Here is a 46,616-nt window from a genome sequence, read left to right as displayed (position 1 = left end):
CCTGGGGTACTGCTGCCGGGGCCTGTGCAGGCTGCTGTGCCATGGCGAAGATGGAACAGGTCGCGAGAGTAGAAAGGAATAATCTATGCGGAAGCTTCATTAGTGGGCCTCGCTAGTTGAAACGTTGTAATGGTATGTAGCGCTGTTTTCAAGAATTCTTCCGTTGTACAGCTTGACCTTTATTTTGAAAGTCGTTCTCTTGCCGTATTCCACGTCGACGGGGATGCTATAGTCGAGGGCATCGATGTCGCCGTTCGCATTGGACAGGAAGAATACGTTCCCGAGCTTGCCTTCTTGCGTTACCGTGATGCTTTCGATTTGCGTGTAGTCCCTGTGTTCCATGTTGTTGATCTTGATTTTCAGGGTCTTGTGCAACACGTTGTCGATCTGGGGAGGCGCCTTGGGTACTCTCTTGGACTCATCGAAAGCCTTCCTGCTGCCGTTGACACTTACGTAGGCGGAAGCGTTCTTGTCGTAGCAGGTCAGCGTCTTGGTCGCGGAGCCTTCGTTTCTCGCCTGGTCGGTGACGACAACCTTGTAGGGACGGGTGCCGCTAGAAAGGTTGAATATTCCTTCGTCGTTTCCGCTGGCTGTCATTTCCCTGACAAGGTCTCCGTCGCGGAAGATAGAAACGAGCGCTTCATCGTCTTCGTTGTTGATGACCTTGAACTTGGCCTGGCATTGCATGTTCGAGTTGAACGTCTGGATAGAAACGCTCGGCTTGATCGTGTTGACGGCCTTGCAGGACTTGTTCGCCGGAAGGGCTATTGATGCGACCTTCTTCGAGTCGTCAGGGAACAGGACCGAGACTTCCAGCTTGGTCGCTTCCCAGTTTTTCTCGGAGTCCTTGATGGGGAAGATGTAGGTGAAATTGTTCTCGGATGCCGGAATGCTCATCTGCCTGGACTTGTTCCCGGTGTTGAACACGATCTTGATGTTCTGGGAAGCGTCGAATTTGGCCCCTATGATGGCTCCGTTCAGGGTAATGAAACCATTGTTGCAGATTTCGTCCGTGTTGGCGACGATATTGAACTCGATTCCATCCGTGACGGCAGAATCCTGCTTTTCCAGGTTAGCCTTGTTGGCGGAATCGATGGCGGCATTGTAGTAGTAGGTCTGGATTGTCCCGCAAGAGAGGTTGACGGGGACGAATTTCTGGTTTTCGGGGATGATGTTTTCCGGGATGTTTAGCTTCTTGGCTTCGCTGACGACGTCAATGGTGTCGACGCAGGTGAAGTCGAACTTCTTTTCGCCGAGGATGTTCGGATCCCAGTCCGAGCTGATGTCGATGGCCGCCTGGTTCTGGGCGACCGTTGTCCCGTTGACCAGGAAGGCCTTCGGGGCTTTGTCGCAGGTGACCTTGACCGAAATGCTGTTGGTCGAGATGGTGTCGGCCAGTTCGGGGAGCTTGCAGTTCAATGCCTTGGCACCCTGTGCCTTGACGGACTCGATGACCTTGTCGAGCGATTCCAGGAGCTTCTTTGTATTTTCGTCGATTTCGCCGTTGCCGTTGTCGATGGCGTTCATGACCTGCTCGATCACGTTTTCACTGCCGGCGTTCTGGTTAGCCAGCTTGAAGATCTGGCAGGCGGTGGCGTGGACAACCATCATTTCGCCCGATTGGATAGAACCGGTAGCTCCGCACTGTGCCTCGATGTCCATGCTTCCGGAATTGAGGCCGAAAACGGAGAATCCTTTCTTGGAAACGCCCACGGCACCGTCCGTACCGCGGATGGCGGCTGTGGCAGTCCCTGTCTTGAACTGGAACTTGCTGTTGCCTTTCTGTTTTTGTGCATCAAAGCGGACCTTGCCCTGCTTGATGTCGGTCATGGCCGTCTGCACGCCGTTTGCGGAGTTGAGGTTCGTGAATTCGACGAGGGAGTTTTCTTCGACGGAAACGATACTGCCGTCGGGGAGGGCGACGATGACCTGGGCTTCTATCCCGGTACGTATCTTGTCCTTCTCTCGGACCTTTCCGCCGGTCTTGGCCTCGGATTCTTTTCCTTTTGCGTCAATAATCTTACGTTCGTCGCCTATGGCGAAACGGATTTTTCCGGCGGCGGCCATGGGATAGGACGCCAAAACGGCCAAAAGGATGGTTAAAACCTTAAATTTTCGCGAAAATGACATGTTGCCCCTCGTTCAAGATGTAAACCAACTTAAATATATCTTTTATTTGTTGTGCTCGAAAGAAAAATGTATCTTTTACCCATTAAATACGCAAAAAGGGGCCATACTATGAGCATGGAAATAGAAGAACCCACCGTTGCAATGAACGATGTGGAAACGGGTGAAGAAATTATCAAGGAACTGGACAAGGCGGTCCTTACCAAGGGTGCCTGGCAGACCATGATGTTCCTTTGCCAGGAAAAAAACGCCAAAACGGGAGAATTTGGCGAACCCAAGGTGTATTTGCGCCGTTACCAGAAGGCTGGGGGTGCTTTCAAGGCCCGCAGCAAGTTCAACATCAGTGGCAAGGCCCAGGCCGAAGCCATCATAGAAAACCTGAAGAAGTGGTATAACATTTAATGCCTGACCCTGCTAGTAGTAAGAGAAAGAAGTACAGCATAGACTTCCTTTGCGAAGGGAGCATCAAGTCCTTCCCGTGGAAGGATAAATTTGAATCCATGGCCCGCAGACTCCTGAAGGAGGAAGGGACCGAAAAAAGCGTGAACATCGTTCTCTGCAGCGACGAGTTCGTCCGCGAGATGAACAAGAACTACCGCAAGCTCGACAAGGTGACCGACGTGCTTTCGTTCGAATGGCACGACGAAATACCCGGTGCCGAGGAAATGCTCGGGGAAATCTACATTGCCCGTGACCAGGTCAAGCGCCAGGCTCCCGAATACGGCAATACGTTTTTCGCCGAACTCAAGCGCGTGATTGTGCACGGACTCCTGCATCTTTCCGGTTACGACCATATCAAGGCGGCGGACCGCAAGGTGATGCGGGCCCGTGAATGCGAGTTCCTGGGACTTGACCCGTACAAGGAGAAGACGTAATGGAAGATTCCGAAATACTGGCGGTAGTTTTCCTTTGCGTGTTCCTGCTGACATCCGCCCTGTTCTCTGCGACCAAGTGCGCCTTTAGCCTGATTTACGCCAAGCGCGACCCGAAGGACCGCGACGACCGCGAAGAAAAGATTGCTGCCATCGTCAAGTGGCGCGGATTCAACGAATGCGTCTCCATCGGACGTATTTTCGGCAATGTCGGTGCGGCCGTCCTCGGATTTTTCTTGCTGGAAAATTCGTCGTGCCCGTTCGTGCATACGTATCCGTATATCGCGGTGGTGGTGTACCTGATTGTGGCCTGCGCGCTGATATATGTGGTAAGCGTGTTCATCCCGTACCTGGTCGCGAATCTCAAGCCGGATACTTTGTCTGTAATCCTGGTGCCGCTGTTCCGCGTGGCCCGCTTGCCCTTTATCCCGGCGGCCAAGATTTGCCATGTCGTGTTTGTCAAGTTGCTTGTCCTTTTCGGTTACGATTCCAAGCTGAGCTTCCTTTCCGAAGAAATGCGCGACGCCGTGCAGGCCGACCTTTCCGATACGAAGAACGGGGAAGAAGACGGCCTCGAAAAAGAAGAACAGCAGATGATATTGAACATCTTCGAGTTCGTGGAAACTCCCGTACGCGAAATCATGACGCCCCGCGTGGACATGTGCGCTATCGATGTAGATACCCCGCTCGAAGACCTGGTGAAGGTCTTGAACAGCGAACGCCATTCGCGCCTGCCCGTTTACAAGGAGACGATGGACAATATCGTGGGCATCCTTTCGAACAGGGACTTCTTGGAATGGTATACCGAACATGGCGACGAACCGTTCGACATTATGAAAATCGTGATGCCGCCGGTGTTCGTGCCGTACCACAAGAAGATTGACGCCCTCCTCACGGAACTCCGCAAGACGGGCAACCAGCTCGCGATCGTGGTGGACGAATACGGCGGAACGGCGGGCCTTGTCACGCTGGAAGACATTCTGGAAGAAATCGTCGGCGAGATCAAGGATGAAGACGATACGGACGAGGAAGACGACGTCCAGAAGCTGAAGGACGGACGCTACATTCTCGACCCGCTCATGACGCTTTCCGACCTGGAAGACGAACTGGAAGTGGAGCTGAATCCGCCGGAAGGTTCGCATGTGGAAACGCTTTCTGGTCTTATCCAGGCGACGCTCGGCGTGATTCCGTCTCCGGGCGCCGAAGTCAAGATCCAGGGGTACACCTTCCGCGTGCTCAAGATGGACGGTACCCGCATGGAGAAGGTCATGATGATCCTCCCGCCGGGCAAGGAAACGACCAAGACCGGCGTTTTCCAGAAGGTGTAATCATTTTTGAATTTCAAAGGAGAAGGCCTCTGCTCATCGCAGAGGCCTTCATTTTAGGGTAGTTATAAGCCGGGTTCTGTACCCCTTGCGGGGCGATGACCATCTCTCTGGACGAATCGTTACCGACCGCCTCAAGCGACCTACCCGGATATCCAACAGCTGCGGGCCGCAGCCGGTCCTTGCGGACGGATTCCTGCTTGGTCTTGCACCGGATGAGGTTTACCGTGCCATCCCTGTCACCAGGAACGCGGTGAGCTCTTACCTCGCCATTTCACCCTTACCTCGACGGGCCGAAACCCGTGCGGGGCGGTTTGCTTTCTGTTGCACTGTCTGTCGCGTTTCCGCGCCTGGACGTTATCCAGCATCCTGCCCTGCGGTGCCCGGACTTTCCTCCAGCATCGCTGCCGGCGGTCATCCGCTACCCGGTACAAAATTAGAAAACGTGGACGCCTTGTGCAAGGAGTGGACGGTGGGCTTTTTTGTATATTTACTTTGTTTTTTTAGGGTTCAAGAGTGAATAGGTTTGTTCTTTTTTTGTCATTATTTGCGTCTGTAACGTGGGCGGCGGCCGAAACGGCTACCGAAACCCCGACTCAGTCAGCCGTGGATTCTTCCGCCGTGTTCCGTGTAGATGAAATCCGCTACGACATCGGGGATGTGTTCGACGACTCCCGTGTGCATACCCGCTACGACAAGCTGGCCTACGATTTTTTGAACTGGGTGCATATCGAGACCCGCGAGCATACCGTCCGCAAGCTGCTCCTGTTCAACGAGGGCGACTACGTGAACCTCGACCTGATGCTCGAATCGGAACGCTTTTTGCGCGACCAGCGCTTTTTGAGCGACGCGAGCATTACCGTGGTGCAGGATAGCGGCAAGAACATCGCGAACGTGCACACGAGCGACAACTGGACCTTGACGGTCCCGGTCAGCTTCGGCTTTTCGGGAAGCGAGTGGACGTACGACAACCTGAACTGGGGAATCGGCGTACAGGAAAGCAACTTCCTCGGGCTGGGGCAACTGCTGGGCTTCTACTTCGGCCACGACGAGTTCCGCGACATGTGGCAGGTGGAATACGGCGCCCCGCACTTCTTGCTGCGCTACAACCACTTGGACTTTCTGTACAGCTACAACACCGACGGCTACCTCGCGAGCTGGAAGATGTACCGCCCGTTCTTGAGCCGTAGCGTGAACCAGTGGGCGTATACGATTGCCGGCCTCAAGAACCAGCGCTTCGCCTACTTTTACGGGAGCGGCGACATGCCTCCGGGAGCGGTCTCCTATTCTACCGACAAGCCGCTCGATTCCCTGAACCTGCAGGAATATAACGGCGACAAGACTGTCGAACTCATGAAGGTCGAGGACTTTATCGACGACTCGCTCTCCTTCCACCTCGGGCGTTCTTTTGGCGGGACGCAGCGCAAGTTCTATGTGGCAGGAACGTATGACTACCGGAGGACCACGGCGCGCGAAGGCAAGCTTTTCCGCTACCTGTTTACCGACGGCGAAGGCGCGTATGCCATCGATTCCGCCAGTGCCTGGAACGAATGGCTCCCGGAACGCAAGGATTCCCGCGTGGGCGCCTATATCGAATATTCGAACCTCCGTTACGAGAAAATCAGGAATTACCACAACGCGAAGTGGACCGAAGACGTGGACAAGGGCTGGAAGCTCAAGGCACAGGTTTCCAAGAACTACGAACAGCTCGGTGCCGCCGATAACGACTTCCGACTCGACTTCTGGACGAACCTTTACCTGGGGCGTCGCCACCACCACCTGAACCTTTCTACGCAGACGTACTTCTACCTGGATCACGGCGAACGCAGGGATTTCTACGGGAAAGTCCTCGGAGAATACATTTTCCACCCGAGCAACAAGCTTTCTACGGCGGTCAAGGGCCTTGTCGATGTCTATGACGACGCCCGGTACGGCAATCAGCTTTCGTTGGGAGGTTCGGAAGGCTTTGCCGGATTCCCGACCGGATTCTATACGGGCCAGGCGCGCGTGTACGGCAATATCGAACAGCGCTGGTTCCCGGATTTCGAGATACTCACGCTCGTGCCCGTGTTTGTCGGCTTCGCGAGCGTGGGTGAGACCGCGTGGGACCTGATGGACATCAACCGCGAAGACTTGATTTACGTGCTTGGCCTGGGCGCCCGCTTTGTGCAGACCAAGTCCATCAGCCGCCTGGTGAACAAGGTGGACGTGAGCTTCCCGATGAACGGGGCGCGCAAGCACGAACCGCATTTCTCCATCACGACGACGTATTCACTGTAGCAGGAGCTGAGCATGAAGGAAACGGACGAAGAACGCCAGAAGTTGAAGCAGAAGAAGTTCCGCCGTTTCAAGAACGCTGTCTTGCGGATGGAAATTATCATCGGCTTCATGGCGATTATCGCGGGCATTGTCGTGACCGCGATGGTGTGGGGTGAAGGCTTTTTCCCGGGCGCCTTGATGATGGTCCTTACCGGATGCATCAACATCTTTTTGGCGTTCAAGGAACTGGTGGACCCGACGGACCACGTATTGCATTGGCAGTCCGTGTTCTTCCTGATTGTACGCCGCGCGATGTTCTTCTTGAACGTGGTGCTGCTCGCGCTCGTTGTCGGGACGTTCACGAACCTGCTGTAGCGATTGTACGCGCCGGAGATTGCCTAGTGCACTCCGTCTTCGTTCACGAAATCCTTTTCGCCGTACCAGGCCTGTATTTTTTCGCGGGCACTTTCGTCGAATGCCGATGAATCTTTCAAGATGTGCTCTGCGGTTTCTAGCGTCTGGCTTATAAGTTCCTGGTCGGCAATCCAGTCGAACCAGCGGAACACCCAGGAGCCGCTCTGTTCGTTGCCTTCGAGGTTCCCGGCGCCGCGGTTCATGAGGTCGAGTTCCGCAATTTCGAATCCGTCTTCGGTCTGCGAGAACTGCGAGAGGCGTTCCATGCTGCTTTCGGCGGCGTCGCCTTCGGGTATCATCAAGAAACACCATGCCTGGGCATTGCCGCGGCCTACGCGGCCGCGCAGCTGGTGCAGCTGCGCGAGGCCGAAGCGGTCTGGCTGGTCGATGACCATCAGGTTCGCGGCGGGCACGTTCACGCCCACCTCGATGACGGTCGTCGCCACGAGAATCTGGATTTTGCCCGCCGCGAACTGCGCGATGATTCCATCGCGCTCCGCTTCGTCCATCTGCCCGTGGACTCCCGCGACCTTGAGTGTTGCGACTCCCGGGACGGCGCGTCCCGGCCCTGCGATATACGCCCGCAGTTCATCGACGATATCGTCGACGCTCCGGGCACCGCCTTCGTCGTCCGTACCGACGCGGCTTGCAATCCAGTAGCATAGATTGCCGCCGGCGGCCTCGTTGCAGATAAACTTTTTCATGTCGTCGCGCTTTGCTGCGTTCACGAGCCTCGTTTTGATGGGCTTTCGTCCGGCGGGCTTGTCCTTGATGCTGATGACCTTCAGGTCGCCGTAGAGAGTCATGGCGAGACTGCGGGGAATGGGCGTGGCGCTCATCACGAGCATGTCCGGGTAGTTTCCCTTGGCCAGTAGCGCTTCACGCTGCCCGACACCGAAGCGGTGCTGTTCGTCAATGATGACGAATCCCAGGTTCGCGAATGTCACGTCGTTGCTGAACAGCGCATGCGTGCCGATGACCACGTTTACAAGCCCCATCTGGAGCTCGCCGAGGATGACGCGCCTTTCGGCGGCCGGTGTGGCGCCCACGAGCATCTGTACGTGCAACCCTGCCGCTTCCAGGAAAGGCTTGAGTGTCTTGTAGTGCTGCCTTGCGAGAATGTCCGTGGGAACCATCATGGCGCACTGCTCGCGCAGAGCGCTCCCCTCCGCAGGTTTCGTCCCGCATACCGCCATCATGGCCAGCATCGCGACGACGGTCTTTCCGCAACCGACGTCGCCCTGCAAGAGCGCGTGGAACTGCTTTTTGCCGTTGAGCCCGGCGACAATCGTGTCGAGCGCTCTTTCTTGCCCGCCGGTCAGTTCGAAAGGCAACCGCGCCCTTGCCGCCATGACGCAGCCAAGGTCAATCTGCCGTTCGTGCCCGCGCAACTTCTGGTTTTCGCGCCTCTTTACCATGCGCAGACAGAACGGCAACAGCTCGAGTACTTTCATCTCGCGCTTCGCCTTGTATATTGCCGGGAACTCTTGCGGCTGGTGGAGTGTGCGCAGGTTCTCGATGGCCGGGCTAAAATGCAGGTAGTCCGTCAGCTCGCGCGGGCATAGTCCCGGCAGAGATAGGTTCGGGAACTTGAAAATCGTCTTGTAGAGGTTGCGGAAGAACTTCTGTTCCATGCGGGACTCGCGGCACGCCTCGCTGATGGAATAGATGGGCTGGATGCAGCCGCTGAATTCCTCGTCTTCGTCGAAACTCTGCATGTCGGGATGCGTTATCTGCAACCCGCGGTATTCACCGACCTGGCCCGAGACGAGCCAGCGGGAGTCGTTTTTGATCTTTCGCGACCAGAAACTTGCCGCGTTGAAGAACAGCAGCTGGATTTCGCCGGTGCCGTCGGCAAGCGTGGCCACGAAGCGCGATTTCCTGCCGCGTACGATTCCCGAGCGGATGATTTTTCCGATGAGTACCACCTTTTCTCCGGCCTTGCAGTCTGCAATCCGGGTGACCTTCGTCTGGTCGAGGTAGCTGCGCGGGATATTGTACAGCAGTTCGGCGATGGAAGTCAGCCCTGCCTTGCGCAGGGCTTCAATTCTCTTGGGGCCGAGTCCGGGAAGCTGAGAGATGTCCATGTCGGCGTTTCTTTATTGTTCGGCTTTCTCGGGTGCCTTGGATTCGGGCAGGCTTTCACCCTTCTCGGCGCGTTCCTTCGCCTTGTCGCGAGCCTTGTCGCCAATCAGGTTCATGTTTTTCCAGGTGACGAGCTTGACGGGGTTGCCGTTGTCGTCATAGATCTTGATGCCCTTCGTGTCGATGGCGGCGATGAGCTTGTTCAGCTTGGTGACGATTTCGTTGAGCTTTTCGACGGGCTCCTTGGAATTCAGGAGCTTGTCGATGGCGGGAGAGTTCTCTATGGCGGTAACGGTCTCGTTGATCTTCGTCGTTCCGTCGGCGAGGGTCTTGATGATGTCCTGCGCCTGCGTAATCTTCTCGCTAATGCTCTGGGTGGCGTTCTCGATGGCCGTGTCCGCCTGGTTTGTCGTCTCGATAAGGGTATTGCTGGCGTCCTGGATCTGGTTGAAGAACGTCCTTACCTTGGGCTGCAGGGAATTGACCGTCTTGTCGATATTGTTGAGCAGGCCTTCTACGGTACCGATGATTTCTTCGTATTTCTGCTGTGCGGAGGCGTGAGTGGAATCGCCGTTGGCGATAAGGAGGACGGCGTCGCGCACATAGGAAATCTGCTGGCCGACGTCTTCCATTAGGCGGAGCGCTTCGGCGATGCCCGGTTCGAAATGCCCCGTATGGATGAAATCTTCGGGCAACACCTTGCCTGTCTTCGAGGGGATGATTTCCAGGCGGCGTTGCCCCATAAGGGCGTAGTTGACGTTGTTGAACTGCGTCCCTTCGCGGATTATGAGGGGCTCGTCGAACTTGATCTGCACGCGGGACCGGTCTCCAAGCCAGGTGACCGTGCCGATGGTGCCCACGCGGTAACCGCGGACGACGACGTCGTCTTCGGGCTGGAGTGTCCCGAGTTCGTCAAAATCGACAGTGGCCGTGTGGGGGACGTCCTGGTGGGCGCTGTACATGCCGTAGGCGACACCCGCAAAGGTGCAGAAGAGTGCAATCAGCGAAATGTAGCCAATGGCCCGGTCAGAAAGCTTCATATGGGGAAAATTAGTAAAAAGGTTCGACCTCGGGGGGTGGTCCGCGTTGACAAAAAGGTGGTGATTTCTATATTTGGCTCACCGATTTTAATCGGAACCCTCCCGGGACCAATGTCGGTTTCCGGGCGATAGACCAAAGGGACTCATTATGAGACAATACGAAACGATGGTTATCATCGACGCTATGATCTCTGACGACGCCATCAACGCTGAAGTCGAGAACATCGGTGCCATGATCACCAACGGCGGCGGTGAAATTCTCCGTCGCGACGACTGGGGCAAGCGCAAGCTCGCCTATACCATCAACAAGCGCCAGCACGGCTACTATGTGATTTTCTACTACAAGGCCGAAGCCTCTGTCGTGGCAAACATGGAAGCCGCCCTCAAGCTGAACGAAAACGCACTCCGTTGGATGACCCTCGCTGATTATCCGATGAGCGAAATTGTTTACAACCAGGATATGGCTCAGTCCACCGAGGAAATCATCCCGGTCGACGCAGAAGAAGGGGAGGCTGAATAATGGCTTTTGAAGACAAGAAGCAGGCAACCCGTATTCGCCGCAAGAAAACTTGCTGGTTCACGGAAAACAATGTCAAGTTCATTGACTACAAGGACGAGAAGACTCTCCGTCGCTTCATCTCTGAACGTGGCAAGATTATCCCGCGTCGCATCTCCGGCACGTCCGCCAAGTATCAGCGTATGCTGAACGAAGCTATCAAGCGCGCCCGCCAGATGGCCATTCTCCCGTTCGTTTCGGACAGCATGCGCTAAGGAGGAACTAGACTATGGAAATTATTCTTAAAGCCAATGTTCCCCACTTGGGCAAGATGCTCGACGTCGTGAAGGTTAAGGACGGCTATGCCCGTAACTACCTCTTCCCGCGTAAGCTCGCTGTTCGTGCTACCAAGGAAGCCAAGGCCCAGATCGAAAGCAACCGCGCCGCTCTCGAAGCCCAGTTCCAGAAGGAACTCGCTGCAGCCGGCGATGTCGCTGCCAAGCTTTCCCAGGTTTCTGTCAACCTCGAACGCCGCGTTGTGGAAGGCGAACGTCTCTACGGTTCTGTGACCGCTGGTGACATTGCCGAAGCCATTACCAAGGCTGGCGTCAAGGTTAGCCGTGCCCAGATCGATCTTGCCGAACCCATCAAGCAGCTCGGTGTCTACACCGTCACTGTCAAGGTGTTCAGCGATGTCGAAGCACAGGTCAAGGTTTGGGTGGTTGCAGAGAAGGCTTAAGCCGGCTCCGTTAACACCGAAAGCTTTGGAACCGCTCCCTTTGGGGGCGGTTTTTTGCGTTTTACCGGTCGACGATGTAGTGGAATCCGTAAAGGGCCTTGCTCGTGGAATCGGCGTGCCCCCTGAAAAATACGAGCGTCCGTTTTTTGTCGATGGGCTTGCAGTTCAGCGGTCGTAGCGGGAATGTCTCGTTCAGGGAATCGGCGTATTCACCCGTGAAACGGTAGATGGCGGCCTCGTCGCTGTCCAGGTCCTTTACGCAGACGCCCGGATGCTCCCGGAGTACCCTTTCTGACTTTGCCCTGACGACGTTGTAGGCGAAGAACGTGTCGTTGGACTTGCGGTAGGTAATGAAGGCGCTGTTCGCGGAACTGTACAGGTTCATGACGAGCGTCATGAATATCCCGGCAACGGCCATGGTCACGACGAGCTCGATGAGCGTGAATCCTCTTTTTCTCTGCGGGGAAACTTTAGTCATGGAAGTCTCCGTAGATGCAGTAGTGCAGCGCCCTGGTGGAATCTTTCTTGTTGTGTACCGAAACCGCCTTGTAGCACAGCTCGTCTTCGTCTTTCGTCACGGTTATGGCCGTTTCCCAGTGGCCGCCGTTGGCATCGGTATGCAGCAATGTCGTGTCGGCCTCGAACTTGTCCAGTATGGCGACCGTCGAAAGCTCGTGGCCGTAGCAGTCTGTCCATGCCTTCTGCGTGGTCGGGCTCTTGTAGAGGAAACCGCAAAGGAACACCCCGGTCGTCGAGAGGATGCCCAGGCTGACGAGGATCTCCATGAGGGTGCTGCCTTTCTTGGCGAGGCTAGATCTTTTCATAGCTGGCCTCCCCGCCCAAATAGATGATATGCGGCACGAAGGTGTGGATTGCCGTGTCGCCGATAATTTGCCCGCCCCTGAGGAATCCGCGCCAGAGTGTTTCGCCCTCGTAGAACCCGAAATGCATGGCGATGGCGCGCCCGGTCAGCTTGCCGCGGAAATCCGTAATGCCGAAACTGATCAGCGCCCCGCGGAGTTCCACGTCTTCGGCGATGTTTACGGGGATGCCGCGGAATGTCTCGCTCCAGTTGTGCCCGATAAAGAGAACCGCGACGTCGGAAGCCTTCAGCTTGTTGATGTTCAGCGCCCCGGCGTAGTCGACTTCGCCGGTCTTGCGGCCCTGCACGATCAGGCGCAGGTTCTTTTCTTGTTTGCGTTCGAGCGATACCTGGAGTGTTTCCTGCGCAAAGAAAGTCCCCGATACCATTACGGTATCTTTCATCAGGATGTTCCTGCTGCGGATGTCGGCGTTCTCCAAGGTGGCCCGTCCGCGGAGCGTTACCTTGTCTGCGTCAATCCGGCAAGATAAGCAGCGGCTGTCGCCCTGCATGACAACTGTCTTGCAACGCACGGGCGTGCCGTTGCCGACCATGTCGGTGCCGTCGAAAATGCACAGGTCGTTCGTGAATTCGGTCGTGAACTGGTCCATGCCTAGTTCGGGATACACGGACAGCGTATCGAAATAGGGAAGGTTCTCTCCGACATAGACGGTATCGAAAAAGGCGTCTCTTTCTGCGTGCATCTTGTAGTGCGTGCTGTAGCTGATGCTGCCGGTTCTTACGGCCGTGCCGCCTTCGATCCTGGCGTTGCCTGCCAGGCTTATGTTGGCCTGCGGCGTAAGCATCACGAGTGCCGGGGAAGACGGAATGTTGAATCCGGTACGTGCAGAGAATGTTCGTGAAGAATCGTGGTTGTATACCGTGAGTTTGGCGAACGCCCCGTCCTGCTCTTGCGTAAGCGAGAAACGGATTTTGCCGTTTGCGGAGGCGTGTGCGAGGCTGTCGGTAAGCCAGGGCCTCCCGTTGTGCTGCATACGGTGGAAGGCGTAATTTACGCCGCTTTCAAGCTCGAGCGAAGCCTGGATGGATCCGTACCTGCGGGCCGCCTCGATGCGCTCGTTCCTGACCATGCCGTACAGCGAAAAGGACAGTAGGCCGATGACGACGAGCATCACGACGGTGAAGGGTAAAGTGTATCCGGATTTTGCCTGATTGCGCATTGCCCTATATCGTTGCTTCTGCGGCGATCTCGGATTCGCTGGTAAGCCCGGCAGCAACCTTTTCTGCACCGTCCATGGCCAGGGTCTTCATGCCCTCGCTTATGGCGCACGATTTCAGTTCGGCGATGGAGGCTCTCTTGTGGACCAGCTCGCGGATGTTTTCCGTCACGGTCATCATTTCGAAAATGCCGACACGTCCCTTGTAGCCGCTCCCGCCGCAGGTCAGGCAGTTCGGGTCCTTGCCGTGGCACTTGGAACAAATCTTGCGGACGAGCCGCTGGGCCATGATGAAGTTTACCGCCGATGCGACGAGGAACGGCTCGATGCCCATGTCGACAAGGCGTACGATGGCGGAGGGGGCGTCGTTCGTGTGGAGCGTGCTGAAAACCAGGTGACCCGTGAGGGCCGCTCGTATGGCCAGTTCCGCGGTTTCGCTGTCGCGGATTTCGCCAACCATGATCACGTCGGGATCCTGTCGGAGCAGGGTGCGCAGGGCTGCGGCGAAGGTGAGGTCTATCTTCGGATTGACCGCCGTTTGCGTAATGCCGTCCAGCTTGTATTCGATAGGTTCTTCGATTGTGGAAATGTTGAGCTCGGTGCTGCGGATCATCTGCAGCAGGGTGTAGAGCGTTGTCGTCTTGCCGCTGCCCGTGGGGCCGGTAATCAGGAACATCCCGTAGGGCTTGTGGATTTCTTTTTCGCACAGGCCGATCTGCGTGGGGGTCATGCCCAGGGAATCGAGGCGGTGGATGATCTGGCCCTTGTCGAGAAGGCGCAATACGAATTTTTGTCCGTAGTCGGTCGGGAGGGCCGATACGCGGATGTCCACGTTCTTGCTGCCGTCGTCGAAATGGATGCGGCCGTCTTGCGGGCGCCTCTTTTCGGCGATATCCATGCTCGCCATGATCTTGAGGCGCGAAAGCACCTCCGAGATGGAACGCAACGGCAGCTTGCGCGCGATTTTCAGCACGCCGTCCTTGCGGAAACGCACCAGGAAGGTCTTTTCGCCCGGCTCGAAATGGATGTCGGAAACTCCGGTGTGCATCGCCTCGGAAATGATGTCGTTCACGAGCCTGATGGTGGGGGAGCTGGTCTTTTTGTCTGCGGAGTTCGTCCCGTAGGCGGGCATCGCCCTTTCGGCAAAGGTCCCGATCCATTGGATAATCTTGTCTTCGTCGGCCTGTATGGGCTTGATGTAGGTCCCTGCGGCAACCTGCAGGTCGCTGATCAGGTCAAAGTCGTTGATATCGGCCAGTGCGACCGTAAGCGTCTTGGTCTCTTCGTTGTAGTCGACGGGCATCGCCGAAAAACGCTGCATGAGTTCTTGTGGCAAGAACCGCAGGGCGGTTTGCGGGGGAGGTGCTTTGAGCTCGAAGGGCATGGCGGAGGGCTACTTTGTGGAATCGGCCTTGGCCGTGTCGACCGGGACAAGGCGGATGGCGATGGACCGCAGGATGACCTTCAGCGAGGTGTCCGAGTTTGCGATGACGTCGACGGTGTCCTTGGGAAAATAGCCGCTCTTGGTGACGACAATCTGGTTCACGTAGCTTTCTTCGCTCGGAAATATGACCGTACCGCTGGAGTTGGTCTTGAGCGACTGGGAGGCCTGGACCTCGTTTGTGAGTTCCACTTTTGCACTTTCGACGGACTTTCCGGAAGTGGAGTCGGTAACAATGACCGTATAGCGTACAGGAATACGGGAATCGGCATCGTCGTCTTGGAGACAGGCGGTAAAGAGGAGCGCCAAGGCAGAAAGGATAAGAATAAGGCGAATGCTGTTCATCTGTTTATAATGATAACGTTGTTAGACTTGGGTGCAAATATACACTTTTGCGGGGTGGGGCGTCAAGTAGAATATAATAGAAAAGGGAAACTCTTGCCATAAGGCTTGAGTTTCCCTTTTTAATCAAAATATTTTTTTCTTACGGCTTCAGCAAAAGCAATGGAATATATGGCTGGTAGGTATTCCTGTATCTTCCGCTAAAAGCAGAACCATCCATTCTATAAGCCGTGTATGCAGTTAGGCTTGTTGTACCACCGATAATTGCAATTAGGGCTCCTTCATTGTCCTTGTCATACGTTTTTCCGTTTAGGAGTTGATATTCCCACTTTCCATTAAGATGGATTGCGATGAGAATAGCATCTGTTTCATACGGAAGTGCGCAATCGTTGTGCAAAGCATCGCACATGTCATACTTGACATTCTTGGCAGGAACGACAACTTTGCGAGTGACGTTTCCGTCCGTCGACATAAAGCACTGCGTTTCTGTAGGGCAGTCGGAAGTGTACTTGCTAAATGCCGAACCCATCACGTTATATTGCATAACATAAGTGGTTGCCAACGGGTCGTGCAAGCCATATTCATAATTGGTGAGATTATTGAGTTCGGCTTTAGGATCACAAACGCCCGGCGCAACGGAGCCGTTCTGATGTATGCAAGATCCATTCATGACAACAAGATTTTCTTCATGAATTTTCGATGGAGAAGAAGCAAACAGTTCTACACCGTAGGTATCGGCAATCGAATTCCAGCCTGCTATCGGGGAATTCGCCAACCAAACCATTCCAGTCTTATTCGGCTGGTCGATAACCCAGAGGCTGCCGCCAAAGTAGAGGATAGTTCTGTCGTCTTCAATACTGCCCTTGCTATACGGAAGGGTTGCCGTGTAGGCAATGGCACCATATCCATTTTTAGTAGAATTGCTGATGGTCGGATCGTAAGTAGGAATATCTACAAGTTTGTCAACTTTTTTTACGGCCTTTCCGCCTTCTAGTCTGAAATTGTAGATGTTGCCTCCGGACATGGCGTCGATTGTTGAACCGTCGATAAACGAGAAGATTGCTTTATAAACATATCCAGCATCTTCTTTCATAAAGGCGTTGTAACGGCTTTTTATGTCACTGTATTCCATCGATCTATTGTCGCTCTGCGCATCAATGTCTACAATATTTTCGACGATGGCTTTCTGAGCGGCGTCTGTCAAATCGACCCCATCCTTAAGCGGGGCTAACACATTGTGATAAATAAACCTATGGAAATTAACTGTTGGACGTTGTCCAAAGCCGGCATAGCCCCTGTCTTGGATAATCGGACCATCTTTTGAACTCGTGAGTGTGATAGAAAGATTATCTTGCTGATCATGAGCTTGCCCCAACGTAAACTGGTTACCGGATTCACCGATTAAGGACAAGGATGTGATTTCACCTGTAGAGGGATTCTTGACGGAGATGACTCCAACGCCATCTTCAAAATATGTCCACAGATAAGGATCTCTTCCCATCCTGTCTTGCAAATTCGCCAAAGAGCATTCATTGGTATTGCAAGTGAAATTCGGAACACCGAACGGAACAAGAGTGGTAATCTTATTGTTGTCCATTCCGTAATTCTGGTGCATTGCTAAATACTTTGTGTCGTTTTTCAGCTTAGCCCAAGGCCGGTAATCAGGTTTATATGTAACTCCATCATCAATTTCAACAGGAATATTTCCCAATGCGCCAACAGGGCGAGACGTATTGAACATGTGGTCTGCGCTTTGCATGAAATTATGGGAAAGATTCAGTGTCCAGGATTTTGATGCGTACGCATCCTTCATTGCTGCAAAGATGTATGTCGCTTCATCCCAAATGTATTGAGAATACCCGGCACCTTCGGAATATCCACCATTGAATCCATAATTTATGTCAAAGGCATGATTCAACTTAGCCAACATTTCTTGGGTCCCATAGTGGACGAATTCGTACAGGGCCAAACTGACATAAGCCTTGGTAGAAATGTTGTTGTTCATCATCAAGGGTGCAATCAACGAAAGCCATTCTCTCGAACCATCGTAGACATTTTTAAGCATCAATGCAGAGTATGGACGGAAGTTGTTCTTGTCAACCCATGCCAAGAGAGAAGCTCGGGTCATGGCTTCACTAACAGCAATGAGTTTTTTCTCATGGGAGGTGAGCATGGCTTTTGCTTTGAGAGCCGCTGTTCCACAATCGTAAGTATTGCCGATAACATCTATGTTTTCCAGGGAGAACATATTGAATAAATCTTTGCAAGCCCCTCGGAAGTTTAAATCCCTAATCTTATCGGCCATTTGGCTTCTTGTCGTTAGGAAGGGGAATAAACCTTTTTCAAGATGTCCGCATGCTTGGAGTCCGTCAACAAACGAAGAAGCATCGTTCAAAAAACCCGGATCGGTGTTGAACAGTAGAGATAGAGGATATTTTACATCGTTGTTAGAAGCGTCCTTACGGTAATGGTCGGTGACGGTTCCGGAAAGAGTCTTGCTATCATATTCAAACTTGAAACGTGTAGTACCTATGTTGGCTTGAGTTAAAAGGATGTCTGCTAGGTAAATATCGTAGTTGTACTTAGTTATTCTCCATTTTAAGCATGAAATCCTGTCATCCGCATCTGCAATATCTTTGCAAGTTTGATCATCGTCAATAACTTTCTCTATATTTTCGTTACTTAAAATGATGTTAATGCTATTTTCATCTGTTCCTACAAAGTCTAGGTTGCGGTAAGCTTCCAATTTGTTTTGAAGTCCTGCATCCCAATTCTGGAAGTTGACAAAACCATCAGGAAGGTCCCAACCGCTATTAGTCTTTATAAATGTTTCTACAAGATAAGTTGCTGCGTCGGTGAATTTTTCTGCTATTTTTTCTGATGCGCTTTCCCAATCAAAGCATATAATGTCGGTAAGAACTTCGCGTATCCATTCATAGGTGTTGATAATTCCGTCAATTGCGGAACCAACTGCATCAGCCAAGTAATTTGCAAGTTTGTCGACATACTTGCGGACACCAGGAATAACATTCAGTACGCCGGCGCCAATTTTTACCGTGTACTTCACGATTGTCTTGCATGCTTTTTTTAGCCAACCGAAGCAGAAATGGTCAACGGTAAAATAGGCATAACCGTCAACAATGCTGTCAACAGGAACTTTTACCCAGGTGTTTTCTTCTTCAATGAAATGTTCAAACCAAAGAGTATCTTCTTCGGAATCGTAATCCATGTCCAAGGGAAGCGCCATAGTGACTCGCTTGCCCGGTTTTAGGTTCGCGGAGATGTCATATAACGTGCCCGAGAAAGACATACCGATTTCGTCAGCGGGACCATTGGGGTTAAATGCGTATTTCTTGACGGTAGGTGCTTTACCGTCGGTAAATGCATTTTTGTCAAAATTAATTTTTAAAGATTTGTGTGTGTAAGGTGTTTTTTCGAAGCTGTATTCGACAGAGACGGAATCTCCATTGTTTTTTATTTGGTCTGCAATGTCGGTCACTTCGGGAACGTCTACGATGGCTTGCCATTTAATCTTTACCTTACGATAGGTGTCGAAAGATAATTCGAATGGAAGAATTTCCTTGTATCTTGGAGCCAAAGAAATGATGGTTGTATCACCATTGACCTTGTATTTTTTATCGCCAAAATACATGTAGCCATCCAAAGATTTCTTGTCCAAAGGCACAATGGTGAACTTGATGACATTGAAGTCTCCAGAAGGCATATTTGTTATTTTCAATGGCTTGGATACACCTTCAAATACATAGCTTGCATTCTGGTTGCCAATGTCATTGTAGTTCTTAAATTTTTCACTAACAAGTATTTTTATAAGATTTTTGACTTCTTCAGCTTCAGGAGTGTCCTCGCTCTTTACGCACGTAGCCTCGGGAGCTCCTGTTCCCAGCCACCACTGAATCGGCAAATCGGCGCTAGGACCAAAATACGTCATCCGGATTGAACTGGAGTAGCGGAAATCAAATTGTGTATAGAAACCGCTGAGGTCATAACCGCAGTCATTAACGAAGAAACCTCCGGTTAATTCGGCGAAAGGACCGGCGTTAACGCCCATAAAAACACGAGTATATCCCCAGTTGTAGTCGGGGAAGCCGACCAATTCAACGTCGTCACCGTCGTTCAAAGACAGAACGGTCCGTACGTTCATAGCGATTTGATGTGTCGCTGCCATCAGTAACTGCGGCACGAGCATCGCTATTGCTAAGTATTTTGATAAATATCGTACCATTTTTTACCAACTTTTTTGAAGTAAATAGCCTTATCTTTAATTAGTTCTGGCTGAAAATGGTGAACGACTGGATGGGGCAGTGCATGTAGGCGGGGGTGCCGTCATTGTTGCGGTTGATGCCGCAATTCTTGTTGTTAAGGTAGTCGGCGTTGATAATGTTCGTTACGGCCGGGTTTACATAAATGATGTGCAGGGGGGCGCGAGTTGCGAAAGCGTTCTGTGCCAATGCCATGATGGGGTTATATTCAGGAACGGTGTTTGTTACATAGAGGCGGAGGCCGAAAGATTCGCCATTGTATGTTACAGTTTGGTAAGTGTCGATCATGAAGCGAGAGCCGTTGACGATAAGAGTGTAGTTCGTCAGGTTGTCGATGGTGCAAGATTTCATAGGCATGCCGACACTTCCGTCGCTGTTATTTTCATTGCAGACGTTGGAAAAGGGTTCCGCAAAGGAAGCGATAGAGGCTACCATGAGAATTGCAAGCGTTTTAAAGAAAGTTTTCATTTTTTTATCCTTTTTTTTGGTGTTTTTGCTCGGGGTGAGGTTGAGAATGTGCTGAAATGCTGTTTTAGCGATCTTTTCAATTAGATTCCTAAGCCCCGATAAACTTGTCTCTAATTGAAAAATTTCAATACAATTGGCGGTAAATTTAAGAAAACCTTGTTAGAAATTATCTAAATGCACTTGTTATTTTTTACTTATTTTGTACTAAGTAAATTTGTGTGTGAAATGAATAACAAATAAATGAATTTGTCTATTGTGGATAAGTGTTTGAAACAAATTTGTTAGTTTGTTGTGTGACAATGAAATACGGTTTTTGTTTTCTTACTTTGTAAAGAAAAAGTAAGAACAAGTGATTTTGTATTGGAGTGGAACTGAATCTTACAAAATGATTATTTGTTGAGGATTTATTGTAAAAATATGTCAACATGGGAGTTTGCATATGATTCCAACGGAGTTTTAGTAGTGGACTGGTACGATTTTACATAAGTGGGGAAAAGTATTATCATATTCATTGCGTAGCCCTAGAAAGGGGAACACAATGGCAAGTGGAATACTGGACTATGCAGGAGTTTAATAAGAGGGGCGCCCCGGCGGCCTTTTTCTGTGCGATTTCGGGGGGGGGGGCTGGTCGAGGACAAATATTTGCAAGATGACAGCTACGGAAATTTTTGAATATGAATATGCGTTTTTAGCGGAAATTTGACAAATTTTGATAAAGGACATACAAAGTACGGACTTGATGCCGATGCCAACCTGATTTCTGCTATATTGGGTAGTATGCAGAACATCCGCGAGAAAGATATTGAGGCCGCATATGTCCTTATCGACAATGCGACCGAGCCGACACTTGACCAGGTGAATAAGGGTAGCGTCGCCGATGTGAAGCATACCATGTACTTCGCCTACGACGACCAGGGCCGCATTGTCGCCCAGCGCCGTGCCGGGAATGTCGGCAAATCTGCCGGCGGCGAATATACCTACGAAGCCGGATCGAATAAGCTCAAGTCTGTTACAAATGGTATGGGCGGCACTGCTGACTCTCGTAATATGACTGATGCAAATAATTTTGACTACGATGCGGACGGCAACCTGATTGAGGACAAGTCCAAGAACCTTACAATTTCCTATGATTGGAGAGGTATGCCCGTTGAATTTGTCCGTGAAACTTGCACTGCGTATGGTCACTACACCGTATGCGACTCCACGAAGCTTGTCATGGCCTACGACGGCTCTGGCCGCCGTATCTCGAAGACGCGCATGAAGAAGACAGCGTTTGACGGTCCTTGGTATGCCACACTTGTGACGCACTACACGGGCATCGGTACCGAGGTTCGTGAGAATATGCCTGGCGGAACGCTGAAGGACGTGAGGGTCGTCGTGAACATGCCGCAGGGCCTTGGACGCTACATGCCGGAGGACGCTTCCGCTGTCGACATCGGGTTCGGTGCGGGCTACATCCCCTCTGAAAAGTTCGAATGGTACCTGAAGAACCACCTGGGCTCCACGATGCTCGTCTATGGCACGCAGGGCTACTCCTGGACGGATGTCGCCGATGTGGGTGTGCCGGTTGCCGCTTATGACTACCGTGCCTTTGGTGAACAGGTCAGCCTCGCAGAACCCGCCGAGAAGGTGACGGAGAATTTCACCGGGAAGGAACTGGATGATGAAATCGAATTGGATTATTTCGGTGCCCGTTATCTCGATCCAATGCTCGGATTGTGGATAAGCGTTGACCCAGCAAGGTTTTTCTCCAGTTCGTATGTATATATGGGGAATTATTACAATCCAATAAAATCTATTGATGAAGATGGTTTGGATCCAGAGGATGGATTCAATAATATGGACGCAGCTGTTTTAGATGCTGGATATTTTTATCAAGATCAAGCAAGCTCAGATAATGCTGAATATGCAGGCCTAATATACGAATTGGACGGCTTGTTTTACTCGACATATGGAATGAAAGGGACTGAAAATACATCGTATCCATATGACGCGGAAAGTCAGGTTCCTGAGGGAGCGACAGTTGTTGCTAATTGGCATAATCATGGTCGACATTTGGAAAGCTATGGTTCCGGGAATTATGAAATGTCTGATGATGATTATCAAAACTACAAAGATCATATGATTTATATGATTCCTGCAAAAAAGGCTGAATCAAGTGGACTTGGACGTCCTGTAAAAAAATACGATCCGGTATCGGGCACTGAGAGCTCTATTGGATATGTAGATAAATTTAGTGTGAGAAATTATGTAAATTCATCTAGAAAAGTTGATAATCACAATAGAGCCGAACGTTAAATGATAATGCAAAAAAAAATATTTTTCTTTTTACCATTATTTTTCATGCTGCTCGCATGTGAAAACGAAAGTGATTGTAATTATGAAAAAATCGCAATCGAATATTTAAAAAAAAGAGGCTATTCTGATTTTATTCGATTGAATGATATGATTCCGGAAATTCAATTTGTAGCACAAAGGCGAATAAATGATATTGATAATTCTGACATTGTAAATTCATTTGATCGTTCTGAGTTTTATGAATGCTCGCAAAATCAGTTGTGTTACAATACGTTTATAGATGGAAATCGTGTGAAAAGCCTTTATTTTTCAGCAACATTAAAAAAGAGTGGCAAAGGAAAAAGATTTTCAGTGGGTGTTTTTATTGATACGGTTTATTTAAATCCTATTGGTATTATTAATGGCGCGCCACGTCAAGCTTTATCTATATCAAAATATGACAATAGCGAGTATTCAACAAAAAAGGAAATTAGCGACAGCAACCGGTTGGCTTTTAACGATTCCTTACGTAAGGTGGATGATTTAAAAATAAATGAAATAAAGAAAGACCTGAAGAAAGCAACAACCATATGTGAGAGAGGTTTGTGCTCACACACAAACTTGGACGATGTTTTTTATAAAGATTACATCCATCATATTGCACTATTGTCTCTTATTCAGGATTATTTCATTTCTGAAATAAAACATCAAAAAGATTTTGTTAACTTTGAAAGAAAAGATAATGTAATATATATGTATTTTGATAATAAAAAGATTTGCATGACTCCTTTTCAAATAAAGGAATGTGATTGATTTGAATTACGAAAAAAAGTGAAAAGGCTCTGGTGTGATTTCATTAACAAGTTGATGGATACACATTCCTTTTTTGCCACTGCAAAGGCCGCTTCAGCGGCCTTTTTCATGTGATTCCAACTGATTCTTCGTATCACTTGACAAGTAAAAAAGCATATATTTTAACCAAATACGGGCTTAATGCCGATGCTTCCTTGATTTCTGCTATATTAAATAGCATGCAGAATATCCGCGAGAAAGATGTCGGTGCGACATTCGCTTACGATGCCGACGGCAAACTTGCCGTTGCCAAGATGGCGAGCTACGACCGCATTGGCCGCAAGACCCGCCAGTGGGTAATCTACACGATGCCCGGCATGCCTGCAGTGGAACTGTCCTATGAGTATAATCAGTCAGATGAACTCATTCATTCTACCTTCGGTGAATGGGATGCGAGTGCATCTGCTTTCGTACCTCGCGCTGGGCGCTATCGTAACTACGACGCCGCCGGCCGTCTACTGAAAATCGAGGATGAAAACCACAAGAATATCGCGACCTACGTGTACACGAAAAATGGCAATGTAAAGAGTAAGAGCTACTATGACAAGGGCGTGCTTGTTTACAAGAAGACTATAATCCGTGATGTACACGATCGTCCGAAGAAAATTGTCTATGAAGACGACAGCAAGTTGCTTTTCCAGGATACAATAGATTACGTAACACCGCTTGCTGGTCGCATTTTCAAGGTTGAACATACTTGGAAAGGATTGCCTGGACGTGGTGACGTAGTTCGCTCCGTAAACTACAAGTACGATGCCGATGGTCGCTTGATAAAGGCGAATGGTGCGCTTTCGGGTGAATATGCTTATGAAGGTCCCTATGGTCAGATGACTCGCAAGAAAGAAGGCGATACAACGGTCAACTATACCTATTCCAATCGTGACAAGTATCGTCCCTCGGGTTTCAATGTAAATGGGTCTTCGCCATCCGGTACTGAAGAATACTTCCTTTATGATGCGGCTGGCAATGCTTGGCTTGATCGCCATGTGAACGTCGCCTACCGCCTGAACTCTGCAGGGCTTCCGGAGGCTGCATATGCCCTTTCTGCTACGGCGGCCGAGCCGACGCTTGACCAGGTGAATTCGGGCAATGTTGCTGATGTGAGTCAGACCATGTACATGGCGTACGACGAGGGCGGTCAACGCATATGGACGGCTTTCCGTGGTGCCGGCGTTGATGAAGAGTTCGCGACGATGCCCGGTGTAGGCAAGTACTATGCGCAGCACGTGAGCAACGATGTAGGCTTTACATTGACCCAGATGGATCTTGTTGCGGGCGGGTTCCGTGATATGAACAGTGGTATTGCTTACTATCCGGTGACGGACATGCAGGGTAACGTGCGCGCCTACGCGAGCACAGGTGGGCTCAATGGCGCAATCGACTACTATGCTTATGGAACTTCTAGCGAAATTGTGCACGGCAATGTCGAGGACAACAAACGCTGGCAGGGCAAGGAAGAAGACGGGTCCATCCGCAAACTGTATTTCGGGAGCCGCTACTTCGACCCGTTCTTCGGCATGTGGTTGACTCCGGACCCCGCCGGGGACAATTTGCCAACCCGTACACGTACGGCGGCGATCCGGTAAACTATGTCGATCCGAACGGGGAATTTGTGCATGTCCTTGTTGGTGCTGTAGTTGGCGCTGTGGTGGGGACTGTTAATGGAGCCATTCAATGTACTGCACCGGGTTCAAACTCTCGTTGTGGCGCTTCGGTAAGCATAGGCTTTTTCGGTGGTGCAGCCGTGGGTGCGGCTGCCGCTGCGACCGGTGGAGCAGCAACAGGGCTTGCGGGCCTCGGTTTGCAATCTGCAGCAGCAGGAGCGGTTGTTGGCGGAGCCGTTGGTGGGGCTGTTGGTTCGGCAGGACAATACGCCACTAATTACGCTCAACAAAAAGTATCGGGACTTGATCCTAAGTGGGATAGCAGTGAATTTTGGACGGGTGTAGGTATAGGGGCAGGATTGGGGGCTCTTACCGCTGGTTTACAATATGGTTTAGTTGATCGATATGCTTTAGAGGTTGATAGAACTGTTGCTGAATGGGGTAATCGTCTAGATATGCTTGATCGAGCAGCAAAAGCTGTTGGGTCTTCTGGAAATTATGATGTTGCAATGGGCGGATGGTTTGCTAATACTCAGTCGGGAACAACAGACTACAATCCGGTGACAGATGGAACTACTTTAGGACAGTCTAATTATGATCCCACATTGAATAAGGTGACCCTTTATAATGACGACTTTATGGTAAAAGTTGGGAATGAAATGAAATTTGACCCTGATAGGTTCTTGTATGCTGCCAAACACGAAACCATGCATTATGAACTCACAGAAAAGGCTATAGCAATGTCGACTACGCCAGATTTGGAGAGAAATCTTGATAAAGGTGCTTTTATGAATAAATATGGCATGCCTCAAGAAACTATCACAAAGGATATTTCTAATTATAGATATGGTAGATATTGGAGCCCTGAATTGAAAAATACTATTAATAATAGCCTTGATGAACAGTGGCAGTATATTAGACAAAATAGCCTTCAAAAGAATACAGATCAGTTTAGGGCCTTACTTGGTTATGAGGTTGTTAACGAATATTGATTTGGGGTTCAGGTTGCTTATAAAAAAGTTGGTGATTATTGCTGCTTGTCTAGTTCTGTGTGCCTGTTTTATGGCTACACAGAGAGCTCCATCGGAGGAAGTCTGTTGGGGCGAGTCTCGTATTGGATTCCCCTGTCGGTTAGATACAAGTGTTGTTCGCAGAATAATAGGAACCTCCGGGCGCAAGAACATCTGCGATGATCCGTCTTTTTGTGATACGAGTAACGATTCTTCATTTTATTTTGTTTCTAGAATAAATGACGATCAAAGATCTAGAGATTACTGTATCAACAAATGGAACCAGAAAAAAGAAAAGCAAGAAACAGATGCCTTGAACTTCGTTTATGTTTGGTATGACTATGTAGATTATGCGGTCTTGGATAGTTTTACCATTTGGGAAAAGCCTCAGACGGATATTGTCGTGACTAACCGCTGTTACAACATAAAAGAAGGGGTGCTCTTTAGATGAGATGTATACTGCTTTGCTCTGCAATCCTTCTGTGTTGTTGCCATAATGCGCACCATCAAAACCTGTCGTCACAGCCTCGCTTTGACCCTCCGCCGGGAACCATTGAGCTCAAAATGAAAAAAGTCAATGGCATTTACTATCCGGACTATATGAGTGAAGATGATGTTCTCAAGTACGCGGAAAAATTCAAAAAAGACGAAGGTGATTCTGCCCATTATCGCCTTGGGGCCATAGGTAATTGGAACTGCGTTTCTGCCAACGGCGTAACGTGCGATACCTTGCGGCTATATGTTGTGAAACTGGTTCCGTTTAAAGATGTGAACAAGATTATGACGGATTTGGGCGCAGATGCGTGGCGCATTGAACAACAAGCAGAATATTGCAAAATAGAAGGTGGTAAAATATTTTTCAATGGTGCTACAGAACGTGCTACGGCGTATTTTGGCCGTGTAAACGTTGAGCGCTCTTTGTCGGGTAAACGCTAGCCTTTTTGAAATAACGCAATTTATAATTGGGGAAAATGTGATAATACGCGTTTTTCTCCCCTTTTTTGTCTAAATTAGGTATATTTCTCTAAGCCCTTTTAGGAGAACAAAATGAAAATAAAATCCCTAATTTGTTGTCTGTCAATGATGTTTGCGCTGGTTGCCTGCGGAGAAGATTCTTCTTCCAGTCCCGATCAGGAGCAAACCGGCGAAACAACAGTTTCGAGTTCTTCGGAAAAGGGCGATGTTTCGTCGTCTGGAGCGGAATCGCCGGAAGTTTCTTCCAGCAGCTCGGCCGAAAATATCGTTTCCAGCGAATCGAAGGTGCTGCCTGCAAACTACGACCCCGAAACTGGCCTCTTGACTGACGAACGCGACGGCGACGTGTACAAAACGGCAAAAATCGGCGACCAGATCTGGATGGCCGAAAACATGAGAATTGTCGATTCTACGTATCTAGTGGGATGCGAAAGCAACTTTTCTGAAAACTGGAGCTATCCGCCAGATTCCACGTTGAAAAAATATGGGCGTTACTACTCGTGGATGACCGTCATGCAGCTTCCGTGCAAATTCAGGGATTCCCTGGCGTTTGCCGGTGTGCAGGATTCTGCATTCCACACGCAGGGGCTTTGCCCCAAGGGATGGCACGTGCCCACTATGGATGAGTGGCAGGTTCTTGTCCATCAGGGGCCCGTTTCCAAGCTGCTTTCTACGGAATGGGATTACAAGAGTCCCGATTACAAGGGAACCGACGAATACGGGTTCTCGATCCCCGTTCCAAACGAAAGAAACGAATCCATGTCGTGCTATTATACGGCAACCGAAAGGACATATAACAAGGCATATGCCATTTGTTTCGATACCATGCCCCAGAAGCCTGTCGTAAAAACGTATACGAACAAATCGGACTACGCTTCGCATTACCTGCGTTGCCTGATGGACTAGCCTCCGACCAAAGTAAGCAGTTTGTAAGTTTTTGTATAAACTTAAAAAATAAAGTTGTTTGTGAAGGTGGACTGGTACGATTTTACATAAGTGGGGAAAAGTATTATCATATTCATTGCGTAGTCCAAGAAAGGGGAACACAATGGCAAGTGGGATACTGGACTATGCAGGATTTTAATAAGAGGGTCGCCCCGGCAGCCTTTTTCTGTATATTCAGTATGCAAGGCGATTGACAAGGGTTTCCTTATGGAATCGTGCACTTGCGCCTGTAAGGGAATAAATGTATATTAGCGGTATGGTCAATTCAAAGGCGCTCCTGTCGAATGACGGGGGGTACATATCTTTCTCGTTTAACGGACGGACAATCCGGTTCAAGGGACCGTATAGTCTTGTTCGGATAGCGAGGGTCAAAGAATGGGACAACGGCTACCTTGTGGTCGATGCCGTCTATAGCCATAGCCAGGATAAGCTTGTCGAAGATTATATTGACTTGGTTCCGATACTGGAAAACCTTTATATTGACCCGAAAATTTTCTTGCAACCGATAAAGCCCGTCGAGGTGGAAAATGTCCGAGCTACAGCTTAAAGAGATTGCCGACAACGCCGACATGATTATCGCAAACTATTCGTTTACCGTTATGGAAAACGGCGACATCAAGATACTTTATCTAAGCAATCCTGACCAAGCCTGTGTGCTCAACAAAGATGGCGACATGATAATGTCTTCGATGGATGATGGCCGCCTCGCTCTTGTACAAGCCTATTACTTGAAAAACAAGGACTTGATTGGTAACGACTGATGCCGAAGTATTTCCCTTTCAAAATCGCGGGCTACTATCTCTATTTCACGATGGCGTGCATCGTCGAATGTATCTGGGGAAGCTTACAGAGATGCTTTTAAACAAGCTGCAAAATTTCTAACTGATGGATTTAATTGGACCATGCAGGAGTTTAATAAGAGGGCTGCATAACCCTTTATATACATGGTTCGATTTTCCCAAAGGTCGCTCTGGCGGCCTTTTCCGTACGATTCCTAGGGAAAATTGATTGTAGATAAGTTTAAGTCGCTGAAAATTTCCTATGAGAGCAACTCTTTTTCTAAATACCACTCAATCAGATATAGGGGAATGTTTTTCATCCTCGTCTCTTCACGATAATCCGCCATGGAAAAACGAAGTCCGTTCAGCTGGTTGTTTGCTTTAAGTACATAGGCAAGGGATTTCGCCTTCTGGTTCTCCTCCGCCTTAACCTCTACAGGATACACCCTTTCTGCCTGCAAGACAAGATCTATTTCGGAAGTCGAATTCTCGTTGGTGTAGTAATAGAGCGGCATGTCGGTGGAACATCGAATTTGCTGTTCAACGTACTGTTCCGTAAATGACCCCTTGTATTCTGTCAACAGTCGGGACTCGGCCAGGATTTCCTTGGCTGGAACGTTCGCGAGTGCGCCCAACAAGCCAAGGTCATTCAGGAATACCTTAAACGTATTTGAATCTTCATAAAACTTGAGAGGAATATCGAATTTTTTCACCCGGTGAACCTTATGAATGAGGCCTGCATCCATGAGCCACTGTATGGCATTTTCGTAGTCCTTGGCACGGGCCCCTTTCCGGAGGTATCCCCAAATGAACTTCTTGTTTTCTTTTGCAAGCTGACCGGGGACAGAATTCCATATCGCCCGAACCTTGGGCAGATCGTTTGACGGGATATGCTTTGAAAAGTCGTCATTATAGTCCATCAGTATTTTATTCTGGATTTCTCGGACTTCAAAAATGTCGCGACGCTTGGAATAGGCGTCCACGGCTAAGGGCATGCCGCCAACAAAGTAATACTCGCGTAGCAGATTAATCAATTTGTCCTTAATGACGAAATATTCGTTCCACTTGCCTTCTTCAAGGTAATCCGCCAGTGGCGATTCTCCCATCGCCAGCAAGAATTCCTTGAAGGACATCGGATAAAGACGAAGGCGGTCAACTTTTCCAACCGGGAAGCCTGTGCCGACGTGATTCTGCAATCCCAACAGAGAGCCCGCCACCGCAACATGAATATCCGGCCTATTTTCGCAAAAATATTTGAGTGCCGTCAAACCAGCGGGAACTTCCTGGATTTCGTCAAAAATTACGAGTGTCTCGTTCGGTAGAATTTTTTTTCCCGAATATGCAGAAAGGGCTGTCAGGATACGGTTCATGTCGTAGTCTACGAAAAGCGACTGGGCAAAGGCGTTCCGGTCACAGTTCACGTAGACCATGTCTTTATAGGATTTTTCGCCAAATTGACGCAAAATCCAGGTTTTCCCGACTTGCCGGGCCCCGTCCAGCACCAAGGGACATCTATTCGGGGAATCCTTCCAGGCTTGCAATTTTGTAAATAGGGATCGTTCCATGTTACGAAATATACGCTTTTCTAGGGGAAATTTCAACAAAATTATACATTTTTCTATGGGAAATTTGCTGCTTATTACTCATTTTTCTGCTGGAGTTCTCTTGAGAATCTGAGGTTTTGGCAGATTTTAAACGAAAATATTGTGAATTTGACGAAAAATATTGATTTTTGACGAATTTTTAATTGAATTTAACGAAAATGGGATTCGTCAAAAATGCTCGAAAAGAAACCCATACCTGGCAAATGCCCTCGAAGTCATAGGGCAGACGGAAAACCGCTATAGCGGAATCCCTACCATAAAGCATGCCATGGAAGAGGCCGGCCTGCAGCCACCCAAGTTCGAAAGCACCTACGGAGTGTTCCGTGTTACGTTGTACAACGCCATCGCGAAAAAAGAAGAACCCTTGACCCCGTTCCAGCAGAGTATCCTTGATTTTTGCACAAGGCCAAGGACACGCGGCGAACTGGAAGAGCGCTTCAAGGATGATATCACCATTGCCTACCTCATGACAAGGCACATTTTCCCGATGGTAGAGCGGGGCTTGTTGAAGTTATCCATACCGGACAAGCCCAAGAGCAAGAAACAGCAATTCGTGACGGTGAAGCCCTGATGCTGGCGTGTTGATTGTCTGAAAATTTCCTATGATTGGAGAGGTATGCCGGTATAAACAAAGCACAAATTTCCATGATTTTTGCGAGATAAGGGGTGGAATCAACCAAAAAATTGGCACCCCATGTTTGGATTTCTTAATTTACAAAGAAATTCTCGAAGTCTTTGACGGGAAATGGGCTAAAGGTACTGTTGGAACTGTCAAACATAAAACAAAGGAAATCAAGCCTGTAGGTTGGCCAATGTAGTTGGCGTTTGTCCTAACCAAAGTAAGCAGTTTGTAAGTTTTTGTATAAACTTTGAAAATAAAGTTGTTTGCGAAGGAGCCCCGTAGATACGGGGCTCCGTTTTTTATAAATTTGTCTCCATGCTTTTCAACAAATTTACTCGTTTGGTTGTCTTTACGATTGCATTCGCTTGTGCACACGCTGTCTCGGCGAATTTGCCTTCGCTGCCGATTGCAGATTCCGTTGTAGTCAAGAACCTGAATGTCAAGAATACTGAAATTCGCGACCTGCTCCAGGGCCTGGCTGTCCAGTACGGCTTGAACCTTTTCTTGGCTCCCGAGGTGAAGGGGCCTGTTACGGTAAACTTCAACAACCAGCCACTCAAGGAGGCGCTGCGCGTACTGCTCCAGGGCAACGGCTACGAGTATGTGCTGGATGGCGGGGTCATCCGCGTGCAGAAGCCTGTCGAAAAGGTGCCCGAGGCCCCCAGGCCGCCCGAAAAGCGCTTTATTGTGGGGTGGCAGTCGGATAACCTGACTATCGATGTCGAAGACGCCCCGCTAGACAAGGTTGTCCGCAGGATTGTGGAGATTACGGGCAAGAACATCCTGCTCGATCAGGGGTGCAACAAGCCGATTTCCGTTTTTGTCCAGAACTTGCCGTTTGAGCGCGCCGTGCGGCACCTGGCAGAAGCGGCAGAAGTGGACTACGAAGATGACGACGGCGTCATTTCGCTCAAGAAGGCTTCGTGGAATCTGAGCGGCAAGGGCGCCGAGGGGGGCAACAAGTTCAAGGTTCGCCTCACGAACGATTCCTTGCTGAGCATTGAGGCTGTCGATGCTTCGCTTGCCTCGCTGCTGAGCGAGGTGATGGCGCAGACCAAGCTGAACGCCATGGTTTACGGCAAACTGGAGGGCGCGGTCACGTCCCATATCGCGGGGATTCCCGTGCGCGATGCACTCAAGTACCTGTTCCGCGGCACTGCCTACACGTTCTGGGAACGCGACGGAGTCTATTTCATTGGCCCGCACGAGATGCAGACTGCGGACAATTCGCTGCTGATAAAGCTCAAGCACCTGCGCGCCGAGGATGTCATAAAGCTGTTGCCGACTTCGCTCACCAAGACTACGCAGATCCAGGTGGTCAAGTCGCAGAACGCCCTGATGGCGGTCGGCAGCTACGATGTGCTCGACGCGATTTCACAGTACGTGGACAAGATGGACTTGCCCGTGGCGCAGATTCTTATCGAGGTCCTTGTCGTGGACATGGATATCGAGAAGGGCCACAATCACGGCATGAACCTGCTGTTCGGCAAGGCTTCGCAGCACATGGGCTCCGAAATGCTGTTCCCGAATATCGACCAGACATTGAACGCGAAGCAGACGCAGAAGGCCATAAACGGAATCGGTCTAGGCGACGTGATTCACGTACCGAAGGACCTCGTGACAAAGATCGAGGCCATGGAACAGGAAAAGATTCTCGACGTGAAGGCGCGTTCGCAGATCGCGACACTCAACGGCGAGACGGCCGTGCTCACTATTGGCCAGACGCAGTATTACATGATGTCGTCCGAGGTGGACTACAACCAGGGCGATGCCGTGACATCGAAGACGACGCAGCGTTTCGAGCAGATCGAGGCGAATTCCAACATCACCGTCACGCCTTACGTGACGGGCGAAGGCGAGATTACCTGCGAAATCGTTCCGGACTTTTCTGAACCGGAAGGCAGCTTCAACAGTAGCGTGCCGCCGACTCTCAACAAGCGCTATGTCAAGTCGTCCGTAAGGTTGCGCGACGGCGAAACTATCGTCCTGGGCGGCATGGTAAAAGAAAGTGTGAATGATGTCCACCGCCAGGTCCCGTTCCTCGGTTCCATTCCCATTCTGGGCTGGCTGTTCAAGAATGTGGAACAGGTGCACAGCAAGAGCCAGCTGCTTATTTTCGTGACGCCGCATATCTACTACGGGGCCGAAGGCAGCGTCGATATCGCCGACGAAATCGAGCGTTCCAAGCAGCCGCTGGTTCCCAAGAAGAAGAAAAAGGCCGACAAGGCCGAGAAAGGAATGTCGGGGAGCAAGAAATAGTGTTTTCCCGGATGCGAAAAACCCTGGGCGTTGTTGCCGGCCGGTTCTGGTGGATCCTGGTCGTGGGCGATAGCCGCGGCGAAACGCCTGCCGTGCATATTCTGCGTGTTGTACGCGGTGTCGGCGGCAGTGCCGTGGACGTGTCCTTTTCGGGTACGCTCGAGGAATGTCGCCGGTTCCAGATGTCTGCCGGCGGTGCCGACGACGGCATCTTGCTGATGGACGACGCCACTCCCGTGAAGATTGTTTCGGACGGCCTGGATTCCCCGGTAGATTTTCCCGGTTATAAGGACGAGGATTTCGACAATGTGAAGGCGGTCAGCGGTGATTTTTCTGCAGTCGCCTTGCGTAGCGCCGTAGACAACATGGCGCAGGAGGTGCAGAAGGCCGGTTTCAGGATCCTGCTCCATGTGCCGTCGGTTTTTGCCTTGGCGGAACTGCTGGAATCGCCCGACGAGGAATCCCGTATCTTCACGAATGCCGAAAACGGGATGTCGAGCCTGATGCTGTTTTCGGGCGGACACCTGCTGGCAGGGTACAGGGTTCCCGGGGACAGCTGCGGCAACCTGGTGAAGTATGTTCGCGAAAGGTTCCTGCTGAAAGAGGCTCCGGAAGAAACGTTTGCGATGGACTATCCCGCACTTGCGCTGGCGCTTGCCGAGGATGCCTGGCTTTTCCGTACCGACGGGGTGCCGGCATTCCATACCCCGGCAGACAGGGCGTCGCTCAAGCGCATCCGCGAGGCGGCGCTTTTCCGCAGGGTTTCCAAGGCGTGTGCGGCTGTTTTGGTGCTTTCGTTTGTCGTGTTGTCGCTGTTCTGTGTCGGTGAGAACGTTTACGCGAACCGCTCCGAGTCGGTGGTCCATAATTTCAAGACGAGAATCCAGAAACAGAAGGATCTCGCCGCCGTTGTCGACAAGCTCGAAAAGGACAGGGCCCAGTCCGAGGAATTCCTGAAGCACAGGAGTTCCGTTTCGACGGCACTCGGGATTTTTGCAAAGCACGTTCCCGAAAACGTGTGGATTTCGCGCTGGGACTTGGCCGGCCGTAGCCATTCCGTGCAGGGCTATGCCGTAACCTCGGAAGATTTGTCCGGTTTCCTTGCGTCCTTGGAATCCGAACGGACGCTCGTGAACGTGCGGTTGCGTACAACCGAAAAGACGACCTGGAAAAAATACCAGGTAGTCCGTTTTAATTTGTCTGCGGAGGATGCCAGATGAGGTCTTTCCTTTCGCGAAACAAGTATGGAATCATGTCCCTTGTCGCGGTTGTCGTGACGTTGGCTGCCCTGGTGCTGTTTATTGTGCCGAAGGCTGCCGCCGTGGGAACCGAACTGGCCGAAATCCGTGCCGAAGTCCGCATTGCGGGTGCCGTGCAGGGGAACGTGGTGTCTCCGGATTCATTGATCGCGGAGTACAACAGGGTCTCTGCCCAGATAGAGAAATACGTGAGTGCGCAGGTGTCGTCTTCGAAGATCCTGACCTTCATTCACGGTTCTGCGGAACACGAAGGCGTTGCCTTGCGCGACCTTTCTACGGGAGATGTCTTCCGTTCGGCGGGCAAGGTCGAAATTCCGGTTACGTTCCGGGCGAACTCGTCTTTTGCCGCATTGCACAGGTTCCTGACCGATCTCGAAAACGGGGCCTATTGTACGCGGTTGCAGAGCGTGAACATGAACCGCGAAGAGAACGGCCGCGTGGAGGCCTCGGTGAGGCTTTCCGTGATGAGCAGGGGAGGCGCAGGTGAATAAGCTGCTGGTATTCATGGTGTCGGCGACTTTGCTGCTGTGGGGAGCATTCCTCTGGAAGATGTCGGACAAGGTCGATGGCGGCAAGACGGTAGAAGAAGTCGAAGTCAAGGGAAACCCGGACGAAGCTCTGGATATGCGCGGCCTTTTGGCCCGCCTGAAACCGCAGGAAATGCCGTCGAACGGCCTGCGCGATCCGTTCGGCCTCCCGAAACAGTATGTCGTCGTCCCGAAAGTTCCCCGTCGCGTGCAGAAACCGTCTGGAGAATCGCAGGACAAGGCTATTCCCGTCAAGCATCCCTCCATCCTGCTGGACGCGGTGCTCCCGGGCGACAATCCCGTCGCCATTCTGAAATTCCGGGGTGAATCGGCCGTGGTAAGCGTTGGACAGGAAGTTTGGGGCGTAGTCGTGGCCGCGATTAAGGGCGAGAAGGTTCTTCTGCGCGATGAAGCGGGCGATTTTTGGTTAAATTGACCCCGAATTTGCTATTTTAAAACTGTATGCGCAAGTTTGCCTTTTCTTTTGCGGCACTTTTTGCCGGTTTGTTCGCGGTGCAGTCCTATGCCCAGCCTCGAGACCTTTTTGCGGAATTCGAGGAAGAGGCGGCTGCGTCGTCTAGTTCCGTTGCCCCGGCCAGCTCGTCCGTGGCTATTGTAAGTTCGTCTTCTGTCTTACAGAGTTCTTCTTCGTCGGTCGTCGAGGTGTCTTCTTCGTCGGTCGTCGAAAGTTCCTCTTCGTCCGAACCGCTGTCGTCTTCGGCTCCCGAATCTTCGGCCGACAGTGCCGCTGTCGCTGCACCGGTCGCCCCGGCTGATTCCGCTGCTCCGGCGGATTCTGCTGCTTCGGCGGATTCTGCCGCCACGCAGGATTCCTCGTCTGTTGCCGCTGCGTATGCCGCTACCATGGATTCCGTCGTGGCCGCCTCCCGCGCGAACGACTCGCTCGCCGCGCTCAATTCCAGCAGTTCCGATGCCCTGAATATTTCTTCTTCTAGCATGAGCCGTCGCGATTTGCTCGGCCCGGTCAAGGTTTCCAAGGTGCACGGCATCGACGAGATGAAGGGCAAGTACAAGAGCCCGCGCAAGGCGCTGTTCATGTCTCTGGTTGTCCCGGGCAGCGGCCAGCTCTACGTGGGCGGATCCTCGTTCACCTACGTGCGCGGCGGTGTCTATCTGGCGCTCGAAGCCGCCCTCTGGGGCAGCTGGGCGTATTTCTCGGTTCACAAGTACAACGACCAGGTGGACAAGTACAAGAAGTTCGCGAAGAACCATTACTCCATCGGGCGTTACGAAATCGGCATGCGCGACCTGTACAAGCAGCTTTCCGACGAAACGGAAGAAACGCGCTTTGAAAACCGCTACATGAACTCCCGTGAAGATTTTTGCGAGGCGCTCTACGGCGATGCCAAGAGCTACGGCTGCTATGTCAAGGGCCAGCTGTTCTCGAACGACAAGAACCATTTGAACAAGTTCAAGGACCAGAAATCCCTTGGCGAAGAAGTCAAGGGGCTCAAGGACGTGTACGACATGTCGGCGCTTTATCAGGAAATTGCCGATAAGTCCTATGTTCTCGGATGGGAAGACGTTACGGACCAGGCTATCGCTATCAACCTGAATCTGGAAACGGACAATCCCTCGAACGGAACCGTGCCCCTTGGATCTTCCAAGTATCTCGACGAATACCGCAGCATGCGCAGCAAGGCCAACGACTACGCCGACATGCAGGCCTGGTTCTTTGGCGGCATTATCCTGAACCACATCATTTCTGCTGTCGATGCGGCCTTCACGGCGAATTCCCATAACAAGGCCCTCTATTCCGAAGACGTGTCCTGGTATGACAGGCTCCATTTCAACAGCTACATGAGCGTTGTCGACGGATTGGATGTCGGTGTCCAGGCCGGTTGGGGTTTCTAGTGAAGTTCCTGCTTGTCATTTTGCTGGCGGTGTCCTGCGCTTTCTCGCAGGTCGTCGTTTCTGTCGATGAAAGTGTCAGCAAGAACAAGGACAAGAACGTGTTTCTCGCCATTGGCGCTTCGGCACTTTTGCCGGGCATGGGCGAGATGTATCTTGGCGAAAGGAGCCTGGTGAAGCCGTTCCTGTGGACGGACCTCGGCTTGTGGGTCGTGGCTTTCAGCTCTTATGCGATAGGCGAGCGCTACCTGACTTCGGCGCACAATTACGCGGTGCGCCATGCCGGACTCACGACATCGAGCAAGAAGGTTTCCCTGCTGAATACCGTGGGCGACTACCGTAGCCGCAGCGGCGTTGCCGGGCAGAACTCTTCTCCCGACATGGATGAAGACTACAACCAGGCCATGATTCGTTCGGGCAAGGCCATCGACGACGAGTTCGACGAAGACATCCAGTGGGACTGGGGTTCCAGCGACAATCCTGAAACTAGCGACCATATTGATGAATTCAAGAGCCGCATGCGCCATTACCGCATTAGCCGTATCGTTTTCCAGGCCTCGGTGGGCGCTCTCGTGCTGAACCGCGTCATTTCTGTGCTGGACGCTATCCGTGTGTACCGCAAGACCTCGAGCAGGTCCTTCTCCGAAAGGCTGGAGTTTGCTCCGGAATTCTATGACGACGGCGGCGGCTTGCTGCTGAACGTGAAATTCTAGGCGGGGTGACGGTGACTGGTGCGCAGGGTTGGATTCTATCCGGAGCGCTAGCCCTCTTTTTGTTTTTGGGCGCCTGTAGCAACAGCGAATCCTATTCGGAAATCCCCGAAACGGACGAACCCGAAATAGAAGTGCCCGACCTGGAGTGGACATGGATTCCCTATGATTCGGAACTCCTGCGGATTACGGGGCGTACCAATTTTGAAAAGGGCGATTTCGTCATTCTCTCCTGGTCGTCGTCGGCTATTACGGTAGGCTTTACGGGGACTGCCGTCGAGGCGTCGCTCTGGACTGGCGATACGGTTTTCCTGGATGTCTTTGTGGATGGGGAAGAAGACCCTTCTTCTTTTGTGAGGGTCTCCAATCCCAATCTCGATTCGGCCCTGATTCCCGTTGTTTCCGGCCTGCGCTATGGCCCGCACGTAGTCACGCTGTATAAGAGGTCCGAGGCCAAATTCGGTGACCTGTATTTTTGGGGGCTGCGCGTCTTGGGAGAAGCGGACAAGGCGTTGTTGCCTGCGCCGCCTGAGCACAAGATTGAATTTATCGGGAATTCCATTACCTGCGGGAGCGACGTGCTGGTTTCTGTGCAGGGGGGACCCTTTAAGCTGGAGTACGAAAGCTCGTATTACGGCTATGCCGGACAGACGGCCAGGATTCTCAATGCGGAAATACATAACATTTGCAATGGCGGCCATGGCGTCTATGTCAACTATGACGGGTCTACCGGCTTTCTTCTTCCCTTTGTGTACAACAGGACCGGTGCATTGCCGTATGTCGCCTTCCCCTGGGATCACGATAAATGGCATCCGGATATGGTGGTGGTGAACCTGGGGACGAACGATTTTGCGAGCGGCAAGAACGATTCTACCGGGTTCGTGAACGCCACGGTCAAGTTTATCCGCCGTATCCGTTCGTACCATCCGGAAGCGAAAATCGTCCTGCTCGACGGCCCGATGCTGACCGGGAACTATATGGCCCGGTGCCGCCAGTACCTGGATGTGGCGAAGGAGACCCTCGAGGGCCTGGGCATAAGGGATTTGTACCGGTTCTCGCTGGAGCCGAAGGGTGAATCCCCGATAGATCTTTATTACCATCCGAACAAGAAAGAGGCCGCTGTAGACGCAGAGCGGCTGAGCGCATGGATACGTTCGGAATTTGGCTGGGAATAGGGGAAAGGGGCATTTTTTTCTAAATTAACATAACTATGCAACGCTTCGGCTAGGTTGGGCATCTAAATTTAAAACTCGAGCTTATTGATTCTGTATGCGATTTTTTTTGAAAACGACTGCTTGCCTGGGCGCTATAGCCCTTGTGGCTTGTTCCGGCGGTGATTCCGGTGCGAAGGGTGCCGGCGGTAAGGGCGCCCCTGGCGGTAAGGGTGGCCCGGGAGGCAAGCCGGCCCGCGAGATTGCGGTAGAAGGCTACATTGCCAAGGCCCACGAGGGCGGCAAGATTTTCTCCGCGATGGCGACGCTCGAACCCCTCAACAGCGTGGAATTGACTGCGGCGACATCCGGCAGGCTCACGAACCTCTATGCGAAGGACGGTGCCCAGGTGCAGAAGGGAACGCTCCTGGCAAAGATTGACGATTCGGAACTCAGGGCCCAGCTCAAGCAGGCTGAATCGAACCAGCAGCTCGCCCAGCAGAAATACGACCGGGCGAAATCTCTATACGAGAAGGATGGTGCGACGAAGGCCGACATGGAAGCGGCGGAAGCAACGCTTAAGTCTGCAGAAGCGTCGGTGGAACTCATCAAGGCGCAAATCGCGAAGACCGAAGTTCGTGCCCCGTTCGCAGGCAAGCTCGGTTTCGTGAACGTTTCGGTGGGCGCGTGGCTCACGACGGGGACCTCGGTCGCGACCCTCAGCGAAGTGAAGAAGTTGAAGGCGAAATTCGCGCTCCCGCAGCGCTACGCGTCGGCACTCAAGGTGGGCGATGCCGTGGAACTCAAGGACGAGGAACGCAATGTTTCGGCAAACGGCAAGGTGAAGGCTCTCGAGGCAGGGCTTTCGGAATCGAGCCGTACGCGCCAGGTACTGGTGGAAGTCGATAATGCGAAGGGCGAACTCCTGGCGGGTTCGTACGCGAAGGTGAACGTGACTATGCAGGCGGGTGTGGCAAAGAGCATGCCTGTGCCGGCCGAGGCGTTCACGCTCGACAAGGACGGCGCCTACGTGTTCGTGGCTACGGGCGGGAAGGCGAAAATCAAGCATGTGCAGACCGGGCTACGCACGCCGATTACGGTCGATGTGACCGGAGGGCTCGACGAGGGCGATACCGTGATTACATCCGGCCTCATCAGCCTGCGCGAAGGGATTTCCGTGCGTATCCGCGAAATCCGCCACAATGCCGATTACGAAGTGGAGTAGGTGAGCGATGAGTGTTGCTAACCTTTCCGTACGCCGCCCGGTACTCATGACGGTGATGGCCCTTGTCATCATCCTGCTGGGCGCGTTCGGAGCCACCAACCTGGGCGTGCGCGAATACCCGAACGTCGATTACCCTCTCATCCAGGTGCGTACTTCTTACCCGGGCGCTAACGCCGCGGTGGTGGAAGCCGAAGTCACCGAAATCCTGGAAGCCTCCATCAACAGTGCATCGGGCATCAAGGCGCTCACCTCCACGAGCCGCGACGGGTCCTCGTTCATCAATATCGAATTCGAGACGGGCATGGATTTGGAAGCGGCCGCCAACGAAATCCGCGACCGCGTGAGCCGCGTACGCCGCAGGCTCCCCGACGACGTGGACGAGCCGACGGTATACAAGTCCGACAGCGACAACGACCCGATATTGATGGTGAGCCTCGTGAGCGACAAGCTCGACCCGATGGAAGTTTCCGAAATCGCGAACAACTTTGTGAAGGAACGCCTGCAGACGATTAATGGAGTCTCGGAAGTTGCCATCTGGGGCGAAAAGCGCCCGACGGTGCGCCTGTGGATTGACCCGGTGCGCTTGCAAGCCCTTGGTGTCTCGGGTGCCGAGATGTCGGCGGCGCTGAGCCGTGGCAACCTGGAACTGCCCTCGGGCTCTATCGAAGGTAGCGAGACGACTCTTTCCATCCGTACGCTGGGCCGCATTCTCGACCCTAAGGCGTTCGAGAACATTGCGGTGAAGAAGGCTGCCGACGGCACCGTCATCCGCATTTCCGATGTGGCGGATATCCATTACGAACCGAAGGACACGCGTACCGGCTTCCGCCGTAACGGCAAGAATTCCATCACGCTCGCCCTGATGGCGCAGCCGGGCTCTAACCACGTGGAAATCGCCAACGAGTTCTACAAGCGCGTGGAAGACATCCGTCGCGAGATTCCCGAAGGCGTGCAGGTGCTTTACGGGCGCGATACCTCCATCAACATCCGCGCCTCCATCAAGGAAGTGGTGGAGACCATCTTTATCGCGTTCCTCCTGGTGATCGGGATTATCTTCGCTTTCTTGCGCCAGGCCCGTACGACGCTCATCCCGATGGTGGTGGTGCCGGTGGCCGTTATCGGTAGCTTCTTCGTGCTGTACCTTTGCGGGTTCAGTATCAACGTGCTGACCTTGCTTGCGATGGTCCTGGCGATTGGCCTTGTGGTTGACGACGCCATCGTGATTGTGGAGAACATCTACCACAAGATTGAACGCGGCATGACGCCCAAGCAGGCGGCTGTGGCGGGGACGAACGAAATCTTTTTTGCGGTGATTGCGACCTCGGTCGTTTTGATGGCGGTGTTCGTGCCGGTGCTTGCGCTGGGCGGTACCACGGGCCTCCTGTTCCGCGAGTTCGTCGCGGTGATGATCGGTACGGTGTTCCTTTCTACGCTTTGCGCTCTCACGCTTTCGCCGATGCTGTGTTCCAAGTTCTTGAGCCGCCAGAAGCAGGGATGGTTCTTCCGCGTTACCGAGCCGTTCTTCGACTGGCTCAACCGCGGTTACTCTGTTCTTTTGGGACTGTTCCTCAAGCTGCGCTTCTTGCTTTTCCCGGTGGTGCTCGGGCTTTTGGCCATCGCCTATTTCTGCTTCAACAACATGAGTAGCGAAATGGCGCCTACGGAAGATTCCAACGCGGTCATGGTGAACCTGAACATGCCCGAGGGCGTGACGCTCACGCGCACCAAGCGCATGGCCGACGCCTTTGCCGAAGAAGTCATCGCGCTCATGGATACCAACGAGTATACCGAAATCCAGGCGGGTGCGTGGAACGCGGGTAACTCGAGGATGCGCATCTTCTTGAACGACGACAAGGATGCGCGCCGCCCGCAGAGCGAGATTGCCCGTGCCATCCAGGTGCTCGGTAACGAATACCCCGACTTGCGCGTGATGGTTTTCGAACCGCAGAGCATCAGTACGCAGCGCGGCGGCCTTCCGGTACAGTTCGTGCTGCAGGCCCCGAATATCGAAATTCTCCGCACGCTCGTGCCCAAGTTCGAAGAAGAGGCGAGCAAGAGTCCCGTGTTCAGCGTGGTGAATACGAACTTGCGCTTTACCAAGCCGGAACTGCATATCGAGATTCTGCGCGACAAGGCGAACGAAGAAGGCGTTTCGGTGAACGACATCGCGCAGGCGGTGCAGCTCGCGATTAGCGACCAGAGCTACGGCGAGTTCTACAAGGACGGACGCCAGTACGATATCATCGGTGCGGTGGGGTACCAGTACCGCAGCATGCCCGAGAACATCGCGATGCTTACCGTCAAGAACGGCAAGGGCGAACTCGTGAGCCTTGATAACTTCATCACGTTCAGCGAGCAGTCCGCATCGCCGTCGCTACCGCGATTCAACCGATTCTCTGCGGCCACCATCCAGGCGGGCCTCGTGCCCGGCAAGACGATTGGCGACGGCGTGGAAGAGATGCGCCGCATCGCGAAGCGCCTGTTGAAGGATTTCCCGAACGTGAGTACGGCTTTGAGCGGATCCTCGAAGGAGTTCGAGGAAAGTTCCAGCGGGCTCTACATCGTGTTCCTCTTGGCGCTTGCGCTCGTGTTCCTGGTGCTTGCCGGGCAGTTTGAAAGTTTCCGTGCGCCGTTCGTCATCTTCTTTACGGTGCCGCTCGCCTTGGCGGGTGCGCTCGCCTGCCTGTTCATCACGGGGCAGACGCTCAACATCTTCAGCGAAATTGCCCTCATATTGCTTGTGGCCCTCGTGACGAAGAACGGCATCTTGATCGTGGAATTTGCTAACCAGATTGCGGCGAATACCGGTTGCGGGAAGCTCGAGGCGGCTAGGCAAGCGGCGGAACGCCGCTTCCGCCCAATTTTGATGACGAGCCTTTCTACGGTATTGGGCGCGGTGCCGCTCATCATGACCGGCACGCCCAGCCGCATCGCGATGGGTATAGCCATCGCCGGCGGACTTACGTTCGCGACGTTCCTCTCGCTGTTCATTGTGCCTGCGGCTTATAGCTTCTTTGCTGGCAGGGTCAGACTCGATGCCATGAAAAGCACCGACGCAAGCAAGATGGCGTAGTTAGGCCTGCTTGCTTGCCCTTATCGCGTGCGGAGTGACCTCCATGAGCAGGATAAAGGCTAGAAGGCATTTTACGGAAATAACGGCGGCGTTGAATGTGCCGTGCTGGGTTAGGTCCATCAGGGTTATTAAGGTCGTTGTCGCCATACCAAACAGAATCCCATTCGTTGAAGAGTGGACTTTTCCTAAACACCATATTTTAATATAAATACAGATTCTTCAGTTGTCTATACGTTTCCCTATTTTTTACAAAGACGCGTTGAACGGGAAACAATAGTGAAAATTATTTTACCATTTGAAAGACTTTTTCGTCTTTTTTGCTCATTCCGTACCTTGTTCGTAGTATCGCTTCCTTGTGCAGCGAGTCGTTCTTGAGGCGCTCGATTTCCAGCTTGTGGCTCTCGATGACCTTCTGCAGGGAGTCGATTTGCTCCTGGTATAGGGCGATATTGCGCTTTACCTGTTGCTGGCGCGGAATGCTGTTCTGCCCGAAAATGAGCTGCATGGCCATAAGGGCAATCAGCAGTGTGATTGCGATGAGTATGGCGTAAAACCTCTTGTGCATCATGCAGCTCCGTTGAAGTGGAAAAGGAAATTATCCTCGGTATGGGCGAGACCTGCGATTTCCAGTTCTGTCAATATAGCTAAAAGTTCGCCGGTTTTGAACCCTGAATCTGACACCAGTTCGTCAAAAGTTTTGCGGAAACCGTTGAATTTGGCGAATAACGCCTTTGCCGGGTCGCTCAGGTTGCATCCGATAGCCGAAAGTGCGGCAACGCTCTGTCCGTCCCGTTTAGGGAATCCTAGCAGTTCACGGAGGCTTTCTGGACGGAATACGGGGCGGGCGCGTCCTTGGTCGAGCAGCATGTTTGGACCGCTCGCGACCTCGTTGTCGAAATCGCCGGGAACGGCGAAGAGAGGCTTGCCTTCCTTGATGCAGAATTCTCCGGTAAGCAGTGCCCCGCCGCTCGATCGGCTCTGTACGATGACCGTGGCGCAGCTCATGCCGCAGATGACCTTGTTGCGGGTAGGGAAGTTCCCCTTGTAGGCGGGCTCGTCGGGATCGAACTGCGAGACGATGGCGCCTCCCGATTCCAGGATGCGCTCGGCAAGTCTGCCACGGGAGCCTTCGACCCGTGTGGCAAGTCCCTGTGCGAGAACGGCGATAGTCGGGATGCCGGCGTCGAGTGCGGCTTCGTGGCATAGGCTGTCGATGCCCTGGGCTAGTCCGGAAACGATAACGGCGTTAGTGCCGGCCAGCGAGTGGACCAGCTTTTTACAGAGTTCTCTGGCGCTGTTGCTCGGCCTGCGCGTGCCGACCATCGCGACTCCCGTGTAATGCACGGCCCTGTCGCAATCATCGGCGGTAGGAGGGGGCAACGAACCGGAAACATACAGTTTTTCGGGACGGTATTTGGATAATCCGAGAGTGAGCGGATACTGCTCCCTGGGCAGGAGCGAAAAATTATTGGATTTCATGGATTCCCTTTACTTGCGGGAAATCTATAAACGCGGCGCGTCGACGGATGTCGCCCGCCTGCCGCTCGCCCGGACTAGCAGTTTGCTGCAAGAGTCTGAATTTGCCAAGGCCCGTGAATAATATAGTAATGTGGAATGTGGGGTGTGGGGTGATGGATCCTCCTCGCTAGGCTCGGAGGATGACGGGCCAAGGATGACACTGCCTACTGTCTACTCAACCACTTCCTATTTCCTACTGCGGCATAGCCGCGCACATTTCTATCTTTACCACCATGAAGTACACGTTCGATGATTTGGTCAACATTCTCAAGCGCCTCCGTGCCGAAGACGGATGCCCGTGGGACCGCGCTCAGGACACGCATTCGCTGTTGCCGTACCTCGTGGAAGAAAGCAGCGAGTTCATCGATGCCGCGATGGAAGGCGACAAGGCCCACATGTGCGAGGAGCTGGGCGACGTGCTGTTGCAGGTCGTTTTCCATGCGCAGGTCTGCAAGGAAAGCGGCGATTTCACCATTGACGACGTGGTACAGGGAATCTGCGAGAAGATGATCCGCAGGCATCCGCATGTATTCGGAAACGCCCACGTAGATACGGCGAGCGACGTGAGCCGCCGTTGGGAAAAGATCAAGGCCCAGGAGGCCACGCACAAGAAAGATGCCGAAAAGTCGATTATGGACAAAGTAAGCAAAAGCATGCCTACGCTTGCACGCAGCCAGGATATCATACGCCGCGTGGCGAAGGTCGGCTTCGACTGGGGCGAGGCCGCTCCCGTGTTCGACAAGGTTCAGGAAGAGTTTGCGGAGTTCCGTGCCGAAATGCAGAAGGTGACTCCCGAAGATAAGAATATCGACCGCCTGGAAGACGAATTCGGCGACATCATGTTCAGCCTGGTGAACGTCGCGCGTCATTGCGGCTTCAATGCGAATGTCGCGCTCCAGCGTGCCAACAGCAAGTTCGAAAAGCGTTTCCGCGAGGTGGAACGCCTTGCCGCGGAGAAAGGTAAGTCGTTGAGTGACTTTGGGCTAGCCGGATTACAGGAACTCTGGAAAATTGCCAAGAAAAACGCCTAAGTCTAATTTGGAATATGAATTCTTGGAATATCGTTTTTCAAGAATTCGTGTTCCGGCCCGAAAAAAAATCGTTACTTTAAAGATGTGCTTCAAGTAAGTCCTGGTTCTAGAGAAGGGAGGCCGGATCGAACCGCGGGGTAGGACATACTCGAAGCACTTTTCTGTTCCATAAAAAAAGCCCGAAGGAGTTGTCCTTCGGGCTTTTCGTAATGTCGCAATCGATCAAGAGCGACAAACGACTTGGATTAACCGCGCTGGTTGACCTTGTCGCCGTACTTCTTGATGAGTTCTTCCTGGATGTTCTTCGGAACCGGAGCGTACTTGGCGAATTCCATGGTGAATTCGGCCTTGCCCTGGGTCATGGAACGCAGGTCGGTAGCGTAACCGAACATTTCGGAAAGCGGGACTTCGGCGGTGATGGTCGTCGTGCCCATTTCTTCGCTCGTTCCGGTGATGGAACCGCGGCGCTGGGAGACGTTACCGACGACGTTACCCTGGAATTCCGTCGGGGTGGCGATTTCGACCTTCATGATCGGTTCAAGAATCTGGGGGCCAGCCTTGGCGAAAGCTTCGCGGAAAGCCATGCGGGCGCAAATCTGGAACGCCATGTCAGAGGAGTCGACCGGGTGGAAGGCACCATCCTGGACTTCCATTTCGATGCCGACAACCGGGAACCCGATGAGGGAACCGGCTTCCATGCAGCTCTGGAAACCCTTGTCGCAAGACGGGATGTATTCCTTCGGAATGCGGCCGCCGACAACGGAGTTGATGAAGTTGTAGACCTTTTCGGAGTCGCCTTCGACAGGCATCGGGCGCATCACGCCGGACATCTTGGCGAACTGACCCGAACCACCGGTCTGCTTCTTGTGGGTGTATTCGAACTTGGCTTCGCGAGTGATGGTTTCGCGGTAGGCCACCTGCGGAGCACCGGTCTGGACGTCGACCTTGTATTCGCGGCGCATACGTTCGATGTACACGTCGAGGTGAAGTTCGCCCATGCCCTTGATGATGGTTTCGCCGGATTCCTTGTTGACTTCGACCTGGAACGTCGGGTCTTCCTTGGTGAAGCGGTTGAGGGCCTTCGACATGTTGTCGAGGTCGTCGCGGTTCTTGGCTTCGATAACAAGTTCGATAACCGGGTTAGGAACGTGCATGGAAGTCATGTTGTAGTGGTTCTTGCCGTCGGTGAAGGTCGTACCGGAAGCGCAGTCGATACCGAACAGTGCGACGATGTCGCCGGCGCCGGCTTCGGTGATATCCACCATTTCGTCGGCGTGCATACGCACGAGACGGCCCACGGACACCTTCTTGCCGGTGGCCATGTTGGTGATCATGTCGCCCTTCTTGAGCTGGCCCTGGTACACGCGGATGTAGGTGAGCTGGCCATAGCGGTCG

General features: G+C 52.2%; 42 protein-coding genes and 1 other RNA gene. 28 read left to right on the top strand and 15 right to left on the bottom strand.

Going from position 1 to position 46,616, the window contains the following annotated elements:
* Positions 1-99 precede the first annotated feature (99 nt).
* Entirely contained in the window at positions 100-2,082 is a 1,983-nt protein-coding gene (locus B3M32_RS06430) for a FecR family protein (protein WP_290744372.1), read from the bottom strand.
* A gap of 156 nt (positions 2,083-2,238) precedes the next feature.
* On the opposite strand from B3M32_RS06430, the gene B3M32_RS06425 reads away from it, so the two are divergent.
* The 3 genes from B3M32_RS06425 to B3M32_RS06415 are packed head-to-tail and all read left to right on the top strand — an operon-like array spanning position 2,239 to position 4,327.
* Entirely contained in the window at positions 2,239-2,529 is a 291-nt protein-coding gene (locus B3M32_RS06425) for a hypothetical protein (protein WP_290744370.1), read from the top strand.
* On the top strand, positions 2,529-3,002 hold the full coding sequence (gene ybeY / locus B3M32_RS06420) for an rRNA maturation RNase YbeY (RefSeq protein ID WP_290744368.1): 474 nt from the start codon (positions 2,529-2,531) through the stop codon (positions 3,000-3,002). Before B3M32_RS06425 ends, ybeY begins: the two co-directional genes overlap by 1 nt.
* The gene (locus tag B3M32_RS06415; protein WP_290744366.1) at positions 3,002-4,327 is read left to right on the top strand and encodes a hemolysin family protein; all 1,326 of its coding nucleotides are present in this window, start codon (positions 3,002-3,004) and stop codon (positions 4,325-4,327) included. Before ybeY ends, B3M32_RS06415 begins: the two co-directional genes overlap by 1 nt.
* Before the next feature lie 50 nt (positions 4,328-4,377).
* Here the strand turns inward: B3M32_RS06415 and rnpB are convergent.
* An RNA gene (gene rnpB, locus B3M32_RS06410) (RNase P RNA component class A) lies at positions 4,378-4,753 on the bottom strand.
* Positions 4,754-4,861: 108 nt separating this feature from the next.
* On the opposite strand from rnpB, the gene B3M32_RS06405 reads away from it, so the two are divergent.
* Together B3M32_RS06405 and B3M32_RS06400 are read left to right on the top strand one after the other, a co-directional pair.
* Positions 4,862-6,604, top strand: a complete 1,743-nt coding sequence (locus tag B3M32_RS06405; RefSeq protein ID WP_290744364.1) for a hypothetical protein — start codon at positions 4,862-4,864, stop codon at positions 6,602-6,604.
* Between the two features lie 12 nt (positions 6,605-6,616).
* A complete protein-coding gene (locus B3M32_RS06400) occupies positions 6,617-6,958 on the top strand; it encodes a hypothetical protein (RefSeq protein ID WP_290744362.1) in 342 nt (113 codons plus the stop codon).
* Positions 6,959-6,981: 23 nt separating this feature from the next.
* Here B3M32_RS06400 and B3M32_RS06395 read toward each other — a convergent pair whose 3' ends face one another.
* Entirely contained in the window at positions 6,982-9,084 is a 2,103-nt protein-coding gene (locus B3M32_RS06395) for an ATP-dependent DNA helicase RecG (protein WP_290744360.1), read from the bottom strand.
* 12 nt (positions 9,085-9,096) lie between these two features.
* Entirely contained in the window at positions 9,097-10,122 is a 1,026-nt protein-coding gene (locus B3M32_RS06390) for an MlaD family protein (RefSeq protein ID WP_290744358.1), read from the bottom strand.
* Between the two features lie 148 nt (positions 10,123-10,270).
* Here B3M32_RS06390 and rpsF point away from each other — a divergent pair, with 148 nt between their 5' ends.
* From rpsF to rplI, 3 genes are read left to right on the top strand one after another with little or no spacing between them, the layout of a single operon-like run.
* Positions 10,271-10,642, top strand: coding sequence for a 30S ribosomal protein S6 (gene rpsF / locus B3M32_RS06385; protein ID WP_173366109.1), 372 nt, complete (start codon positions 10,271-10,273; stop codon positions 10,640-10,642).
* Positions 10,642-10,893 (top strand): 30S ribosomal protein S18, encoded by a 252-nt coding sequence (gene rpsR / locus B3M32_RS06380; RefSeq protein WP_012820327.1) that lies wholly within the window; start codon positions 10,642-10,644, stop codon positions 10,891-10,893. The genes rpsF and rpsR overlap by 1 nt, the downstream gene beginning before the upstream one ends.
* 14 nt (positions 10,894-10,907) lie before the next feature.
* Positions 10,908-11,357, top strand: coding sequence for a 50S ribosomal protein L9 (rplI, locus tag B3M32_RS06375; protein WP_290744351.1), 450 nt, complete (start codon positions 10,908-10,910; stop codon positions 11,355-11,357).
* Between the two features lie 61 nt (positions 11,358-11,418).
* Here rplI and B3M32_RS06370 read toward each other — a convergent pair whose 3' ends face one another.
* The 7 genes from B3M32_RS06370 to B3M32_RS06340 all read right to left on the bottom strand — a co-directional run bounded on the left by B3M32_RS06370 (position 11,419) and on the right by B3M32_RS06340 (position 19,928).
* Complete coding sequence (locus B3M32_RS06370; protein WP_290744349.1) at positions 11,419-11,835, bottom strand: type II secretion system protein; 417 nt, start codon at positions 11,833-11,835, stop codon at positions 11,419-11,421.
* On the bottom strand, positions 11,828-12,181 hold the full coding sequence (locus tag B3M32_RS06365) for a hypothetical protein (RefSeq protein WP_290744347.1): 354 nt from the start codon (positions 12,179-12,181) through the stop codon (positions 11,828-11,830). Before B3M32_RS06365 ends, B3M32_RS06370 begins: the two co-directional genes overlap by 8 nt.
* Positions 12,168-13,400 carry a hypothetical protein gene (locus B3M32_RS06360; protein WP_290744345.1) on the bottom strand — a complete coding sequence of 411 codons (1,233 nt, stop codon included), beginning with the start codon at positions 13,398-13,400 and terminating at the stop codon, positions 12,168-12,170. Before B3M32_RS06360 ends, B3M32_RS06365 begins: the two co-directional genes overlap by 14 nt.
* A gap of 4 nt (positions 13,401-13,404) precedes the next feature.
* Positions 13,405-14,781 carry a GspE/PulE family protein gene (locus B3M32_RS06355; protein ID WP_290744343.1) on the bottom strand — a complete coding sequence of 459 codons (1,377 nt, stop codon included), beginning with the start codon at positions 14,779-14,781 and terminating at the stop codon, positions 13,405-13,407.
* Positions 14,782-14,790: 9 nt separating this feature from the next.
* A complete protein-coding gene (locus B3M32_RS06350) occupies positions 14,791-15,183 on the bottom strand; it encodes a hypothetical protein (protein ID WP_290744341.1) in 393 nt (130 codons plus the stop codon).
* A 139-nt stretch (positions 15,184-15,322) separates the two neighbouring features.
* Complete coding sequence (locus tag B3M32_RS06345; RefSeq protein ID WP_290744339.1) at positions 15,323-19,366, bottom strand: hypothetical protein; 4,044 nt, start codon at positions 19,364-19,366, stop codon at positions 15,323-15,325.
* 97 nt (positions 19,367-19,463) lie between these two features.
* A complete protein-coding gene (locus tag B3M32_RS06340) occupies positions 19,464-19,928 on the bottom strand; it encodes a hypothetical protein (RefSeq protein ID WP_290744337.1) in 465 nt (154 codons plus the stop codon).
* A gap of 777 nt (positions 19,929-20,705) precedes the next feature.
* Here B3M32_RS06340 and B3M32_RS06335 point away from each other — a divergent pair.
* The 8 genes from B3M32_RS06335 to B3M32_RS06300 all read left to right on the top strand — a co-directional run bounded on the left by B3M32_RS06335 (position 20,706) and on the right by B3M32_RS06300 (position 28,352).
* Complete coding sequence (locus B3M32_RS06335; protein WP_290744335.1) at positions 20,706-22,226, top strand: RHS repeat-associated core domain-containing protein; 1,521 nt, start codon at positions 20,706-20,708, stop codon at positions 22,224-22,226.
* Between the two features lie 6 nt (positions 22,227-22,232).
* Entirely contained in the window at positions 22,233-23,018 is a 786-nt protein-coding gene (locus tag B3M32_RS06330; RefSeq protein ID WP_290744333.1) for a hypothetical protein, read from the top strand.
* Between the two features lie 218 nt (positions 23,019-23,236).
* Positions 23,237-24,643 (top strand): hypothetical protein, encoded by a 1,407-nt coding sequence (locus B3M32_RS06325; protein WP_290744331.1) that lies wholly within the window; start codon positions 23,237-23,239, stop codon positions 24,641-24,643.
* A gap of 26 nt (positions 24,644-24,669) precedes the next feature.
* Positions 24,670-25,653: a hypothetical protein gene (locus B3M32_RS06320; protein ID WP_290744329.1), complete on the top strand. Its 984-nt coding sequence runs from the start codon at positions 24,670-24,672 to the stop codon at positions 25,651-25,653.
* Positions 25,654-26,235: 582 nt separating this feature from the next.
* Complete coding sequence (locus tag B3M32_RS06315; RefSeq protein ID WP_290744327.1) at positions 26,236-26,607, top strand: hypothetical protein; 372 nt, start codon at positions 26,236-26,238, stop codon at positions 26,605-26,607.
* 144 nt (positions 26,608-26,751) lie between these two features.
* Complete coding sequence (locus B3M32_RS06310; RefSeq protein ID WP_290744325.1) at positions 26,752-27,552, top strand: FISUMP domain-containing protein; 801 nt, start codon at positions 26,752-26,754, stop codon at positions 27,550-27,552.
* A 295-nt stretch (positions 27,553-27,847) separates the two neighbouring features.
* Positions 27,848-28,138, top strand: a complete 291-nt coding sequence (locus B3M32_RS06305; protein ID WP_290744323.1) for a DUF7724 family protein — start codon at positions 27,848-27,850, stop codon at positions 28,136-28,138.
* A complete protein-coding gene (locus tag B3M32_RS06300; protein WP_173542404.1) occupies positions 28,119-28,352 on the top strand; it encodes a DUF7723 family protein in 234 nt (77 codons plus the stop codon). The genes B3M32_RS06305 and B3M32_RS06300 overlap by 20 nt, the downstream gene beginning before the upstream one ends.
* A 278-nt stretch (positions 28,353-28,630) precedes the next feature.
* Here B3M32_RS06300 and B3M32_RS06295 read toward each other — a convergent pair whose 3' ends face one another.
* A complete protein-coding gene (locus tag B3M32_RS06295; RefSeq protein ID WP_290744319.1) occupies positions 28,631-29,935 on the bottom strand; it encodes an ATP-binding protein in 1,305 nt (434 codons plus the stop codon).
* A gap of 160 nt (positions 29,936-30,095) precedes the next feature.
* On the opposite strand from B3M32_RS06295, the gene B3M32_RS06290 reads away from it, so the two are divergent.
* From B3M32_RS06290 to B3M32_RS06245, 10 genes are all read left to right on the top strand, one after another.
* Complete coding sequence (locus tag B3M32_RS06290; protein ID WP_290744317.1) at positions 30,096-30,545, top strand: ATP-binding protein; 450 nt, start codon at positions 30,096-30,098, stop codon at positions 30,543-30,545.
* A 366-nt stretch (positions 30,546-30,911) separates the two neighbouring features.
* Entirely contained in the window at positions 30,912-32,855 is a 1,944-nt protein-coding gene (locus B3M32_RS06285; RefSeq protein WP_290744315.1) for a secretin and TonB N-terminal domain-containing protein, read from the top strand.
* An 11-nt stretch (positions 32,856-32,866) separates the two neighbouring features.
* The gene (locus B3M32_RS06280; protein ID WP_290744313.1) at positions 32,867-34,075 is read left to right on the top strand and encodes a PilN domain-containing protein; all 1,209 of its coding nucleotides are present in this window, start codon (positions 32,867-32,869) and stop codon (positions 34,073-34,075) included.
* Entirely contained in the window at positions 34,072-34,605 is a 534-nt protein-coding gene (locus tag B3M32_RS06275; protein ID WP_290744311.1) for a hypothetical protein, read from the top strand. Before B3M32_RS06280 ends, B3M32_RS06275 begins: the two co-directional genes overlap by 4 nt.
* Positions 34,598-35,077 (top strand): hypothetical protein, encoded by a 480-nt coding sequence (locus B3M32_RS06270; protein WP_290744309.1) that lies wholly within the window; start codon positions 34,598-34,600, stop codon positions 35,075-35,077. Before B3M32_RS06275 ends, B3M32_RS06270 begins: the two co-directional genes overlap by 8 nt.
* Before the next feature lie 26 nt (positions 35,078-35,103).
* Complete coding sequence (locus B3M32_RS06265; protein ID WP_290744307.1) at positions 35,104-36,516, top strand: hypothetical protein; 1,413 nt, start codon at positions 35,104-35,106, stop codon at positions 36,514-36,516.
* Positions 36,516-37,226, top strand: coding sequence for a hypothetical protein (locus B3M32_RS06260; RefSeq protein ID WP_290744305.1), 711 nt, complete (start codon positions 36,516-36,518; stop codon positions 37,224-37,226). The genes B3M32_RS06265 and B3M32_RS06260 overlap by 1 nt, the downstream gene beginning before the upstream one ends.
* Positions 37,227-37,237: 11 nt before the next feature.
* Positions 37,238-38,398, top strand: coding sequence for an SGNH/GDSL hydrolase family protein (locus tag B3M32_RS06255; protein ID WP_290744303.1), 1,161 nt, complete (start codon positions 37,238-37,240; stop codon positions 38,396-38,398).
* Positions 38,399-38,504: 106 nt separating this feature from the next.
* The gene (locus B3M32_RS06250; protein WP_290744301.1) at positions 38,505-39,599 is read left to right on the top strand and encodes an efflux RND transporter periplasmic adaptor subunit; all 1,095 of its coding nucleotides are present in this window, start codon (positions 38,505-38,507) and stop codon (positions 39,597-39,599) included.
* A gap of 7 nt (positions 39,600-39,606) precedes the next feature.
* Positions 39,607-42,672, top strand: coding sequence for an efflux RND transporter permease subunit (locus tag B3M32_RS06245; RefSeq protein WP_290744299.1), 3,066 nt, complete (start codon positions 39,607-39,609; stop codon positions 42,670-42,672).
* A gap of 283 nt (positions 42,673-42,955) precedes the next feature.
* On the opposite strand, the gene B3M32_RS06240 is transcribed toward B3M32_RS06245, so the two are convergent.
* Positions 42,956-43,237: an FtsB family cell division protein gene (locus B3M32_RS06240; RefSeq protein WP_290744297.1), complete on the bottom strand. Its 282-nt coding sequence runs from the start codon at positions 43,235-43,237 to the stop codon at positions 42,956-42,958.
* The gene (locus B3M32_RS06235; protein WP_290744295.1) at positions 43,237-44,151 is read right to left on the bottom strand and encodes a DNA-processing protein DprA; all 915 of its coding nucleotides are present in this window, start codon (positions 44,149-44,151) and stop codon (positions 43,237-43,239) included. Before B3M32_RS06235 ends, B3M32_RS06240 begins: the two co-directional genes overlap by 1 nt.
* Here B3M32_RS06235 and B3M32_RS06230 point away from each other — a divergent pair.
* Entirely contained in the window at positions 44,150-44,272 is a 123-nt protein-coding gene (locus tag B3M32_RS06230) for a hypothetical protein (RefSeq protein ID WP_290744293.1), read from the top strand. The genes B3M32_RS06235 and B3M32_RS06230 overlap by 2 nt on opposite strands.
* Before the next feature lie 151 nt (positions 44,273-44,423).
* Positions 44,424-45,221 (top strand): nucleoside triphosphate pyrophosphohydrolase, encoded by a 798-nt coding sequence (gene mazG / locus B3M32_RS06225; protein WP_290744291.1) that lies wholly within the window; start codon positions 44,424-44,426, stop codon positions 45,219-45,221.
* Between the two features lie 245 nt (positions 45,222-45,466).
* On the opposite strand, the gene B3M32_RS06220 is transcribed toward mazG, so the two are convergent.
* Positions 45,467-46,616, bottom strand: a 1,150-nt coding sequence (locus B3M32_RS06220; protein WP_290744289.1) for an elongation factor G, incomplete at its 5' end; no start/stop codon positions are given.

It is taken from the genome of Fibrobacter sp. UBA4309, from assembly GCF_002395745.1.
Classification (GTDB): Bacteria; Fibrobacterota; Fibrobacteria; order Fibrobacterales; family Fibrobacteraceae; genus Fibrobacter.
The sequence above is the reverse complement of the archived record's forward strand: the minus strand, read 5'-3'. Positions and strand labels throughout refer to the sequence as shown.

Coding starts and splice junctions, on each gene's coding strand:
- B3M32_RS06315 (WP_290744327.1), top strand. CDS start 26,236: ATGAAAAAAGTCAATGGCATTTACTATCCGGACTATATGAGTGAAGAT.
- rpsF (WP_173366109.1), top strand. CDS start 10,271: ATGAGACAATACGAAACGATGGTTATCATCGACGCTATGATCTCTGAC.
- B3M32_RS06230 (WP_290744293.1), top strand. CDS start 44,150: ATGGATTCCCTTTACTTGCGGGAAATCTATAAACGCGGCGCGTCGACG.
- B3M32_RS06235 (WP_290744295.1), bottom strand. CDS start 44,151: ATGAAATCCAATAATTTTTCGCTCCTGCCCAGGGAGCAGTATCCGCTC.
- mazG (WP_290744291.1), top strand. CDS start 44,424: ATGAAGTACACGTTCGATGATTTGGTCAACATTCTCAAGCGCCTCCGT.
- B3M32_RS06340 (WP_290744337.1), bottom strand. CDS start 19,928: ATGAAAACTTTCTTTAAAACGCTTGCAATTCTCATGGTAGCCTCTATC.
- B3M32_RS06335 (WP_290744335.1), top strand. CDS start 20,706: ATGCAGAACATCCGCGAGAAAGATATTGAGGCCGCATATGTCCTTATC.
- B3M32_RS06265 (WP_290744307.1), top strand. CDS start 35,104: ATGCGCAAGTTTGCCTTTTCTTTTGCGGCACTTTTTGCCGGTTTGTTC.
- B3M32_RS06305 (WP_290744323.1), top strand. CDS start 27,848: ATGGTCAATTCAAAGGCGCTCCTGTCGAATGACGGGGGGTACATATCT.
- B3M32_RS06365 (WP_290744347.1), bottom strand. CDS start 12,181: ATGAAAAGATCTAGCCTCGCCAAGAAAGGCAGCACCCTCATGGAGATC.
- B3M32_RS06350 (WP_290744341.1), bottom strand. CDS start 15,183: ATGAACAGCATTCGCCTTATTCTTATCCTTTCTGCCTTGGCGCTCCTC.
- B3M32_RS06295 (WP_290744319.1), bottom strand. CDS start 29,935: ATGGAACGATCCCTATTTACAAAATTGCAAGCCTGGAAGGATTCCCCG.
- ybeY (WP_290744368.1), top strand. CDS start 2,529: ATGCCTGACCCTGCTAGTAGTAAGAGAAAGAAGTACAGCATAGACTTC.
- B3M32_RS06345 (WP_290744339.1), bottom strand. CDS start 19,366: ATGGCAGCGACACATCAAATCGCTATGAACGTACGGACCGTTCTGTCT.
- B3M32_RS06300 (WP_173542404.1), top strand. CDS start 28,119: ATGTCCGAGCTACAGCTTAAAGAGATTGCCGACAACGCCGACATGATT.
- B3M32_RS06285 (WP_290744315.1), top strand. CDS start 30,912: ATGCTTTTCAACAAATTTACTCGTTTGGTTGTCTTTACGATTGCATTC.
- B3M32_RS06395 (WP_290744360.1), bottom strand. CDS start 9,084: ATGGACATCTCTCAGCTTCCCGGACTCGGCCCCAAGAGAATTGAAGCC.
- B3M32_RS06400 (WP_290744362.1), top strand. CDS start 6,617: ATGAAGGAAACGGACGAAGAACGCCAGAAGTTGAAGCAGAAGAAGTTC.
- B3M32_RS06325 (WP_290744331.1), top strand. CDS start 23,237: ATGCAGAATATCCGCGAGAAAGATGTCGGTGCGACATTCGCTTACGAT.
- B3M32_RS06415 (WP_290744366.1), top strand. CDS start 3,002: ATGGAAGATTCCGAAATACTGGCGGTAGTTTTCCTTTGCGTGTTCCTG.
- B3M32_RS06275 (WP_290744311.1), top strand. CDS start 34,072: ATGAGGTCTTTCCTTTCGCGAAACAAGTATGGAATCATGTCCCTTGTC.
- B3M32_RS06310 (WP_290744325.1), top strand. CDS start 26,752: ATGATGTTTGCGCTGGTTGCCTGCGGAGAAGATTCTTCTTCCAGTCCC.
- B3M32_RS06370 (WP_290744349.1), bottom strand. CDS start 11,835: ATGACTAAAGTTTCCCCGCAGAGAAAAAGAGGATTCACGCTCATCGAG.
- rpsR (WP_012820327.1), top strand. CDS start 10,642: ATGGCTTTTGAAGACAAGAAGCAGGCAACCCGTATTCGCCGCAAGAAA.
- B3M32_RS06390 (WP_290744358.1), bottom strand. CDS start 10,122: ATGAAGCTTTCTGACCGGGCCATTGGCTACATTTCGCTGATTGCACTC.
- B3M32_RS06280 (WP_290744313.1), top strand. CDS start 32,867: ATGCGAAAAACCCTGGGCGTTGTTGCCGGCCGGTTCTGGTGGATCCTG.
- B3M32_RS06330 (WP_290744333.1), top strand. CDS start 22,233: ATGCAAAAAAAAATATTTTTCTTTTTACCATTATTTTTCATGCTGCTC.
- B3M32_RS06425 (WP_290744370.1), top strand. CDS start 2,239: ATGAGCATGGAAATAGAAGAACCCACCGTTGCAATGAACGATGTGGAA.
- B3M32_RS06240 (WP_290744297.1), bottom strand. CDS start 43,237: ATGCACAAGAGGTTTTACGCCATACTCATCGCAATCACACTGCTGATT.
- B3M32_RS06355 (WP_290744343.1), bottom strand. CDS start 14,781: ATGCCCTTCGAGCTCAAAGCACCTCCCCCGCAAACCGCCCTGCGGTTC.
- B3M32_RS06360 (WP_290744345.1), bottom strand. CDS start 13,400: ATGCGCAATCAGGCAAAATCCGGATACACTTTACCCTTCACCGTCGTG.
- B3M32_RS06245 (WP_290744299.1), top strand. CDS start 39,607: ATGAGTGTTGCTAACCTTTCCGTACGCCGCCCGGTACTCATGACGGTG.
- rplI (WP_290744351.1), top strand. CDS start 10,908: ATGGAAATTATTCTTAAAGCCAATGTTCCCCACTTGGGCAAGATGCTC.